We start from the raw sequence: 56,359 nt of genomic DNA, 5'->3' as shown, positions 1-56,359 counted from the left end.
AGACCGTCCGAGAGCACGATGACGACGGCGCCGCGGGCATAGGACGCGAAACGGGGCACGGCGAGGAAGGCCTGCAGCGCGTCGCCGATGCGGGTGCCACCATCCCAGTCGGCGACGAGTCCGGAAGCCTCGGCGAGCGCCTGCTCGCGGCGCTTGCGCCGGAGCGCCCGCGTCACGCGGGTGAGGCGCGTGCCGAAGGTGAAGACCTCGACCTGCCGGGTCGCGTGGACGATGGTATGCGCCAGAGCGAGATTGGCGTCGCTGCGCTGCTTCATCGAGCCGGAGACGTCGATCAGCAGCAGGATCGGCCGGGGCCGCGTCACGCGCCGGAGCCGCTTCAGGCTCATCACCTCGCCGTCGTGGCGGATCGCATCCTTGAGGCTGCGGGCGAGATCGACAGTCGGTCCGCGGCGCGCGGAGTGATGGCGATAGCCGCGGCGGCGTGGCAGCGCGGCCGGCAATGCCCGGCCGAAGCGGCGCAAGGTCTCGCTGTCGTCGAGGGTTTTGAGCTGGCGGATCGAGAGGGCTTCCGCGCCGGTCGCAGCCTGGCCGGTCTCGTTGGCCTCCTCGCCGATCAGCACTTCGCGCGAGCCGGTGTCCTCCTGGACCGAAATGTCCTCGTCCGGCGCGAAATCGTCGTCGCCGGGCTCGGCAAGGGCACCACCGAGGAAATGCATGTCGAACAACGCGTCGAAGCGCTCGCGCTGTTCGGGATGGGGCGCAAGCGTCGCGATGGCGGCCTTGCGGATGTGCTCGACGCTCCGCGGGCCGAGCAATTCGACCGCCATCAAAAAGCTGGTCGTCTGCTCGGGCACCGCCGCGATGCCATGCTCGCGCAGCAGCGCCGGGAAGGCGACGAAGAGCCTGATGGCAGGGGGCAGGGGCGCGATCATGCCGCCAGCCCCGGAATGAACAGCGGCAGGCGCGGGCGTAAGTGAGCGAGGTCTTCCTCGTCCTTGATCGCGGCGCCGAGCGAGCGACGGAAGGCCTCCGGCCAGGAGGCACCGCTCTGCGCCAGCGCGGTCGCGGCCTCGGCCCAGTCGACCGCCTCGGCGACGCCCGGCGGCTTGGCGAGCGGCTCCTGCCGCAGCAGCCCGACGGCATGGACGACGGCGCGCGCCGTGCTCTCGGCGACGGCCGAGGAGCGCAGCATGATGATCTGGGCTTCGCGCTCGGGCTCGGGATAGGCGATGTAGTGGTAGACGCAGCGGCGTCTGAGCGCCTCGTGCAATTCGCGGGTGCGGTTCGAAGTCAGGATCACCACTGGCCGCTCGGGCGCGCGCAGTGTGCCGCGCTCGGGGATCGAGATCGAGAAATCCGAGAGGAATTCGAGCAGGAAGGCTTCAAATTCATGGTCCGAGCGGTCGATCTCGTCGATCAGCAGCACGACCTGGTCCGGGCGCCGCAGCGCCGTCAGCATCGGCCGCTCGATCAGGAAGTCGTCCCGGTAGATGTCGAGCTGCTCGCCCTCCTTCGCCTGGCGGATGGCGAGCATCTGGCGCGGATAGTTCCATTCGTAGAGCGCTGCCGCCGCGTCGATGCCCTCGAAGCATTGCAGGCGGATGAGCTGGCGCCCGAGAATGCCGGCGAGCGCCTTGGCGGCCTCGGTCTTGCCGACGCCGGGAGCGCCTTCCAGCAGCAGCGGCTTGCCGAGCGCGAGCGAGAGGTAGCCGGCCGTCGCGATGCCGTCATCCGCGAGATACATCGCCGCCTGCAGGGCCTCGGCGAGGTCCTCGGGGCTGGAGATTCCGGCGACGGTTGTCCTCAACGCCATCGGGTCACCGCCAGTTCACCGGGCCGCCGCGCCGGGGGCCGGGCTTGACGCCGCCATTGGCCTTGAGCCCGCGCAGGATCTTCTCCGGCGTGATCGGCAGTTCGTCGACCCTGACGCCGACGGCGTTGTAGACGGCGTTGGCGATCGCCGGCAGCACCGGATTGGCGCACATTTCGCCCGGGCCCTTGCCGCCGAACGGCCCGTCCGGCGCCGGCCGCTCCAAGACGGTGACGTGATAAGGCGCGATGTCGCCCGGCCCGGGCATCAGGTATTCGTTGAAGTCGCGCGGGCCGTGCTCGGGGTTGGGATAATAGGGCTCCGGCGTCTCATAGAGCGCGTGGCTGATGCCCATCCAGGCGCCGCCGACCAGTTGCTGCTCGACCATGCGCGGGTTGATGACGCGGCCGAGCTCATAGGCGCTGGTCATCCGGAGCACCTCGACCTCGCCGGTCTCGTCGTCGACGGCGACATCGGCGACGAGGCAGGCATGGGCGAAGGCGGTGTTCGGGTTCATCTCGCCAGTCTCGGCATCGACGGCCGAGAGCGGGATCAGGAAGATGCCGCGCCCGGCGATGGTCTTGCCCTGCTTGAACTGCGCCGCCTGCGCCGTCGCCTTGACCGTGATGCTGCGCGAGGGCGCGCCACGGACATGGATGTTGCCGCGCCCGTCGGTGACGAGATCGGCGGTGTTGACCTCGAGCTCCTCGGCTGCCGCTTCGAGCAGCACGCCGCGCGCCTCGCGGGCCGCGACGATGATGGCGTTGCCCATGCGGTGCGTGCCGCGCGAGGCGAAGGAGCCCATGTCGTGCGGGCCGGTGTCGCTGTCGGCGGTGTCGACATAGACGTCCTCGATGGGAACGCCGAGCGTCTCGGCCGCGATCTGGCGCGAGACCTGCTTCATGCCTTGACCGAGATCGATCGCCGAGAGCGCGACGGTGAACTTGCCGTCCGGGTTGGAATGGATCAGCGCCTGGCTCGGGTCGCCACCCAGGTTCATGCCGATCGGGTAGTTGACCGAGGCCATGCCGCGGCCTTCGTGACGAGCCATCTCAGCGCCTCCTCGTGCCGAAGACCGACGAGAACCGCACCGCTCCATGCTGCGGCTGCGCCGGTGCGGCGGGCGGAGGCGGGGCAGGGGGTGGGCTGGCTGGTTGATAAGCGGGCGGCGGCGGGTAGGACCCTGCAGGCTGATAAGGTGGCGGTGCGGGCTGGTAGGCCGGAGGCGGTGCCGCCGGCCGCTGCGGCTCGTAGCGCGGAACCTGGGTCGGCGCGGCGCGCCCGTCGCGGGTGCCTTCCATCACCGGCTGCTTGCTCGGTGCGATCCGGCTAGTGCCGGCCGGCAACACCTGTGTCACCGGCCCGCCACGTGTATCGGGTCGGCCGATCTGGCCGCGGGCGTCAAGCTGGGTCGCCGGGATCTGCGCGCGCTCGCCGGCGCCGCCGCCGATCAGCGAAGACGCCCGCTTCGCCTGCTCGGAGAGCGGCCAGTTCGCCTTCTCGGCCGCGACCTGCACGCATTCGACCAGCGCGGTGTTCTTGGCGGCGCGCCGATGCGGCTTCATGTCCCCATCGCGATAGGCGTTGAGGATGCGCAGCTCCATCGGGTCCATGTTCGCCGCTTCCGCAAGGCGATCCATCTGGACCTCGAGCGCGAAATCGACGGCGGTGACGCCGAAGCCGCGCATCGCGGTCGACGGGCAGCGATTGGTGTAGGAGACGTAGATGTCGGAGGCGACGTTGGGGATCCAGTACGGCCCCGGCACATGCGCCGTGCACTTGATCGCGGCATAGCTCGACAGGCGCGTATAGGCGCCGGCGTCGAAATAGCTGCGGATATGGCGGGCGACGATCCGCCCGTCGCGCATCAGCCCGTCCTTGATGTAGATGCGCTCGGCCCCGCGCGGCGAGCCGTAGAGCATCTCCTCCTCGCGATCGAGCACGAAGCGCACCGGCCGGCCGGTCAGCATGGCGCCGAGCACGGCGAGCGGCTCGGTCAGCGAGTCGACCTTGCCGCCGAAGCCGCCGCCGACCGTGCCGCCGATGAAATGCAGCTGGTTCGACTCGACGTCGACGATCTTGGCGGTCGTGCCGAGCGCGAAGAACAGGCCCTGGGCGCAGGAATGCACGAGATAGCGGCCGTTCTGCTCGGGCGCCGCGATCGAGCCGTTGGTCTCGGTCGGCGCATGCTCGATCGGCGACATCTGGTAGCGATGTTCCATCACGATGTCGGCGCCGGCGAAGCCGCGCTCGACATCGCCGAAGCGCAGCTTCTGATGGTCGAAGCGCTCGTGATACTCGAAGTAGTTGCCGGGATACGTCTCGTTGACCACCGGCGCGCCGGGCTTCAGCGTCTCCTCGACATCGAACACCGCCGGCAGCGGATCATAGTCGATCCGCACCAGCTTGCAGGCCGCCTGCGCCTGCGCCTCGCTGTCGGCGAGGATGGCGACGACCGGCTCGCCCTTGTAAGCGACCTTGTTCACCGCCAGCGACGGCTCGTCGTCCTTGCCGAAATTGATCAGGCTGAGCAGCGTGTTCTTGTTCACGGGCACATCGGCGCCGCGCAGCACGCGCTTGACGCCGGGCGCGCGCTCGGCCGCGGAGGTATCGATCGCGCGGATGCGGGCATGGTGATGTGGGCTGCGCACCACCTTGAGATGCAGCATGCCATCGAAGGCATGGTCGTCGAAGAAGCGGGTGCGCGCCGTGACATGGCCGGGCATGTCCTGGCGCTGCACGCCCTTGCCGACAACGTTGAGATTGTCGTCGCGCTCGTCGGCGAAGAGGTCTTTGCGCATCTCCATCGTTGCCATGGCGACCTCCCTCAGGCTCGGCGCGCGCCGGGCGCGTTCGCCGCGGCGAGGATGGCGGCGATGATCGGCTCGTAGCCGGTGCAGCGGCAGATATTGCCGCTGATCGCCTCGACGACCTCGTCGCGGCTCGGCTGCGGGTTCTTCGCCAGCAGCGCCCGCGCCGCAGTCAGCATGCCCGGCGTGCAGAAGCCGCATTGGGCGGCGAAATGGTCCATGAACGCGTCCTGCAGCGGATGCAGGTTCGGGCCATCGGCCATGCCGGATGTCGTCTCGATCTGGCGCCCCTCGCAGGACACCGCGAGCGTCAGGCAGGCGAGCTGCGGCTCGCCGTCGACCAGCACGGTGCAGACGCCGCAGGTACCCTGGCCGCAGCCATACTTGGGACCGAAATCGCCGAGCCCGCGCCGCAGCGTGTCGAGCAGGTTGCTCGCCGGGTCGACGAAGGTGGCGCGATCGCTGCCATTGAGCCGGAACTGGACCGGGAGCTTGGCCATCGGCGCCTCCTCAGCGCGGCTCGCCGGCGAGCAGCCGGCCGAGATGGACGGGGAGGATCTCGCGCCGGTACCACTCGCTGGCGATCGCGTCGGTCGCCGGGCGGCAGCCTTCGAGCGCTGCCTGCTTCGCCAGCTGGATCGCCGCCTGGTCGAGCGGCTTGCCGTCGAGGGCACGCTCGACGCCGCGGGCGCGGATCGGCGTCGGGGCCATCGCGCCATAGGCGACGCGGGCCTGCGCGACGCGGCCGCCCGAGAGCGGCAGATGCGCCGCGATCGAGAGCACCGAGATGCCCTTCGGTTTGACCCTGCTGATCTTGCGGAACTGGAACTCGGCCGCGTTCTGCGGCCGCGCGAACTGCACCGCCGTCACCAGCCCCTGGCCGCCACGCTCGCGGGCGCTGAGAAAATCCTCCAGCGGCACCGCCCGGCCCGAACCATAGCCGGATTGCATGATGACCTGCGCATCGAGCGCGAGCAGCGCGACGGTGAAGTCGCCATAGGGTGCTGCCGCGAAGAGATTGCCGCCGATCGTCGCCATCGTCCGGACTGCCGGCCCGCCAATGGCGCGCGCTGCAGCATGCAGGCAGGCGAGATCGCGATTGGCCAGCACCATCGCCATGGTGACGCCGGCACCGAGCTCGATACGGGCACCGCTGGTGGTCATCTGGCGGAAGGCCGGATCGGTGACACGCACCAGCGTGCCATCGGTCAAACGGCCCTCGTTGACGTCGCGCATCACCAGCGTGCCGCCGCCGATCAGCAGCGCCTGGCGGTCGCCGGAGAGGATGCCGGCGGCTTCCGACAGGCTGGCGCAGGTTCGCAGGTCGAGCATGTCAGGCCTCCTCGCCGACGATCGCGGGCAGGCGGCGCACCGCCTCGATGCCGTTGGTGTAGACCTCGTCGCCGACGAGCTGCGCGAGCTCGGCTTCCCGCCCGGGCGGCGTGGTGAAGCGGCTTTCCCAGTGCCAGAAGCTGCGGTTGCCGTCGGTCACCGGCAGCAAACGGACATGGGCGACGTAGTTGAACAGCGGGATCGGCGTATCGAGCAGGCAGTAGCTGAAGGTCATTTCGAGGTCGGAGAGGGTCAGCAATTGCTCGCGCAGTTCACTGCCGTCGCGCAGCTGAAAACGCCGGATGCAGCCGACCCGGTCCGGCGGATAGGCGCGCTCGATCTCGCTGCGCGCCACGATCGGGTGCCAGCGGTCATGCCCATTGAAGTCGCGCAGGACCGACCAGAGCCGGTCCACCGGCGCATCGATGATCGTGCTGCGGACCACATGGGGCATGGCTATCCCCCGAAGGCGCGCTTGAGGGCGTCGAAGCCGCCCTGGAAGACATTGGTACCGATGCCGGCGACGAGCTCGGCCTCCTTCTCCGGCGCGCAGTCGAAATCGGCCGACCATTCGATGAAGGTGCGCTCCTGATCGGTGATCGGCGTCAGCCTGAGCGTCGCGACGTAATTGGTCAGCGGCATCGGCGAATCCAGGATCGAATAGGTGCAGAACATGTCGTAGTCGGAGAGGCCGAGCAGCTGCTCACGCAAACGGTCGCCGCTGCGCAGCGAGAAGGCGCGGATGCAGCCGACCTTGTCGGCGGGCTCGCCGTTCTCGATCCGGCTCTCGGCGATGCGAGGATGCCAGTTCGGCAGGCCGTTGAAGTCGCGCACCCGGGCCCAGACCTTGGCGGCCGGGGCGGCGATGACGCTGGAAACGTAGACGCGGGCCATGCTTTCGTCCTCACGCCTTCTCGGCCGGGCCGGATTCGCCGCCGGTGCCGCCGGTCCCGCCCTTCGGCTTGGCCGGCTGGGCTTCCTTGGCGACGCGCTGCATGTCGGAGGCCTCGCGCATCAGCCCGCCCATCTTGGCGAGGTTGCCGCCCTCGATGCCGATCTCTTTCAGCACCTGGTCGATCATCGGCGCCTGGACCCGGTAGCGCAGCGCTGATTCGATCACCTCGTCGGTGGGCGAGCGCGCCGCGCCGCCAGCTCCGCTCGCCCCCGCTCCGCCGGCGAGCCCGTCGACATGGAGGATGCGGATGCCCTCGATCTTCTCCATCGGCTTGACGCTCTCGCGCACGATGCCCTCGATCTTGTCGAGCAGGCGGCGGCGGAACAGCCCGTAGCGGGCGCCATCGCTGAGCACGTTCTCGGCCTCATAGAGCAGCTTCTGCGCCTCGGCCTCGACGGCGCGGCGCACCTTCTCGGCCTCGGCCGCGATGCGCGCCTCCTCGGCGGCCTTCTCGGCCAGCAGGATCTCGACGGTCTTGCGCCGCTGCGCGCTCTCGCTCTCGCGGACGGTCTTGACCTTCTCCTCGGCCTCGACCGCCTTGGCACGGGCGATCTCGGCATTGGCCTGCGCCGCCGATTCCTCCAGCGACTTGGCGTAGAGCGCGATCGCCTTGTCCATCGTCGCGCTTTCGACCTCGCGCTCGCGCTCGATCTCGAGCTTGCGCAATTCGCGCTGGCGCCCGACGCGGGCCTCGTCGAGGCCGCGATCGGAGGAGATGCGGGCCCGCTCGATCTCCTCGTTCGAGACGATCTGCGCCTCCTGCAGCGCCTGATTGCGGGCGATCTCCAATTGCTCCAGCGCCCGGCGGCGCTCGATCCGGACCGCCTCCAGCGCCTGCTCGCGGGCGATGTCGACGGTTTCGACCTGCTGGCGCGCGGTGATCTCGGCCTGGCGCAGTGTCTTGTCGGCGTCGGCGCGCTCGACCTTCTTCGCGGCGAGCACGATGGCGCGCTCCTCCTCGGCGACCTCGACCGCCTTCTTCTGGGCGATCTGCAGCATCTCGCGGGTCTTGCTGGAGTCGATGCGTTCCTTCTCCAGACCGAGCTCGGTGGCGATGCGCTGGCGCTCGACCGCGTCGCGGCGCTTCAGCTCGGCGGCGTCGAGATCGGCATTGCGCTTGATCTCCAGTTCCTTGGTTGAAAGCTCGGCGGCGATGCGTTCGGCCGCGACGACCTTCTCCTGCGCGATCCGGGCGGCCTCGGTCGCTTCGCGCGCCGAGATCTCGGCGGTGTCGATCGCCTGGTTGCGGGCGATTTCGAGATTGCGGACCTCCTCATCGCGGCGGATGCGCTCGGCCGAAACGATCCGCTCCTGGCTGATCCGCGCCTTCTCCACGGTTTCGCGGGCGGCGATCTCGGCGGCGTCGACCGTCTCGGTGCGCCCGATCTCCAGCAGCCGCTTGCGCTGCTCCAGCGCGATCCGGTCGGCGGTGATCACGTCCTCCTGGGCGATGCGGGCCTTCTCCACCGCCTCGCGTGCCGCGATCTCGGCCTCGTCGAGCGCCCTGTTGCGGGCGATCTGGAGGGCGCGCACACGCTCCTCCTGGACGATGCGGGCCGACTCGACGGCCTCGCGCGCCGCGATGTCCTCCTGGTCGAGCGTGCGGGTGCGCTCGATCTCGCGGTTGCGGACCTCCTGCTCGCGAGCGATGCGCTCGGCATTGACCGCGCTCTCCTGCAGGATGCGGGCCTTCTCGGTGGATTCGCGCGCCTCGATCTCGGCCGCTTCCAGCACCCGGGTGCGCTCGATCTCCTTCTGCCGGATCTCGCGTTCGGAAGCGATGCGGGCGGCGTTGATAGCCTGCTCATTGGCGATGCGCGCTTTCTCGACCTGCTCGCGCGCAGCGATCTCGGCTTCCTCGACAGCCTGCGTCCGGGCGATCTCCTGCTGCCGGATGTCCCTTTCGGAGGCGATGCGGGCCTCGCTGATCGCGCGCTCATTGGCGATGCGCGACTTCTCGATCTCCTCGCGCGAGGTGATCTGCGCCTGCTCGGCCTCGGTGTCGCGGACGGCGCGCTCGCGGGCGACCTCCGCGCGCTGCATGGCGCGCTTGATCTCGATCTCGCGCTGCTGCTCCAGCCGCGCCGCTTCGCTCTCGCGCTCGATGTCGAGCGCCTGGCGCTCGGCTTCGAGATTGCGGGTGCGGATGCGGATCATCGAGTCCTGCTCGATGTCGTTGCGCAGCTTCCGCTTGTCCTCGATCTCCTCGATGATCCGGGTGAGACCGGCGGCGTCGAAGCGGTTGGACGGGTTGAAATATTGCAGGTCGGTCTGGTCGAGATCGGTGAGCGCGACCGATTCCAGCACCAGGCCGTTCTGGTCGAGCGCCTCGGCGGCAGCGTCCTTGACGCGCTGGACATAGGAGCCGCGCTGCTCGTGCATCTCCTCCATCGTCATCTCGGAGGCGACGGTGCGCAGCGCTGAGATGAACTTGCCGGAGAGCAGCGCGTTGAGCTGGTCCGGCTGCAGGGTGCGCCGGCCGAGCGTGGCGGCAGCGACCGAGACCGACTGCCGCTCCGGCTTCACCCGGACATAGAACTCGGCGTCGATGTCGACGCGCATCCGGTCGCGGGTGATCAGCGCGTCATTGTTCGCCCGCGTCACCGCGAGCTGCAGCACGTTCATGTTGACCGGCGTGACGTCGTGGATGATCGGCAGCACGAAGGCGCCGCCATTGATCACCACCTTTTCGCCGAATAGGCCGGTGCGGACGAAGGAGACCTCCTTCGACGAGCGGCGATAGAGCCAGTTCACCAGATAGACGACGATGGCGATGACGATCACCGCCACGATCAGCCAGAGGATCAGCGATCCGATCAGTTGCCCGGTCATGTCAGCATCCTCCCGCCCGTGCCCGGGTCATTTCGTCTTGCCGGCCTTGCGCGCCGGCTTTCCCGTCGCCGCCGAGCGGCTGATCTGCTTGAAGGCGCGGGTCTGGTCGCGGATCGCGATCTCGACCGGCAGGCGCTCCATCGACGACGCGCCATAGAAGCCGTGGCAGTTGACCGTGTTCTTCATGATGAAGTCGGCATCGGCAGGCTCGGCGACCGGCCCGCCATGGACGAGGATGATCGCGTCCTTCTTCACCGCGAGCGCGGCTTTGGCCCAGCTCTCGACCAGAGCCGGGCAGTCCTTGAGCTTCAGTGCCGTCTCGGCGCCGATCGAGCCGCCGGTGGTGAGGCCGAGATGGCAGACGATGATGTCGGCGCCGGCCCTCGCCATGGCGCGAGCATCGTCCTCGCAGAAGACGTAAGGGGTGGTCAGCAGGCCCTTGGCATTGGCCAGCGCGATCATCTCGACCTCGAGGCCGTAGCCCATGCCGGTCTCTTCGAGATTGGCGCGGAAGGTGCCGTCGATCAGCCCGACGGTCGGGAAGTTCTGCACCCCGGAGAAGCCGAGGCGCTGGACCTCGTCGAGGAAGACGTCCATGCGCCGGAACGGGTCGGTGCCGCAGACACCGGCGATCACCGGCGTGTTCCTGACCACCGGCAGCACCTCGGCCGCCATCTCCATGACGATGGCATTGGCGTCGCCATAGGGCATCAGCCCGGAGAGCGAGCCGCGGCCGGCCATGCGATAGCGGCCGGAATTGTAGATCACGATCAGGTCGATGCCGCCGGCTTCTTCGCATTTGGCCGAGAGGCCTGTACCGGCGCCGCCGCCGACGATCGGCTCGCCTTTGGCGATCATCCCCCGGAAGCGCTTCAGCAGGGCCTTCTTGTCAAAACGCGTCATGGCCTGCCTCCGCCCGCCCGTTCGCGACGCCGGCCGACATGCAGCGTGCGGAACTGCTGCACCAGAGCGGCGGCGAAGGAGGGGTCGTTGATGTGGAGCGGCAGGCGGATCAGCTGCCGGTTCGGGCCGCTGCGCACAGTCTGCTCCAGCGCCTGGAACAGTGCGGCATCGGCGGCCCGGTCGTGGAAGGCCTGGCCGGGTGCATCCAGAGCTGAGACGCCGAGCTCGGGGATCAGGAAGCGGACCGGCCCTTCCATCTGGTTCAGCCGCTCGCCGATCCAGCGGCCCATGCGGGCATTCTCCTCCGCCGTCGTCCGCATCAGCGTGATCTGCGGGTTGTGCGGGTAGAGCTGGCGGCTGCGATAACGCTCCGGCACTGTCTCGGGCGCGAAGAAGTTGACCATATCGAGCGCGCCGACCGAGCCGACATAGGGGATGCGGGTGCGGATGATCGCACCGAGGCGGTCTTCGGTCGCCGGCAGGAGGCCGCCCATCAGCAGGTCGCAGATCTCGGTGGTCGTGACGTCGATCACCGCGCCGACGAGGCCGGACTCGACCAGCTTTTCCATGGCGCGCCCGCCGGTGCCGGTGGCGTGGAAGACGAGCGGCTCCCATTCATCGGCGAGGAGCCTGGAGACCTGCTGCACGCAGGGCGTGGTCACGCCGAACATGGTGAGCCCGACCAGCGGCTTCTCAGGTTCGCGGCGGCGGGAGGGTTCGGGCTTCAGCTCGGCGAGGCGGGCCTTGGCCATCGCGGCGATGGCGTGCGCGCCATTGCCGAGCACCAGGCGCGAGACGCGGTTGACGCCCTGCACATCGGTGACGGCGTGCAGCATCGCGATGTCGGTGGCGCCGACATAGGCGCGGACATCGCCCGACGCCATGGTCGAGATCATCAGCTTGGGCAGGCCGACCGGCAGCGCCTGCATCGCCGGCGTCACCATCGCGGTCGCGCCAGAGCCGCCAGCCGAGATGATGCCGAGCAGGCCCTGCTGGCGTGGCAGCCAGGCCTTGAAGGCCTCGGTCATCGCCGCCACCGCCGTGCCGCGATCGCCCGAGGAGATGCCGGCCGAGCCCTTCGGCGAGGCGAGCGCGATCTCCTGCGGGGTGACGTCGCCGCCGGCACTCCTGCCCGAGGTCGAGAGATCGACGAGGCGGGTGCGCAGGCCCTCGGCCCGGATCAGGTCGCGGATGAAGCGCAGCTCCTCGCCCTTGGTGTCGAGCGTGCCGGCGACGACGACATAGGGTTCGCTGCTCGCCGCTGCCGCGAGCGGCCGGATCGCGCCGACCGGCTGGCCGTCGCGCGTCGCCAATGTCGGGCGCGAGATGGTGCGGGCCTGCGCCTCGATCCGCGCCGCCGGCACGGCTTGAGACCAGCGGTTCGGAATGATGGGATTGGAGATGTAGACGCGGGTCGGCCCAACCGGCGCCGGAGTGGCAGGCCGGGAGGTTCCGGCTGCCGGGGCCGCTTCCGATGCCGCATCGGTCTCGTCATGGCCGTGGCGGCCGACGCCGAGCAGGCGCTGCTGCAGGTCGCGGTCGCCGGCCAGCGTGGCCGAGGCGATGACGCGGTTGATCCGGCCGTTGACCATGATCGCCACCGGATCGGACATTTGCGTGGCGACGCCGATGTTCTGCTCGATCACCAGGATCGCGACGTCGCCCTGCTCGGCGAGGCGGACCAGCATCTCCTCGACATGCGCGACGATGACCGGCGCCAGCCCCTCGGTCGGCTCGTCCATGATGAGGAGGCGCGGATTGAGCAGCAGCGCCCGGCTGATCGCCAGCATCTGCTGCTCGCCGCCGGAAAGCTGGCCGCCGCCATTGTTGCGACGCTCGGCGAGGCGCGGGAAGACCTCGTAGATGCGCTCCGGCGTCCAGGCGCCGCGCTTGCCGCGCTGCATCAGCCGCAAATGCTCGTCGACGGTCAGCGAGCGCCAGAGCCGGCGGCCTTGCGGGACATAACCGACGCCAAGCCGCGCCACTTCCGCCGGCGAGCGACCGGCGATCTCCTCGCCGAAGAAGCGGATCGAGCCGGAGGCGATCGGCACGAGACCCATGATCGCCTTGCACATGGTCGTTTTGCCCATGCCGTTGCGACCGACGACGGAAAGGACGCCGTGCTGCAGCGTGAGGTCGACGCCCTGGACGGCGTGCGAGCGGCCATAAAAGACATTGAGGCCCGCGATCTGCAGGATCGGGACACCGGCGGCGGGCGGGGCTTTCAGGCGCTCAGCCATGGCCGCCCCCGAGATAGAGCTCCTGCACCTCCGGATCGGATTCGATCTCGTCCGGCCGCCCCTCTTTGAAGATGCGGCCGTTGTGCATCATCGTCACACTCTCGACGACGCGGAGCGCCACGTCCATGTCGTGCTCGATGATGATGTAGCCGATATGGGCCGGCAGCGAGGTCAGGATCCGGACGAGGTCCTGCCGTTCGGTCGGCGACAGTCCCGCCGCCGGCTCGTCGAACAGGATGAAGCGCGGTGCGCCAGAGAGCGCGAGCGCGATCTCGAGCTGGCGCTGCTGGCCATAGGCGAGTTCGCCGACCAGACGATCCTTGACCGCCGTGAGATGGACGGCATCGACCAGGCTCTCGGCCGCGTGCTGAAGCGTGTCGTCGCGACGCGGCCGGCGCAGCGAAAAGCGGTTCCGCGAGACGCCGCGGCAAGCGAGATAGACATTGTCGATCACCGTCAGCCCGGCGAAGAGCGAGGAGATCTGATAGGTGCGCCTGAGGCCGCGCCGGATGCGCTCATGCGGCGGGAAGGCCGTCACATCCTCGCCGAAGAAGCGGATGACGCCGGAGCTCGTCGAGAAATCGCCGGTGACGCAGTTGAACAGCGTGGTCTTGCCGGCCCCGTTCGAGCCGAGCACGGCCCGTCGCTCGCCGGGGCGGACCGAGAGCGTGACGTCGGACAGGGCCGCCAGCGCTCCGAACAGGCGCGAAACGCCGCGCAGTTCGAGCGCGTTGCCCGAGCTGGCGCTGCTCAGACGCTCCAGGCTCGGCACGGCGCTCATGGCGCGCCTCCGCCGGTCCGCATCTGCGCGTCCTGCGCCTCGCGGCTCTTGCGATAACGCTCGCGCAGGCGTTGCCAGATGCCGATCAGCCCGTCCGGCGAGAACAGCACGATGACGAGGAAGCCGAAGCCGATCAGCAACTGATAGCGCTTGCCTTCGAGCCCGACCCAGTCCAGCAGATCGAGCGCGAAGGTGCGCAGCAGCACATAGACCAGCGCCCCGATGAACGGGCCGATCGGGCGGCTGAGGCCTCCGACCACGGCGATGATCAGCATGTCGACCACCGGGCCGACGCCGCCCGTCCCCGGCGAGACCTGGCGCTGGTACCAGACCAGCAGCACACCGGCGAAGGCGGCGATCACCGCGGCGAAGGCGTAAGCCGCGATGCGGTGGGCGACGACGTCGAAGCCGAGCGCGGCCATGCGCCTTGGATTGTCGCGCGTGCCCTGCAAGGCGAGGCCGAAGGGCGCGCGCGAGACATAGACGACGACCGCATAGGCCACAGCGGCAAAGCCGAGCGTCAGATAGTAGAACGGCACGGTGCTTCCCCAGTCGATGCCGAGGAAGACCGGCGGCATGACGCCGTTGAAGCCGCTGAAACCGTTGAAGATCGTGTAGTTCTGCAGTGTCAGGTAATAGAAGGCCGAGCCGATCGCGAGCGTGATCATGATCGTGTAGATGCCTTCGGTCCTGACCGAGAGCGCGCCGCCCAGCGTGCCGAACAGGGTGGCGAGCAGGATCGCGACCGGCACCGCCGTCCACCACGGCCATTTCAGGCTGATCTGCGTGATGGCGCTGTCGCCGAAGATCGCGACGAGATAGGCGGCGAAGGCCGCGACGGTCATCTGAATCAGGCTGACGATGCCGCCATAGCCGGCGAGGAACATCAGGCTGAGCGCGATCATGCCGAGGATCATCGCATAGGCGAGGATCTGGACGAGCCAGAACGGGTTCGCGAGCAGCGGCATCACCAGCAGCAGCGCCGCGACGATCCAGAAGGCCGTGCCCTGCCGCGCGATCACTTCGCTGAGCCCCTCGCGGGGACGCGGCGTCGCGATCGCGAGGCGGGGTTCGGCGAGCGCCATCGTCAGCGCCTCACCGCGGCCAGGCCCTGCGGCCGGATCGCCAGCACCACGACCATGATGACGAAGGTCAGCATCACCGCATAGGTCGGCATGTAGACCGAGCCGAACTGCTCGGCGAGGCCGACGATCAGCGCGCCCATCGCGGCGCCGGGGATCGAGCCCATGCCGCCGACGATGACGACGACGAGCGAGGACAGGAGGATCTTGGTGTCCTCGCCGGGCTGCAGCGACTGGAAGGTGCCGCCGACGACGCCGGCCAAGCCGGCGAGCCCGGCGCCGAAGGCGAAGACCATGACGAAGACGAGCTGCACGCGCACGCCGGTGGCCGAGAGCATGTCGCGGTCGTCGACACCGGCGCGCACCAGCATGCCGATGCGCGTGCGGTTGAGCACCAGCCACATCGCGACGCCGAGGATGATTGCGCCGATCAGGATGGCGATGCGGACCAGCGGATAGGTCATCATCACCGCCTCGCCATTGCTGCGCAGCGCGACGATGAAGGGCAGCTGGATTGGCCCGGAGAGCCAGTCCGGCGTCGTCACCTGGAAAGTGTCGCCGCCATAGCTCCAGAGCAGCAGGTCGGCGACGATGATCGAGAGGCCGATCGTGACCAGCGTCTGGCGCAGGTCCTGACCTTCCATCCAGCGGAAAAGCAGCACCTGCATCAGCATGCCGGCGAGCGCGACGATCACGAAGGCGCCGATCAGCGCGGCGAACCAGGATCCCGTCAGGTTGCCGATGCTGTAGCCGACATAGCCGCCGAACAGATAGAGCGAGCCATGCGCCAGGTTGACGTTGCGCATCAGGCCGAAGATCAGCGTGAAGCCGCTCGCGACGAGGAAATAGAGCCCGCCGAGCGTGATGCCGTTGAAGAGCGCGCTCAGGAAGACGCGCTTTCTGCCGAAGGTCAGCTCCATCCACGGTGTCCAGACCGCGAAGATCAGGAAGGCGAGGAGGGCGATCGCGATCAGGATCACCAGCGACCAGATCGGGCGGCGGCCGATGAAATCAGACATGGCTCGCCTGCGTTTGCGGGAGGCCGACGGTGCGCAGAACCCGGCGATAGTCGCGGGGCGCCATGCCCATATGGGCGGTGAAGAAACGCGTGAACACGCTCTGGCCGGAGAAGCCGAGGCGGTGGCTGATGCTGGTCACCGGATCGCTCGACAGCACGATCCGTTCGAGCGCCGCGTCGAGCCGGACCGTGTTGGAGAAGACGGTCGGGGTGACGCCGACCTGTTCCCGGAAAAGCTTGAAGAAATGGGCGCGTGACAGCCCGGCCTCGCGGGCGACCCGGGCGAGGGCGCCTTCGCAGGAGGGACGCTGCTCCAGCAGCCGGCAGGCGCGCAGCACGCGCCGGTCGAGCGCGCCCTCTGACGAGTCGTGCAGCAGCGACGAAGCGAGCTCGGGCCCGATCGGCTCGCTGGAAGCCTGCGCCAGCGCCATCAGCACCGGGGCGAGATTGAGCTCGCGATGCTGCGACAGCAGCATCTCGACCGCCTGGTCGCGCCAGGCGGCGAGCTCGCGGGTCACGACCAGCTCGCAGGAGGGGAAAACCAGCGATCCTGCCAGCGACATGGTCTGCGCCGCCAGCCATTCCGGCTTGAGATAGATGACGAGGAAGAGCCCGAAGGAGCCCGGCTGCTCCGGCTGGAAATTGTGGGGCTCCCAGGGATTGATCGCGACACCCATGAACGGATCGACCCGGACCGTGCGGTCATTGACGGTGACGAGGCCGCGCGACCCGTCGAGGAAGAAGATCAGGTGAGCTTCGCGGTGGGCATGCACCACCAGCGGGCGGTCGAGGTCGTAGATCGACACCCGTCCGAACGGACCGTGACAGACCGCGACTGCGCGACTCATGGCTCCTCGCGTAGCAAGGCTCGGGTGGGCCTAAGGCTGCCTCATCAGGTGAGCCTTCGCCCAACGCCGCACTCAAGAAGCGCGCGACGTCGTTGACCGGAGCGGGACGGCAGGCCGGAAAGGGAGCGATACCTGTCGCGCCCTTTCCGGTGAGTCAGTCGGTTGGGGCGACTAGGGCTTGCATTCCGGGTTGGTCCGGGACGGCAGCCCCACCGCCTTGAAGGCTTCCGCAGACAGACCCATCGTCTTCGAGACATTCGGGACGGTGCGGACGAACTTGTTGGTCAGTTCGCCGTTCGGCGCCTCGACGACCTCGGTGATGAAGGTCGTCGCGATCGCCTGCCGGTCGTCATCGAGCTTGATCGGTCCGTTCGGGGCATCGAGCTCGACCTTGGCGAGTTCGGCCCGGAACTTGGCGCCGCCGTCAGAGAGGTCGGCGTTGACCTTTTCCAGCCCCGCCGCCATCCCGCTGAAGGCATTGTAGTAATTGGTCGCGAACAGCGACGGGCTGGCGAAGCGCTTGTCCGCCGGGAAGGCGTCCTGGTAGGTCTTGACCCAGGCCTGCCATTTCGGATTGTCCCAGGCATCGGCGACGCCGCCCGAAGAGGGCGTGCCGACGAGCAGGCGCTTGGCGTTGCCGCGCGACGACAGCACGGTCTGGTCCACCATGATCGAGCCGCCGACGAACTTCGCCTTGCCGCCGGTCTGGCCGTACTGGTTGAGGAAGTTGACGGAGTCGCCGCCGCCGAGGCCGAGGAAGACGGCGTCGACGTCATCGGGGATATTGGCGATGACCGAGCCGAAATCCTTGGTTCCGAGCGGCACCCATTGGCGCTGCACGATCTGGCCGCCGGCCTTGCAGTAACCGAGCGCGAAGCCGAAGACCTGAGTATAGGGGAACGAATAATCCTCGCCGATCACAGCGAGCTTCTTGTAGCCCTTGTCCTTGAAGACGTACTCGCCGAGGCCGGCCATCCACATCGCGCCGTTGCTGTTGAAGCGGAAATAGTTCGGCGACGGATTGACATAGGTGGTCTCGAGCGCGCCTGAGGACGCATCGACGACGGTGACGTTGGGCACTGTCTTCGAGTAGTCGCGCATCGCGATGCCCTCGGAGCCCGAGAGCGGGCCGAGGATGAGCTGAACCTTGTCCTGCTCGACCAGCTTGCGCGCTGCCCGCAGCGCCGAGTCCGGGCTGGCGTCGGTCGCGGCGATGATGAACTCGACCTCGCGGCCGGCGATCTTGCCGCCGCGCTGCTTCAAGGCGATCTGGGCGCCGCGGACACCGTCCTCGCCGCCCGAGGTCAGCGCGCCCGAAAGCGTCGCCAGCACGCCGATCTTGAGTTTTTCCTGAGCCTGGCCGGTTCCGCCGGCCGCAATCAAAGCGCACGCCGCAACGGCGGCCATTAATGCCTTCCGCATCGCATTCACCTCCCTGCGTGGACGGCCGCGCCGAAGGTTTCAACGGCGAAGCCGATGGCGGATTTTTCACTCCGCTCTAAATCTAGGCTAGCACAGGCCGGTCTACTGCCAAGGTCGTAGATATTGCCGAGGGTCTGCTTTTCGCCATCCAGAGGGTTCGGCCCCTATCAAGGGCGATGCGCTTCCTGGCAATTGGCGCCGTCGGCGGGCCGGTCGATCTGATCATCTGCCAGATTGTGCCCTACCTGGCCGATGATCGGCTCGATCGCATCCGCTAGCGCCTTGGCCGACAGTGGACCTTGGAGAGTCGCAGCAGACATCGCAAAGTTCGAAATGAAGGCCAGAACGGGCGCTGGTAAACGCCACTCCTCGGTTTCACCAGTCTTCAAGCTTGATTTTGCATAGCTTTTGGACGCCTTGCGAGCAGCAGCGACATGCCGGGCGCGTCAGTCATCTCACTGTGAGAAATCGGCAGGCTTTAGCACTCAGCCTTGGAGCCCGGCTGGCTCCCGGTGGATGCTTGTCCGCATTTTCGTCCCGCCCGGCTCATAGCCTCATCGATCTCTGATTGAGCGATCTTGTCGATCTCCGCGATGAAGACGATGCGCGTGCCGCCCTGCGCCGGATCGTCCCGACCGAGGGGCGCCAGCGTGGCCTTTCCGCCCGCGAGCTGGAAGAGGTAGCGGGAATCCGGGTTCTCAACCGTTTCGAGAATGCCTTTCGCGCGGACGAGCCGCAGCGCAAGCCGGCCGATCGCCTGCTGGAAGCCTGCCAGCGAAATCGGCTCCACGGACGTCCAGTTGAAGCTCTCGAAACGGTCGATGCTCGGCCTTTTCGGGCGTGTCGTCCGCTCGCGGGCCGTCCCGACCTCGGGAAAGACGAGGTCGAGCGGGATGTCCCCTCCGGTCGCCTCGACGAGGGTGGCCCTGCGATTGATCTGCGACAGGGCGCGACGGCGCGCATCGAGGGCTGGCTCGTCGACAAGATCTCCCTTGCTGATGGCGACGAGATCGGCGGCTCGCAGCTGGCTCAGGAGCAAGGAGTCGCCGAGATCCGCCTCCGCCGATGCGGCGTCGACGACGCACAGCACCGTTTCCAGGGGGGCTTCGCGCCAGATCACCGGATCCATCAGGTTGCGGATGATGTCCTCGGGATCGGCGACGCCGCTGGTCTCGATCACGATGGCTTCGGGCCGCGGGGTTCGCCGCAGCAGATTGGCGAGCGTCCGCAGCAGATCGCCTTCCAGCGAGCAGCAGATGCAGCCATTGGCGAGGCTGACGACCCCGTCCTCGGCGCCGGCAATCAGCTCCGCGTCGATGTTGATGGCGCCGAAATCATTGACGACGGCCGCGATGCGGCGGCCATCTGCCTGCTGCAGGATACGATTGACCAGCGTCGTCTTGCCGGCGCCGAGAAAGCCCGTGACCAGCAGGATCGGAACCGGCATGGCCCTAAGCTGCCGTGCCGAACGGGCGGCGCACCGGCCGGCCCGGCCTGGCTGCGACATTCATGAGCCCCTCGGCAATGACCGGCTCGCCGCTGACGATGAGGTGCCGGACGCCTTCGGCCGGGCGGTTCATCGCCGAAAACTCCGCCCGATCCGTGAGCTGATCCAGATCGAAGACCACGACATCGGCGTCAGCTCCGGCCTTCAGCCGGCCCTTGTCCCGCATTGCGGGCGTGCTCGCGGCCAAGATCTCGGCAGGGATCAATGTGCACTTTGCGATCCCCTCCTGCAGACTGACCGCCTGCCGCTCGCGCACCCAATGGCGCAGGAAGCGCGTGAAGGTGCCCGATGACCGCGGATGCGAGGTCGCTTCCTCAGGCAAGGGCCAGGCATCGCCGGTATAGGTCGCCCCGTCCGGCATCGACCAGGGCATGGCATCCGAGGCGATCGCGCCGCCGGGATACAGGACCGAGAGATCGAGCATATCGCGGTGACGGGCATTGTTCTCGGTATCGAGCACATGCCAGAGGACGAGTTGCGACGGATCCTCCGATTGCGCCGACAGCAGATCCTCGCGGTCCTGAATACGGCGACCGCTCGTGACGAGCTGGATCTGCTGGTAGCGCGTGTCATTGCGGCTTTCGAATTCCGGGTCGCTGAAGAACGCGGCAGCGATCACGGTCGAGCCGGTGCCATAGGGATAGGCTTCGACCGTGATCGGCAGGCCCTGCTCCTGCGCCTTCTTGATCAGCCGCGCGCAACGCTCGACATCGGTCTTGCTGGAGCTGTTGAAGTGGCAGATATGCATGTGCGCGCCGGTCGCGCCGGCATAGCCGATGAGGCGGATATAAGCCTCCGCAGCGCTCTTCGGATCGGTATTCGCCATATAGGCGATATGGGTGAAGGTCGGCACGCCGCGCTCGGCGGCGAGCTGGCACAGCGCCGTCAGTTCCTGCACACCGGCGCCGGGGGCATAGGCGTTCAGGATGCCGATGCCGATGCCGCCCTCGTCGAGCCCGGCCGCGATGCGATCGAGGATGTTCTGCTGCTCGGCGGGCGAGGAAATGTTGTCCATCCAGCGCGGATCGCGCATGGCGCGCCCGAACGCTTCCAGAGACGATTCCTCGTTGATCCCGATCATCGCGCCAATCCGGGCGAAAGCCCAGTTCGTCGCGGCGCCGTAGTTCAGGATGCGGCCCTGTTCCGCCTGCCGGCGATACCAGGACGCCACCGGCAGCACCCCGGCTTCGAGGTCCAGCGTCGTGGTGACGCCGTCGAAAGCCTGCATCCGGTCGGCCGGGATCGATTGGCCATGGGCGTGAAGGTCGATGAAGCCGGGCGCGACGATCAGTCCCCGCGCGTCGATCACGCGCTCGGCCTTGCCGAGGTCGGAGCCGATCGCGACGATCTTTCCGTCGGCGATGGCGACATCGGCGATGCCGTCATGGCCGCTTTCCGGATCGACGACGCGGCCGCCCGTGATCAAGAGTCCGCTCATCTGCCCTCGCTTCTCGTTCTCTGGATGGCTTGCTCTGCCGCAGCCATCGTCGGCCCGATGTTGGCCGATCCGGAATTGCCGAGGCAAGGGCGCCGCCCGGCGAACCACTTTGGTCGATCATGCAGGCCAAGCATGCACCACGCCTGTACAACGCCGTCGGTCGCGCTGAGCGCGTTCGAACTGACTATAGGCCGGAGGAAGCTCGAGATGTTGCTTCCTCCGGCCCGCATCGACCTGTCAGAAAATCGAACCCGTCGGCAGGCCGAGCGCCATTGCACCGGCATAGCGGGCCTGGGGGCTGGCCTGGAGCGGATGGAAACGCGCACCCTGGATGTCGCGGAAGCGCCGCTCCAATCCCGTCGCCCGGTAGAACGACGCGCCGCCTGCCAGCTCCATCGCCAGATCGACGGCCGCAATCGCGTGGCGGGCAACCAGAGTGCGCCCGATCATGACCTCGTTGACCGTCTCGGCGCACGGCGCGTTGCGCGCCACGATATCCAGCATCCAGCGATGTGCGAGCTGCGCGGCCCGCAATTCTGTGTCCATGCGACCGGCCAGCGACGGGTCGGATGCCGGCTTCTTCTTCGCGATCTCGATGGCGATGTCGCGGGCGCTTTCGGCAACCCCGAGGTAAACCGCATAGATCAGCGGGAAAGCGATGGTCGCAATCGTCTCGAAAACGGGGTGCCACTCGCCGGCCTTGCGCGAAAACGCGACATTCGCGGCGGGGATGAAGAGATCCTCGATCACGACATCGTTCGACGCCGTGCCTCGCATGCCGAGCGTGCGCCAGGTGTCCTCGATACGCACCGCCGAGGATTTCATCGGCGCGCCGAAATGAATGACAGACCGGTTCCCGTCTTCCCCTTCATGGATCGCCCCGGTCATCAGGATATCGCCGGCTTCGGCGCCGGAGGTGAACACCTTCCGTGCGGTGATGCGGTAGCCGTCGCCGTCCCTCTCGGCCTTTCCGGATCCGCCGATCCAGTCCGAGCCGCCGGACGACAACAAGATGATCCTCTCCGCGGCGATCCGTTTCAGCAGGGGTTCGACAGCGGCGACCTTCTGGTGTCGCCAGCGCCAGGCTGGGATGGCGACCTGATGGATGTGCATGGAAAAAGCCAGTGCGGTGGAACCGCATGCCCTGGCGAGCACCCGCAGCATCTCGGCGAGTTCGGAGATCTCGGCGCCGCCGCCGCCCAGCTCCCGCGGGACGCCTGCCTCGACGAGGCCCGCCTCCTTCAGCAAGGCATAGTTCTCGCTGACGAAGCGGTCATTCTGGTCGATCTCGGCGGCACGCGAAGCCAGTCTCGGTGCGAGCGCGCGCGCCGTTTCCACGACGCTGGCCGCAGAAGCGGTGCCCGCACTGAATGACGGAGCCGAGGCTTTCGAAGCAGTGACAGTCGACATGGTGTCCTCCATTCCTGCGAGACGGAAGGATCACCGCTGAGGCTTTGAGCTTCCAGTTCAGCAACTGAACTGCCGGCGTTTTCCGCGTGACCCCGGTCTGGTACCATTCGCCAAAAGAAAAACGGGGTTCGCCATGAACGATCGCGGCGGCTATGGCCAGTTCTGCCCGGTGTCGATGGCCTCGGAGATATTGTGCAGTCGATGGACGACGCTGGTCGTGCGAGAACTGCTCTGCGGCAGCACCCGATTCAATGACCTGCGGCGCGGCCTACCGAAGATGTCGCCCGCATTGCTCTCGAAACGGCTCAAGGAGTTGCAGCAGGCCGGGGTCATCACCGTGTCGCGCAAGACGAAGGGCTCGGTTGAATATCATCTTTCCGAGGCGGGCGAGGAACTGAGATCGCTGATCATGGGCCTCGGCAACTGGGCGCAGCGCTGGATGGAATCGCGGCTTTCGCTCAGGAATCTCGACCCTTCGCTGCTGATGTGGGACATGCGCCGGAGCCTCAACGTCAAGCTGCTGCCGGCGCATCGCTGCACGATACAGTTTCTGTACCCCGAACTTCCAGGGTCGCAAAAGCGGTGGTGGCTCGTGGTGGCCGACGGCACCGTCGACCTCTGCAATTTCGACCCCGGCCATCAGCTCGACCTGCTGGTCAAGAGTTCGCTGCGCACGATGACGGCGATCTGGATGGGACTGACGACGATCAAGAAGGAGTCGGACACCGGCCAGTTGGAGATCGACGGCAATCAGGCCCTGGCGTGCTCCATGCAACAATGGCTCGGACTCAGCGCCTTCGCCTTCGAACCGCGCCGGGTGCAGTGACGGACGCGACGATCATGTGCGAGGTTTGGCAAGAGGAAGGCTTGGTCCGCGCCAGAAGCAGACCCTGGTCTCTCGCCTGAAAACGGACGTGACGCTCAAGGCGCATTCGAGGTTTTGACGCGTTCTGCTCGGCAGTGCCACTCAACCCCTGTCGGTGTAAAAGCGCGCAACCTTGCCGGCACTGTCCAGCTCTACGACATAGTGCTCATAATCGACGCCGAAGCCCGGCATGCCAAGATTATAGACCAGCCGCTCGCCGCGGCGGCTGTCAGGCGGCCCCATCAGCTCGGTTATCTCCGCCTCCGTCATGCCCGGGCGCAGGCGCTTTGCCAGATCGTCCGTCATCAGCGAGCGCTTGTTCTCGCTCGGTTTGGCCTTGGCCTCGGCGATCCAGCGCTCCTTGCTGAACAGTGTGGGGTCTGGCGCCAGCAGCTTGCGGGCACCAAGCGCCACGCCGGCGAGCACGATGACGCCCAGCAGCACGAGCACGATCGTCTTCATTCCAACCTCTGCCGGCGCGCAGCCCCGAAGCGCGCCCTGTCTTTCATCTCATTTCCAGCCGCGGCCAGCCAAGCCCGCTGCTGCTACAGGACTATGACGTGCTGACTTCCGGCGTCGGCCGCACGCCCGGCACGGCGCCGTCATCGGCCTGGCCGTGCTGGCCATAGGCGACGTCGTTGCTCCAGGCGAGCTCGCCGTCGCGGTCGATCACGACCATCTCGCCGTTCTCGATGGCGCGCTGCACCAGATCGGCGAGCTCTTCGTCGGAAGCGTCGGGATTCTGCTCGGCGATGCGACGGCCGACCTCGTTGTTGTAGAGATCCATCGCCTCGCGGTCAGCCGGGTTCTCGACGCCCTCATGGGCCGAGGTGAAGCGTTCGGTGAAGTCCTTGCCGAACTGCTTGGTCATCAGCGCATTCCAGTAGGCGTGCCGGAAGGCGTCTGAATGGCCGTCATTCTGCGCCCAGGTGTCGAAATCTCCGGTGACCTGGGGATTCTGCGGGAAGCCGCCGCGCTGGTTCTCCGGCTTGGGATAGCGCTCGAGCGCGACCGTCTCGGCCTTGCCCTTGATGTCACGCATGTCCTTCAGCCCGAAGACGCTCAGGCTGTCCATCAAGTCGGCTTCGGTCGCGGTCAATTTGCGCTTCTCGTCGGTGAACAGCCCCGCAAGGCCGCCCGGGCCCCACATCACCGTGCCGCGCGGATCCTCCTCGATCTGATAGTCGCGCAGGATGCGGTCGAGCTTCGGATCGCGCGCTGTCGGATCGTCTGGCCGAGGTTGCGGGTCCTCCGGTGCCGGCTGATCGGTCGTGTCCGGGGCAGGAGCAGGATCGTCCCCTGAGGTCGAGCCGCTTTCCGATGGCTGATCGCCAGAAGTCGTTTTCGGCTGGCTGGGCTGATCGCCGCTCGGCTGGCTCGGGGTGTCATCTCCGGACTGCGAGCTGCCGTCGTCGACGCTGGGTGACGGCTGCGTCGGCGCCGGGTCGGTGCCGCTTGTCCCTGGCTGCTCGCCGTCACCGGAGGTCGACGGCGTGCTTGGGGAATCGGTCTCCCCGCTCGGCGCCTCGGACTCGGCCGGAGGGGCCTCGGGTTCCGGTTGCGGTTCCTCCGGCACTGGCTCGACCGGCCCGGGCTGCGGCGTTGCCGTGCCCGGCAGATAGACCTTGTCGCCGGCGAAGACCAGGTTCGGATCGACCAGATGGCCGCTGTTCAGTTGCACCGCCGCGCGTGGATCGGCGCCGGCGCGCTCGGCTGCCTGCCAGACCGATTCACCCTCGGCGATGGTCACCGAGCGATAGCCTTGCTCCTCGAGCTCGGGGTTGATGCGCCCCGTCGGCCCCATCTCGCCGGTCTCGTTGCGCTGCAGATAGCGCCCGTTGACCCAGCCGGTGGCGTCACGGCCATCGACGCCGCGGCCCTGCACCTCGACCCATTCGTCGCCATTGGCGTCGATGCGGCGCTGGCCGGTCGCGTCGACGAAGGTGCCGTTGCGCAGCACGGTGAGCTTGCCGGCCTCGGTCGATGGCTCGGCCCGCAGGTTGAGCCCGTCATGCGGCACGACCACGAACTGCTCGGGCTGTGGGGTAGCAGGTTGTTCCGGCTGCTCCTGCGGCTGGTCGACCTGCTGCGGCCGCTGGGCGAGGTCGGCGCCGGTGAAGGTCCGCGTCTGCCGGTCGGTGATGTCGTCGCGGCCGATATTGGCGATCAGCGAGACGCCAAACTTGCCGACATCGGCGACGGTGAGGCCGAGCTCGTGCTGCTGGTTGACGCCGCTGCGGGCAATGCGCTCGTCCTGCGTGGTGACGCTGAAGTCGTCGCCCATGCTGGCGGCGGCCTGGCGGAAATCGCCCTGCAGCAGCGAGGAGATCACCGGGCCGGCATGCTGCGCGGGGTTGCGCGTCGTCGCTTCGATCGAGACGCGGCGCTGGTCGGTTCGGCTGAGATCGGTGAGCGGCTGGTCCTGATAGGTCAGTTCGACCCGCGCCGAGACCTCGTCCGGCGCACCGAGGCCGTCGATCTCCGGCATGGGCCGGCCCGCGACCTCGCTGAGCGATTGGTCGGCCGGGATGTCCCAGGACATGCTTACTTCGCCGCGCAGCGTGCCATGGTCGACGATGTTCTGCGGGATGTAGCCGAGCTCGAACTGGTCGAACTGCTGTTGCCCGATCGTTAGCTTCTCCTTGGTGCTCGAATCGAGATCGCCGGCGAGCGTATAGGTCAGCCGTCCCGGCTCGCCATTGCGCGGTACTTCGACGGTACGGATGACGCGCTGGTTCTGGTCGAGGCGCGTCTCGATGCCGAGATTGGCCGCCTTGGCGCCGAGCTTCAGGCGTTCCTGCGCGTTGAGCTCCTGCGAATAGCTGGTGATGTTGTCGCGCAGGAAGGCCATGTCCTCGGCCGAGGGCCGCAGCGGCTCCGCAGCGAGGTTGCCAGGCGTCGGCCAGGAATGCGTGTCGCTCAGGCTGCCGTCATCTTCCGGCACCGGGTTGGAGGCGGCCCCGATCGTGCCGACGCCGGGGATCGGCGCGTTGACGATGTCACGCACCGCTTCGGAGGTGCCGAGGCGCTGCAGGACCTCGACCGCGCGTGTCGCCTCCTCCTGGGTGGCGAAGCTCATCGTCACGGAATCGGAGCTGCCGAGGTTGAATTCGGCGGCCGGATCGATGCCAGGTGTCGCGAGCTCGCCGGTCAGGCCGCCCTGCAGGCGCTTGTCGAAGGTGACGTCATAGGTCGGCGCCGGCTGGCCCTCGCCGCCATCGCCGCGCTGGGCGACGGTGATGTCATAGCCATACTGGCCTTTGACCCCGACGCCGACCGGGATACGGCCGAGCGGGACCTGCAGCTTGCCCTCGGCGGTCATGCTCATGACCACTTGGTCGCCGTCGCTGTTCAGCTTGCCGATCTCGTCGCCTGGATTGACCAGCGTATTGGCGGCATCGCCGATGCCGGTCTCGACGCCCGAGGTGCTCGAGCCGCCTTCGACCGGCGTCGTCGAGCCGCTTCCCGAGGTTGAGTCAGCGGCCGGAGCAGCCTGATTGTCGTTCTGCGCTCCGCTGCTGGTCGAGGTCGACGCCGGCTGGGTAGCGCGGCGTTCCTCTTCGCTAGCGCGCGCCCGCGCCATCTCGGCGTTGAAATCCTGCGTGGATGAAGAATCGACTCCACTGGAGCCTGGATTCGTGCCCGATGCGCTTTGAGCGCTGTCGACCTCGGACCGCTTCTTCGTCGCCTCGCTCGCGCCGGAAATGCTCGCTGCAGCCTGGGCCATCGCGGATATCCTCATATCGCCTGGCGCCGCGGAGAGACCGGGCGCGGATCATGCTGGCGAGAGGATGGCGCCAGAAGCTGATAGCAACCTGACGGAGGCGCGAGAATGTCGAGGGCAGGGGAGGTATAATATACCGATAATCAAAGTGTAATTGGAAATGCAGGCGCACGAGCGCCTGCATTCGTCAAGCAAGTCGGCGACCTTTGTTGGAGCCGTCAGCTGTAGCGTTGCTCGGCGGCGTCGATCGCAGCCTGATTGATGCTCTGACCGTTGGCGCCGACCCAGTCCTTGCCGCGCTCGTAGATGATCTGCGCGCCATCGGCCGTGAGCTGGTCCAGCGTCGTGCCGGCATTCGACTGGATGACCTCGAGATTGTTCTTGCCGTCCTTGTCGCCGGCGAGACCGGTCACCTGGATGGCGTTGTTGCCATTGGTGATGGTCAGGCCCGAGGAGAAGGAGGTGCCATTGCCGGCATCGACGGTGTTGACGGTGATCTTGGTGCCGTCGTCGAGCTGGAACGTCATGTTCTCCTTGAAGTCGAAATCGTTCTTGCCATCGCCGTCCTTGTCGACATGGGGATCACCCCAGACGCGGGTGACGGCGCCGGTCTCGTTGTTGCGCACGGTGAAGGACTGATCGCCCTCCTTGAGGTCGATCGTGTACTTGTCGCCGAGGCGGATCTGGGCGGAGCCATCATCCTTCTTCTCGTGCGTCCAGACATCCGAGGCGCCGCTATTCGAGCCCCCGCCGTTCGAACCACCATTGCCCGGCGTCGGCAGGTTCGGCCGCGGCAGTTGCGGCAGCTGTCCACCATTGCCAGCGCCGATATTGGCGAGGCCGGCGAATTGCGACATCAGGCCGGCGAGGCCATCGAGCATCTGGTTCTTGGCCTGCTCGGGAATGTTTGATTCCTCGATCAGCCCGGCGAAGTGCTGGAAGCCCTCCATCACGCCGGCGAAGGCCTCGCGGCGGGCCTGCTCGACGCCGGCCATGGTCGGGACGCCCGAAACCGGGCTGGTCTGGCTGGTCGGGAGCGCGGGCAGGCCGGGGGTCGGCGTGCTCGGCATATAGGTGGGCGCGTTGGACGCACCGTTGCCCGGCGCGCCATTGCTGCCATTGCCGCGGGTGGCGGCGATGAAGCCGGCGGCATAGGCGTCGATCAGATCGCGCTTGTCGGCCGAAGTGGTGGCCGAGCGCACGCTGCTAAGGAAATCATTGCCTCCCGCCTGCTGCGGCGCAGCGAAGGGGTCGCTTGCGGGCTGCCCGCCCGAAGCGCCGCCGACGAGGCCCGGGAAGGGAAGAGCTACCGGGATGTAACCCCAGCTGGGAATGCCGTTCATGGTCGCGCTCCTTTTGCTTCGTAACCTTGCGAGCAGCGCATGCTTGGGTCACGCCGAGAGCATCGCACCGCCAACCACGCTGCGACCTTAGGGAGCTGAGCTTTCGTGAAGCTGACGGGTTCGGGGAGCTTTTTTAAAAGAATCCCGACTGCCGGGCTCGGCGATCGTCGGCGGAGCCATCGGCGTTTCAGCCCGCAGCGCCACGCACAGAGACACGCAACCTTTAAAACTCAGAAAGGTTCCGTCATGGGATAGAGTTTCTTTTTTGTTTTGAATTTCTAAATAATCGCTTAGTCAGCCAAGTTATTGGCCGTCAGCAAACTGTCATAATGACCATGCGATACATAATCTACTTAAAAATATTTAAATAAGAGGCGAGGATGCGTACTTTGGTGATAGAAGATCATGCCGATTTAGCCTCCACTGTGAAAGGTGCGCTTTCGGACAACGGTTTTGCCGTAGACGTGACCTATACGCTGGACGAGGCGTCCGCCGCGTTCGGATGCGCCAGCTATGACATCCTGCTGCTCGACCTCGGCCTGCCGGACGGCGACGGGCTCGGCTGGCTGAAGCAGCTGCGCCGCAATGGCCACTCCACGCCCGCCATGGTGATGAGCGGCCACAACGACATCCAGAGGCGGATCGATATCTTCAACGGCGGCGCCGACGATTTCCTGCCCAAGCCGCTCTCCACAGACGAACTCATCGCCCGCATGCGGGCTGTCCTGCGGCGGTCGAACCAGATGACAGACCCGATCATTTCCGTTGGCAATCTGAGCTTCGATCCCGTCGGCCGTCAGGCCTCGATCGCGGGCACGCCGATGAAGATCGCGCGGCGCGAGACCTGCATTCTCGAATTCCTGCTGAACCGCGTCGGCCGTGTCGTCCCGCGTGGCGCGCTGGAGGACAGCCTCTATAGTTTCGGCGACGAGGTCTCCACCAACGCGCTCGAGGTCGGCATCTACCGGCTGCGCTCCCATCTCAGCCAGTCGGGCGCCACTCTGCGCATCCGGACCGCCCGCGGCATTGGCTATGTGCTCGAGCTCAGCGAGAGCTCGCTCTGAATCGCTCCCGCAACCAACCTTGCCGACGTCACGCGGATGACATCGGCCTCTGCCTGACATGATGGCCGGACCTTGCCGAGCAAAGCGCACGCGGATTGCCCGATCGATGCTGGAAGACCTGTCGTGAGATCGATCCTGTCGACTCCGATCGCCGCCGCTCTCTGCGCGGCGGTGTTGCTGCTGCCCCATGCCGCAATGTCGCAATCCGCCAGGCGCGAGCCGACCTCGGCGCGGCCGGCGAACCCCGATGCCCGGCAGCAGGCCCCGCAAACGGCGCCGGAAAGCCAGCGCGGCACGCTCAGTCTCACCTCGTCGCGCGGTGAGACGATCCAGCTTTCGCAGACAGCTTCGAGCATTTTCGTCGCCGACCCGACCATCGCCGATTTCCAGGCGCCGTCGAGCAAGACGATCTTCGTCTTCGGCAAGAAGTCGGGCCGGACCAGCCTGTTCGCGCTGAACGAGGCCGGGCAGGCGCTGGCCGAGTACCAGGTCATCGTCACCCAGCCGATCGAGGATCTGCGCGAGCTGCTGCGCTCGCAGGTCGGTGACCATCCGATTCGCGTCAGCTATACGCCGCGCGGCGCCATCCTCAGCGGCACGGCCCCGAGCGCCGATGTCGTCGACACCGCGAAATCCGTGACCGAGCAATTCCTCGGCGCCGGTGCGATCATCGTCAACAAGATCAAGGTCGCAGGCTCGCTGCAGGTCAACCTGCATGTGCGGGTCGCCGAGGTCTCGCGCAGCGCGATGAAGGCGCTCGGCGTCAACCTGAATGCATCGATCCAGAGCGGGAATTTCAGCTTCGGCGTGCTGCGGGGGACCGGCACCGGCAGCGGCGCCTCGCAGGGCGGCGGCACGATCGGCCTCGGCTTCAACGCCGGCAATACCAGCATCAGCGCCGTTATCGACGCGCTCGCCAATGAGCGGCTGGTCTCGATCCTCGCCGAACCCAGCCTGACGGCGATCTCGGGCGAATCGGCCAGCTTCCTGGCTGGCGGCGAATTCCCGATCCCGGTCTCGCAAGGCAATCAGCAGGTCACTGTCGAGTTCCGGCGCTTCGGCGTCAGCCTGGAATTCGTGCCGACCGTTCTCAACAACAACCTGATCAATGTCCGGGTGAAGCCGGAAGTCAGCGAGCTCTCGGCGCAGGGGGCGGTCACCATCAACGGCATCTCCGTGCCGGCATTGTCGACAAGGCGGGCCGACACCGTGGTCGAGCTCGGCAGCGGCCAGAGCTTTGCCATCGGCGGGCTGATCCGCCGCAACTTCAGCACGAATGTCAGCGCCTTCCCCTGGCTTGGCGACCTGCCGGTGCTCGGCGTGCTTTTCCGCTCCTCCGCCTTCCAGAAGGAGGAGACCGAGCTGATCATCATCGTCACCCCCTTCATCGTGCGGCCGGCGGCGGGCCCGAACGCGATCGGCGCCCCCACAGACCGGATCGCGCCGCCCACCGATTCGCAGCGCACCCTCACCAACACCCTGGCGAAGCCGCCGCGCGGCCGGCGCGCCCCGGCGACCACCGTCCCGGGCGCCACCGGCGAAGCCGGCTTCATCATCGAATGAGGACAGCGATGGCCCTGCGACACCTCCTCGGCGTGCTGCTTTGCGGCGCGGCGCTCGGCGGCTGCAACAGCAGCCTTCCGACCTATTACGAGCCGACCGCACAGGCGATCCTGGTCGAGCCCGAGAATAACGTCCTGCTGCTCAACTCGCTCGGAGGGGCCGAAGGCCGGCGGCTCGCCGACCTGATCGCGACGACGCGGCGCGATGCACGCGACGGGGTCCATGTCGAGATCACCAGCGACAGTCCGTCCTTGCGCACAGGCGTTGCCCGCCTGGCCCGCCGCTTCGGCGTCGATCCCGACAATATCCGCCAGTTCGCCGGCCAGGCCGACCGGCTCGGCCGCTTCCGGGCCCGAGTCGTGGTCGTCGCCTACAGGGCGCTTCCGCCGGTCTGTCCCTCGCTCCACATCGTCGGCCCCTCGGTCGAGGACAATGCCTTCGACCAGACGCTCGGCTGCTCCGTACGGGCGAGTCTGGCACTGACGGTGGCGAACCCTCGCCATCTGCTCGGCAATGACGCGGTGGTCGCGGGCCAGGGCGACAGGGCCGCGATCCCGGTCGCAACCTACCGCAGCTTTTCTGCCGGAGCCGGCGGCAACCGCTCGCAAACGGGCGGTGGCACGGCCTCGCCGACAGGCAGCCCTGCTGCGGCTGGCGGCACGGCGACGACACGCTAGTCGTTCAAACCTGCCCGGCCGCGTAGAGCGCCTTCGCCACGACCTGGAAATACTGCGACGGAATCGCCTGGCCGAGCTTGGCCTTGCGTAGCAGCAGGCGCGCCAGGCCATCGTCGTCGACGACGCTGACACGCAGCTCGCGCGCTTCTGACAGCAGCCGCTCGGCGCCGTCGCCCTTGCCACGGCAGACGACGATGGGCACGCCGGTCTCGCCCCGCACATAGCGCAGGCCGACTAGGGCAGCCCGCCCGCGCAGCACCAACGTGGCGCGCCGCATGCCCAGCGGTGGCAGGTTCGCTGCCTCCTGGCGCAGGCGGCGATGCTCGCCCTTAAGCTGGGGATTGCCCTCCTGCTCCTTGAACTCGCGCTTGGCTTCGGTCTCGGTCATGCGCATCTCGCGCATGAACAGCCAGCGCTGGGTCAAGAGGTCGAGCATGCCCGCAGCGAGGAAAGCGGCCGCCGCGATGCCCATCAGCAGCTTGGCCTCGGTCCCGACCACGAAGCCGACACAGCCCATGCCGCAGACCGGCAGATAGACCAGCGTCTTCCACATCCCGATGATCACGAAGAGGAAGGTGAGTCCGAGGACGACCGCCTTGAACAGCGTCTTCGCCAGCTCGATCAGCGAGCGCAGGCTGAAGATCCGCTTCATGCCTTCGACCGGATTGATATTCTCGAATTTCGGCTTGACCAACTCGAAGGAGAACACCAGCCCGCGATTGGCGATGAAGCTCGCCACGATGCCGGCGCCGACCATGACGCCGAGAAGCGGCAAGACGGTCCCCATGGCGAGCTCCACCAGGATGCCGAGCGCCTGCCGGATGCCGGTCTCGAACGGCAGCGGCTGCAGCTTGTCGGCGAGCAGCAGCGCCTCCTTCCATTTGCCTTCGATCTCGCCGGCTTCAGACCAGAGCCAGGCGACCCCGGCGCAGGTGCCGGCGGCGGTCGCGAAGTCGAGGCTGCGCGGGACCTGGCCTTTCTTGCGCGCGTCGCGGAGCTTCTTGGCCGACGGCGGAAGCTTCTTCTCCTCGCCGGACTCGCTCATTTCAGCAGCTTCTGGAACTGGTCGATCACGCCCTGGCTCAGCCCGATCTCGGAGCGCATGTATTCGACGAGATAGACGGCGTAGACGACCATGAAGATGGCGAAGCCGACATTCTTCAGCGTCGGCGCCAGATCGTTCGGCTTGAACTGCGGCGCGAAGCGGCCGAGCAGCATGACCGAGAGGTCGATCAGCAGCAGGAAGATCAGGACCGGCCCTGCCACCAGCAGCATGGTGCGCATGATGTGGTCGAGCAGGCTGACCAGTTCCATAGCGCCCTGCGTCGACAGGGTCGGCGCGAAATTCGTCACGGGCCAGATCAGATAGCTCTTGTAGAGGCCGTCGACCGTCGTCTGCAGGCCGCCGCTGACCACGAAGATCGTGATCGCAGTGATGCCGAGCAGGAGGCCGGTGGCGGATGCCTGGCTGCGTGTCGCCGGATCGACCGGCGCAACCTCGCTTGTGATGCCGCGCTGCGTGTCGATGATCTCACCCACCGCCTGGATGCTCCAGAGCGGAATGCTGAGCAGCGTGCCGAGCAGCAGGCCGACGAACACCTCCTTCAGGCCCAGCAGCGCGATCCTGACCATGCGGGTGCCGCCGTCCAGCGCCGCGATCGCATCGCTCGTGTGCTGGAGGATCGGCAGCGCGATCGCGACCGCGATGCCGCCGCGGATCAGCCCGCCGATCTGCGGCCGGGTGAAGACCGGCAGGATCAGCATGATGCCGATGGCGCGCGCCGAGCCGAGGCTCGCGGCGACGACGAGCTCGAGCGCCGCTGCGATCAGCCTCTGGATCTCCTCCGGCGACAGGCTCGGCATGGCAGGCGCCGATCAGCGCCGCGCCGTGAGCGCCGGAAATTCGGTGAAGACCTGCTTGCTGTATTCCAGCAGCGGCGCCGTCAGCAGCGGCGAGAACAGGCCGAGCACCGCGACGATCACCAGCAGTTTCACTGTCAGCGGCAATGTCTGGTCCTGGATCTGGGTCGCCGCCTGGATGATGCCGATGACGAGGCCGGCGACGAGTGCCGCCACCAGCGGCGGCAGCACCCAGATCATGAAGATCACCAGGGCGCGGCTCATATGGGTGAGGATACTGGCTTCGTCCACGCTGGAGCCTCCCTCATCCGCCGCCAGGCACGGTGTAGCTCAGCACCAGCCCGTGCATCAGGCGCGACCAACCGTCGATCGCCACGAACAGGAAGAGCTTGAACGGGATCGAGATCACGGTCGGCGAGACCATCGACATGCCCATCGCCATCAGAATCGTCGTCACCACGAGATCGATGATGATGAAGGGCAGATAGAGCAGGAAGCCGATCTCGAAGGCGCGCTTCAGCTCGGAGATGAGAAAGGCCGGCACCAGGATGACAAGATCGTCGGCACTGGCCCGGCCGCGCATCTCCGGTGGCCAGACCTGTTCGGTCGAGGACAGGAAGAAACGTCGCTGCTCCTCGCTGGTGAAGCGCTTGAGATGGTCGCGCAGCGGTTCCTGGCCCTGTCTGGCAGCAAGTTGCCAGTCTTCGAACGTCTGATAGCGCAGCTGGCTGTCGATCAGGCGCGTATAGGTCTGCTCGGCGACCGGCGCGCTGATGAAGACGGTGAGGATGAGCGCGGCGCCATAGAGAACGATGTTCGGCGGCACCTGCTGCGCACCGAGCGCATTGCGCACCAGGAACAGTACGACCGAGACCTTGACGAAGGCCGTCATGGTCACGACGGCGAAGGCGAGCAGGCCTAGGCCGACTGTGACGGCAAGAAGCGCGAGGATTCCCGGCTGAACCTCAGGCATGACCGGCCAGCTTGCCGTGCAGCCTGATGCCGAGCGTATCGCCGACCCGGACAATGTCGCCGCGGCCGATGAGACGGCCGTTCGCCAGGATGTCGACCGGGCCGTCGAGCGGGCGCCCGAGTTCGAAGACATGCCCTTCGCCGGCGGAGCGCAGCGCACCGAGCGTCATCGGCCAGCGCCCGCATTCGAAGACCAGCGTGACCTCGATCGTGTCGAGATCCATCTCTGCAGGCGATTGCGCCGGCTCGGTCGGTGCCGTCATCGGGGAGGACTCCACGGGATTGGGGCGCGGGCGGAAACGGCCACGCAGACGAAGGCGCTCACCGGCCACCTCGGCCGGGACCCACAGCTTGCCGACGACGAGGGCGATCTCTCCGCGCGCCAGTGGGCATTCGCGCGGCAGCAGCACATCGCCCGGCCGCGCCCGGCGCAGGATGCCCGCCGCAACCCGCAGCGTGCCGATCTCACCGGCGGCGATCACAGGAAAATCCTCCGGCAGCGGGCGCGCCTGCTGCGGGAGCAGGCTGAGCAGCGAGCCAAGTGCCAAAAAGGGGGGCGGCACGACGCCATCGAGTGGCGAGAACAGATGGAGGTGCCCCTTGCCCCGAAGCGGGCCGAAGCCGATGTCGAACTCAAGCAAAGGGCCAGCCGCCTGTGCCTCGCGAACCTCAAGGAGGCGCAGCGTCTGCCCGGTCCGCGCCTCGAGCCTGGCAAGCAAGGGTTCGAGCGCAAGCTCCAGGACGAGAGAGCGAGCAGGCTCCGTCGGCAGCGCGAGCCCGGGCTGCACTGTCGCCAGCAGCGCAGCGACGATCCCGGCCGGCAGCGACAGAACGAGGTCCTGCCCGCCCATCTCCCAATGAAGATCCAGCATCTCCACGCTCGCCGGGAGCGCCTGCCAGCATAGCCTTCCCACTTGCAGCGAGATGGCGCGGTCACCGAGACGGGCAGACCACGCGGCCCGCCCGGACACGGCCTCGTTGATCCAGCCGGCCACGGCACTTGAGAGTGCGAGCGGCGGAACGAAGTCGGCATAGTCTGCCGTTTCGCCGGACGCAGGTCCGGCGAGAGGGTCCGCTCGCGCCAGTGCAGGTGCCAGCACGATCAAGCGCGGCTGTCCCTCAGCTGCGCTGCATGGGCGCGGCGGTGACGGAGCGAAATCTCGTCATCGCTCTCGATCTCGCCGAGATGCTCGCTGCGCAGATGCCTCGCTCGCTGCACGTCGCCTTCGATCAGTTCCCATTTGCGCACCACCGCAGAGCTCCTGGCCCACTGTGTCCGGCGCTCCGCCGCAACTGCCTCCGCTGCGCGATACGCGGCGCATGCCTCGTCGAGAGCCTTGCGGCGCCGCTCGACCACGGCGGCAAGTCGCTCGAGCGTGAGCTGGCGACGCTCGAGCTCGCCGATCTGCAAGGGATCGGACATGATCAGCCCGGCATAGAGCTCGCTCTCGAAGGCGGAGCGCTGCGCCTGCGCGGCCAGCAACTCGTTGCGTGCTCTCGCCTCGGCAAGCGCTGCTGCCCGGCGCTTGCCCTCCATGACCTGCCACTCGCTCAGGGCGCGGCGCTCGCGCATATCCTTCACATGCCGCAATGCCGAGACATGGGTGGAGCTTACGCGGTTAGACGCGACAGCCATGCGACCGTTTCCTCGAAAGTTGAGTGCTCGTCCTCGGCCTGACGCAGGAAGGCGCGCAAGTCTTCGATCGAGGCGATGGCACGGTCGGTCAGCGGGTCGCTGCCCTGCGTGTATTCGCCGACACGCACCAGGAACTCCGCATCGGCGTGGCGGGCCAGCAGATCGCGCATGAAGGTCGCGGATTTGCGCTGGGCCGCGGATACCACCGCGTCCATCACGCGGCTGCGGCTCATGAGCACGTCGATCGCGGGGAAATGTCCCTGCGCTGCGAGCTGGCGCGAAAGGATGACATGGCCGTCGAGAATGCCGCGAGTTTCCTCGGCGATCGGGTCGCCGGTGCCGTCGCCCTCGACCAGCACGGTATAGAAGGCCGTGATCGAACCGCTCGCGCCCATGCCCGCCCGTTCGAGCAGCCCGGGCAGCATGGCGAAGACCGAAGGTGGGAAGCCGCGCCGCGTCGGCGGCTCGCCGGCAGCGAGCCCGATCTCGCGCATGGCGCGGGCGAAACGGGTCAGCGAATCCATCAGGAGCACGACGCGCAGGCCCTGCTCGCGGAAATGCTCGGCCACCGTCGTCGCCATGTGAGCGCATTGCGCCCGTTCCATCGCCGAGCGATCCGAGGTCGCGACCACGACGACCGTGCGCCGCAGCCCCTGTTCGCCAAGATGTCGTTCGATGAACTCGCGGACCTCGCGGCCGCGCTCGCCGATCAGCGCGACGACGGCGACATCGGCATCGGCTCCCTTGACGATCTGCGCCAGCAAGGTCGATTTGCCACCGCCCGGCTCGCCATAGATGCCGATGCGCTGGCCCTCGCCGCAGGTCAGCAGTCCGTCCATGGCGCGGAGCCCGAGCGAAAGCGGCCGCTCGATCAGCCGCCGCGCCATCGGATTGGGCGCGCCACGTCGCAGCGGCCGGGTTTCCGTTGGGGCGAGCGCGTCCTTGCCGTCGAGAGGCCGGCCGAAAGCGTCCACCACCCGGCCAAGCAGGACCGGCCCGACCGGCACTTCCAGCATGCGTCCGGTCGAGACCACCTCAGTGCGGCTGGACAGGCCCTGCAGCTCGCCGATCGGCGTCAGCATCACGCCGTCCTGCGACAGCCCGACCACCTCCGCCTCGAGCGACCAGCCGGTGCGCGGATCCTGCAGCAGGCAGAGTTCGCCGATGCGGACGTCAGGCACCACGGCATGGATCAGCGTGCCGACGGCACGCGTGATCCGCCCCCTGACCGCGCGGGTGTCGATCCGCTGAGCCGTTGTGCGCAAGCGAGAGAGCGCCGTCTCCAGGCCCGAATCGGAGCTTGCTTCTCCGCCGGCAGGAAACGGAATCGTCACGCGCCCTCGTCCTCGGATGGCAGGCCGAAACCGAGGCGCAGCGCCCTGAGCTGCGCCTCCAGGCCGAGATCGATATTGCCGAATTCGCTCCACAAGACGCATTGCTGCGCCGACAAGGCCGGATCCGCCTCGATGCGCACCAGGGGGCGACCCTCCTGACCGTCACAGCCGGCGAATTCCCGCGCGAGCGCGTCGGCATGCGTCGGCGCGACATGCAGCCGGACTTCGCCGCCACCGTATTTCTGCTCGATCGCGTGCCGCACCGTGCGCATCAGCATCTCGCCGGGATCGAAAACGCCGAGCAGATCGCGCACGATATCCATGACGAGATGCGGCAGCTCGCGTTCGAGCACCGCCTTTTGCCTGGCCGCCTCGGCTGCGGCGCGGGCGACCAGTCGCGTCGCCTCTTCGGCGCCGGCAGCCCGCCCTTCGGCATGCCCGCGGGCGCGCTCGCGCTGATAGGCGGTGCGGGCCCAGGCACGGACCCTCCGAAGATGCCGCTGCGCCGCTGCGCGCGCCTCGGCCGCCTCGTTCCAGAGTCCGATATCCTCTGCCTGCACCAGTGGGCCGAGCGGGCGGAAGGTCGGCCGGTCGGGCAGCGACTCGGCGTCGAACATCATGTCTTGCCCGCCTCGGCAGCCAGATGCGGCAAGACCACGGCGAAGACCTCGCTGGCGACGGCTGCTTCCGTCGTTGCCTGTTCCGCAGGGGTTCCCGGTGGCAAGCGCATGAGGATGTTCCGGCGATCAGCCTCCGGAAGGGTCGAGAGCCAGGCGCCGAGACAAGCATAGCCATCCTGCTCGACTGCTTCAGCGAGCCGCCCCGAACCGGAGATCACGCTGGGGGACACTGCGCGCTCGACATGCCGAATGCCAAAGGCCTGGACGTCGTCGCCGATCCTCTCGACGAAGACGGCAATGTCCTTTCCTGCGATCAGTTTCAGGAGCGAACGGGCATGCCAGACGGAGCCGGCCAGCAGAGCCGCGCGCCGCGGCATCGCGCCGAACAGCGGGTCCGTCCTCGGGCCGTCGCCCTGGCCCTCGACGACGTCGCCGAAGACGAGGCGAGCGAGGCGGCCATGCAATCGGCTGCTAGCCCGGAGCCGCTCGAGCGTCGCCTGGGAGAGCGACGCATCGAGGCAGGCGGCGATGCGAGCAGGATCGATGCTCGAGATCAGCTCGGACAGGCCAGGCGAAGCGGTGGCTGACATCGCAAGCACTCCAGCCTCTAGGCCGCCTCGCGGATCATCGGCTTCCGTTCGGTCTCGGAGCCGGCGATGCCGAGCCGGCTGTCGATGGTGGTGAGCTCGCGTGATGGCGGCCGCGGCTGGGATGCCGGCCTCCTTCCGCGCAGGAGCCCGTAAAGCAACGCCCCGAGCGCGACGACTGCCGCGAGGAGGCCGGTACCGGCAGCGGCCCAGCTCATCGGGATCGGGCCGAGCATGCGCGCTGTCGCTGGGGCAGATGCACCCAATCCGGAGCGTGCGGCCGGTGCATCACCGGCCGCGGACGTGCGTTCGACCGGGACAAAGACGACGGCCACCTTGTCGTAGGACAGGCCCTCGATGCTGTTGGCGACAAGCATCTTGATCTGCGGCAGCAACGCGTTCAGCTGTGCCCGCGAGTCATGGCGGATGAAGACGGAGGCCGATGACGGCGTCGTGTCCTGCCGGAGCAGGTCGTTCTTCGGCAGCACGACATGAATGCGGGCCGAGAGCACGCCGTCGATATCGCTGATCGTGCGAGAGAGCTCTTCGCTCAATGCGTAGACATAGCGGGCGCGCTCCTCGGTTGGCGAGGCGATCAGGCCAGAGCCTTTGAAGACCTCGCCGAGATTCTTGAAGGTCTGTCGTGGGAAGCCCTCGGCCTTCAGCAGATCGATCGCAACGGCGAGCTGCTTCTGCTCGACCTGGATCGTGCTGGTGCCGTCCTTGGCGGCGACACGGCCGGCGTCGATGCCATGGTTGAGCAGCAGGGCCAGCATCTCGTTGGCCTCGCGCTCCTGCAGCTTGGTGTAGAGGTCGGCCTTGCACCCCGCGAGCACGAGAGCCGTTGTCATCGCAATGAACAGCGTGACCCGCCGTCGAGGCCGGATTGATCTCCGCCCTTCGCCTTCCATCCACCCGTGCGGCATTCGGCCTAGCATCGCGGATCACCCCGCCGACATCAGCTTGTTGACGGATGAACTGAAGCTGCCGGTGCTCTTGGAGACCAGCGAGACCTGGATGACATTGTTGTAGACGCCCTGCAGCGAGGCGATCATCGCCTCGAAATTGTCGGCGCTCGCCGGCTTGATCGGCAGTTTCGCCGCGTTCGGCTGGGCCAGAGACTGTTCGGCCGGTCCCGGCTGTGGTGCTTTGAAAGCCAGCTCAGTACCGCTGCTGGCAGGGGCGCCACGGCCGCGATGCACAGCCGAAAGATTCTCCAGGATGCGCTCGCCGAGCGATGCGGTTTCGGTCCGCGAGCGGGCGATTTCGGCTGAGGGCTGAACCGGCACCGATGCGCCGACTTGCGGCCGTACTGCGGCATCCCCCGACGCGGCCGGCTGAACCAGATTCTGTTCGAACTGCAGCTGCTGCCCGATGGCAGGCGCGGGAGCGACCTGCGGCAGGTGATCGATCAGGCCAGCCAGCCCCGATGCGCCAATGAGCATATGGAAAGCCTTTTTGCTCTTTTGGGTTAGGGCGAGAGACCGCGAGCGGGCCCCTCGTTAACGCTTTGGACACTAGGTCGCGCAGCTGACGGGAAGCTGACGGACATGCGCATGACGGCTCGTCATCCAAAGACCATAATCACGCCACAAACTGCGAATTGCAGACATGCTCGATCTGATTATCGGTGGAATCCCGAAATGCCTTTGAATTTAATTTCGATGAAGGCGGCAATAACTTGTGTCACGATCGGAATATCTTCCATTACGATGGCTGTTTCATCGATTTCAGCGCCGCTCAATCTACCGGATACGCCATATAGCTACACCGTTCTTGATCAGGAACTGTCCAATGCCCTCCAGGAATTCGGCAGCAACCTCAACCTTAAGGTGAATGTCAGCAGCGAAGTGAAAGGTCGCATCCGCGGCCGCATGCCGGAGTTGCGGCCACGAGAGTTTCTCGATCACCTGGCGAAACTCTATAATCTGCAATGGTATTTCGATGGCCTTGTCCTTTACGTCACCGCCGCAAAGGAGGCCCAGAGTCGGCTCCTCGTCCTAGCTCCTATCGATTTCGATACATTCAGGACCACGCTGGAGGCCTTGAGCATCTCCGATGACCGTTTCGTCGTTCGCCCGGCCCCGGGTAACGGCCTCGTCCTGGCATCCGGCCCGCCACGCTTTGTCGCCCTGGCGGAACAGGTGCTCAACGGCATGGTCGCGGAAGCTCAGGCCCGTCCGCGCAGCATCGAAGTCCAGCGTCCTCCGCAGGACAGTGTGCTCATGCTGTTCCGTGGTGGGTCGGCCACGATGGTTCGCAACGGCCGAGTCGAGACGCAGTATTCCACCGAGGCTCCGCGACCTGACGGCATCGTGCGCGCACCAGTGCTCGAGCAACGGCAGGGCTCTCAATAGAGAGACCAGCGCTGTCGGTGTCGGCATGCGCGGTTGCTGGCAATTAGATTAGCCGGCATATTATTTTCCTGAACCTCGTCAGCTTCTCGAAAGCTGACCCACCTACCGTCCCCCACGTGAGCATGGTCAATGCGGGCCGCATCCGCGATCCGCACAAGCGAACGAAGGAGCGCCCGATGCTGGGAGCAATCGGAAGCGTGGTCGGCGGCATCTTCGGTGGCCCGATCGGATCCGCCATCGGCGGCGCGGTTGGCGGAGCGATCGACGGCGGCGGCAACTCTCAAGGCTCCGGCCAGGCCGAAGCCTTCGAAGAAGCCCTCAGCTCTTTCGCGATGCAGATCGCGAACGATGCCATGGCCGACTTCGACGAGGTGATGGCCGAGACGGAAGAGGACGCCTGAACCGGGCGTTCCGGCCGGTGGCCATTGCAGTCGCTTCAAGCGGCGAGTTCGAACTCAAACCCAGGAGAAATGACATGTCCTTCAATATTGGCGGCCTCGTCGGCGGGGCTCTGAACGGTCTGGTCGGTGGCAATGGCGGTGGCGGTCAGACCGGTGGTACCGGCGGAGCCGGCGGCGCCAGCAATTTCGACTCCCAGATCGCCGAGCTGAAGCGCGTCAGCGAAGAGGCGCAGGCCAAGAGCATCCATATGCGCATGATCTCGACGCAGCTCTCTTCGGACAAGAAGGTCGCCGACGAGCGCGTCCAGTAAGTTGCAAGCGAAAGGGGCGGCCATAGGCCGCCCCTTTCGCAGACAGCCCGACCATGTCGCGCCGCTGGCGTGTGTGCCCCGACCATGAAGACCCTGCGAATGCGAAGCGGGCCGTACAGTTGCTGTACGTGCTCCCGTCGGCATTGAGGAGACTGTCGTGAACGAGACCGCGCCCTTCCAGTTCGAGGTGCAATCGGGCCACTATGTCGGCCTCAGCGAAACGACGGGCGCCGGGACGCTCGTGATCGGTAGCGGCGTCGGTGCTGATCTCGTTTTCGTCGAACAAGGCCTAGAGCCAAACCACCTGCGTGTCACGCTCGAACCGGGACGTATCCTGATCGAAGCGTTGGCGCCAGGCGTCCTGCTCGAAGGTGTCGGCGAGATCGCCCCAGGGGAAGCCGCGGAAGCTGCGCTGCCGGCGCTGGTTCAGCTGGGCGCGATGTCGATCCGCTGGTTTGACGAGTCTCGAAACCAGCCAGCAAATTCAGGTGCTGCGCGTCTGGCGTCTGCGACGACGCTCGCTGCGGCTTTGCTGGCGTTCCTCGCCATCGCGGGCACCTTGACATTCATCTATGGCGCCAATGCCGATGCCCGTTCGCCGGCTGCCTCCTCCGCTGGCGCGAGCGACATGTCGGCAGCACGCAAATTCGCCTCTGCACGTCCCGACGAAGCCGGTTCGAGCGCCGCGGCGCAGGCGCTGCAGGTCGAGGTCGAGAAGGCCGGGCTGCTCAATATCAGAATTGGCTCCGGACCGGGCGTCGTCGCCGCCGAAGGCACGATCGAGCCGTCGCTGGTGCCGGAGTGGCAAAAGCTCCAGCAATGGTTCGACCGGCGCTATACCGGCGGCCTGACGCTGGTGAACGGTGTCGCGGTGAAGGAGGAGAAACTGCCGTCCTCGATCGCGGTCGAAGCGGTCTGGCAGGGCGCGCAACCTCACCTCCTGGTGCGGGGCCAGAAGTATTTCGTCGGCGCCATGCTCGACGATGGCTGGACGATCCACCGGATCGAGGGCGACCGGGTGCTGCTGAGCCGCGACGGCCGGCTCGCCGCCGTTCGCTATTGAGCGTCACCGGATACGCCAGCCATGAAGCTGCCGCGCCGACCGATCCGGACAGACAGCCCGTCCCGCCAGGGGCTCGACGATCATACGCCGCGCTCCGACACCCTTCCGACGTCCGCAGAGGGCGCGCGGGTCAACGGCGTGCGTGCGGGCGGCGGCGACAGGGGGCGTTCGCAGATCCGCGAGGCGGATGCCCAGGAGATGCCGCTCGACCTCGCCATCGAGGCCGCGCTGTCGGCGCAGGATGTCGATGCCGTCACCCGCATCCATCTCGACGAGATGCGCGCCTCGCTCGCCCAGCTCGATCCGCGCGCAGCTTTGGCCTCGCTCTACGGCCGCAATCTCGCAGCCGGCCTCCTGTCCTTCGTGATGCCGCGCCTGCGACACCCCGAAGTGCTGCTGGCCGAGAACCACAACGCCTTGCTTGAGCATCTCGCCGGGACCTTCTCGTCTTCTGACGACACGGTCGTGCGCGAGGGCGTGTTCGTGATCCAGCAGGAGCTGAAGCGGCTCGCCTTGCTGCGTCAGCACCGCAACAGCCTGATCGAGGGCTGAGCATGACCGTCCGGAGCCTGTCGCCGCTGCGCGAAGCCGAGCTTCAGGAGCATCCCGCGCTCACTGGCGACGTCGTGCCTGTTTCCGGGCAGGAGCGTGACCTCATCTGCGCCCTTTCCTATGTCCACCTCGCCTGCGGGCAGAATGCGCCTGGCCTCGCCCTGCTGCGCCTGCTCGATCATGAGGAAACGCGCGATGTCGGACTGCTGCGCATCCTCGCCTACGGCCTCGTCTCCGATGGCGCCGGGGAAGAGGCGCTCGGGGTGCTCGACCGGCTCGAGGCGCTCGACGACCAGCCGGAATCGCGTCAGCCGCTGATCCTGCTGCGCAGCCATGCGCTGCGCCGCGCCGGACGGATGGACGAGGCGAGATCGGCGTTCCGCGACTATGTCGCGCTGCGCGCCACTGCCCAGCTGCGAGAAACCGGGAGCCGCCGATGATCGCGACCTTGCGCAGCTTCGTCGGCCGGGCCCCGGCGAATCCCGACCTGATGGTCGCGTTGATGCTGCTGCTCGCCATCGCGATGATGATCATGCCGATCCCGGTCATGCTCATTGACGCGCTGATCGGCTTCAATCTCGGCTTCGCCATCCTGCTGCTGATGGTCGCGCTCTACATTGCGAGCCCGATGGATTTCTCCTCGCTGCCGGGCGTCATCCTGATCTCGACGGTATTCCGGCTGTCGCTGACCATCGCGACCACCCGCCTGATCCTGTCGGAAGGCGACGCTGGCAGCATCATTCACACCTTTGGCGACTTCGTTATCGCCGGCAATATCGTCGTCGGCATCGTCATCTTCCTGATCGTGACGCTGGTGCAGTTCATCGTGATCGCGAAGGGCTCGGAGCGCGTCGCCGAGGTCGCGGCCCGCTTCACCCTCGATGCCTTGCCCGGCAAGCAGATGGCGATCGACGCCGAGCTCAGAAACGGTGACATCGAGCAGGGCGAAGCGCGCGCCAAGCGCTCGAACCTCGAAAGCGAGAGCCAGCTCTACGGCGCGATGGATGGCGCGATGAAGTTCGTGAAAGGCGACGCCATCGCCAGCCTCGTCGTCATCTTCATCAACATGCTCGGCGGCATCACCATCGGCATGCTGTCGAAGGGCATGTCCTTCGACGCGGCGCTGCATCACTACACGCTGCTCACCATCGGCGATGCGCTCATCGCCCAGATCCCGGCGCTGCTGCTCTCTATTACCGCGGCGACGATCGTCACCCGCGTCAGCGGTTCGGCCAAGGTCAATCTCGGCACCGATATCGCGCTGCAGCTCACGGCCTCGCCGCGCGCGCTGCGCGTCGCCGCCTGCGTGTTGGTCGCGATGGGTTTCATTCCCGGTTTCCCGACGCCGGTCTTCCTGATCCTTGCCGCGATCTTCGCTGCGGCGAGCTTCATCAACCGGCCGCCGAAGGAAGCTCCGGCGGGCGCCACGGCTGCGGCGACAGCATCCGCGGCCCAGCGCGGCAAGCCGTCGCCGCTGCCGCCGGAAGCCCTGCCGATCGTGCTCTTCCTGGCGCCGGACCTCGTCAGCACCATCGATACGGATGGGTTGCAGCGGCACATCGCCCGCGTATCCAGCCTGGTCTCCGCCGATCTCGGCATCATGATCCCGCGCATCCCGGTTCAGCTTGATCAGAGGCTGCCGGCGGGTGAGTTCCGCATCGATGTCGAGGGCGTGCCGGTCGAGCAGGATACGATCGAGCCGGAGCAGCTGCTGCTGACCGACGACATCGCCAATATGGAGCTGAGCGGCATTCCGTTCCGCCATGATCCAGAGACCGGCAAGGTCTGGATCGAGAGCCGGCACGGGCCGGCGCTCGCCATCGCCGGCATCGGCTATCACGATGCCGGAGAGGTCTTGGCCATGCGCATCCATGCGGCGCTGACTCGCTATGCCCAGCGCTTCGTAGGCATTCAGGAGACGCGTCTGCTGCTCGCCCGGATGGAGCAGGAATATGCCGATCTGGTGAAGGAGGTGCTGCGGATCATGCCGATCCCGCGCGTCGCGGATGTGCTGCGCCGCCTGCTCGACGAAGGTATCCCAATCCGCAACACCCGTCTGGTGCTCGAGGCGCTGGCGGAGTGGGGCGAGCGCGAGCAGAACGTCGTGCTGCTGACCGAATATGTCCGCGCCGGGCTGAAGCGGCAGATCTGCCATCGCTATGCCAACGTCCACCGGGTGGTGCCGGCTTACATCATCGAGCGCGAGACCGAGGATGTCGTGCGCGGCGCGGTGCGCGACACGGCGGTCGGGCCCTATCTGGTGCTCGACGATCGCCAGAGCGAGAAGCTCCTGTCACATATGCGTCAAATCCATGCGACCATAAAACCGGGTCAGATTCCTCCGGTCATCCTGGCTTCGATGGACATAAGGCGGTTCGTGCGCGGCTTCCTGACCCGCAACGGGATCGATCTCGCGGTCCTGTCCTATCAGGATCTCGCCTCCGATTTCACGATCCAGCCGGTCGGCTCCGTCAAGCTCACGGCGGGCCGGGACCATACGCCGGTGCTACCCGCCAAGGAGGCCCGCAACGCGCTCGCCGCAGCCGGCTGAGGAAGAGCACGGCAGGATTGCCGCCGTGTCGGCGGCAATGGATTGGAAGGAAAGAGCCTGTTGGTTGCAGAACCCGGTACCGCGGCGCCCGCCCCATCGCCACGCAAGAGATTACCCATCCGGCCTCTGGCTTGCCTGATGCTCACGCTCGCGCTCGGCGGTTGCCTCGACACCGACAGCAAGCCAAAGCTCTCGGTCGTCGAGACGCCGCCGCCGGACCTGCTCGGAGCGAAGGACATCGACGACGCCATGCTGGTGCGCATCGCCCGCGCCGTCGAGCAACCCGAGACGGGCGGCGCCTCCGAGAGCCGCTATCGTCAGCTCGCGCAGGAGCAGCCCGAGGCCGCCTCGCCACGTCTAGAGCTCGCGCAGATTCTCAAGCGAAAGCGCGACTTCGACGGCGCCCGGACTGCTCTGCGTGAGGCGCTTGCCCTCGAGCCACGCAATGTCGATGCCTGGGTCGAACTCGCCCAGATCGACCTGGCGCAGGAGAAGCCGGCCGAGGCCGTGGCGACGCTCGACAACGGGCTCGCCGCGGCGCCCGGCGAACTGCGCCTGCTGAACGCCAAGGGCGTCGTTCTCGACCGCGGCGGGCAGCACAAGGAGGCCCAAGCGCTCTACCGCCAGGCACTGCGCGGCCAGTCGAAGAACCAGATGGTCAGGCACAATCTCGGCCGCTCGCTGGCTCTCGACGGTCACGCACAGGAGGCGATCGCGATCCTGCGTCCGCTTGTGCGCGAACCGGATGCACCACCAAGCGCGAGGCAGAGCCTGGCGCTCGCCATGGCAAGGCAGCGCGCGCCAGGCACCTGAGCCGGGTCAGCTTGCGATCAGCTTGGCCGCCTAGGCTCGGGCGGTCCCGCCGTCGAGATCGCAAGGATACCGGCCATGACCGCTTCCGCCGTTGCCGCTGCCGACACCGAACGCACACGGCCCGCAGGCAATGGCGACACATCGGCGTCCGGCGAGAAGGTGGCAGCCAACGAGACCGCCGCCTTCGACCGTGCGGTGAACCAGGCGGCGCTGGTTCCCGGTGCGGCGCCTGCCCGGCAGGACGATCCGGCGTCCGAAGAGCAGAAGTCGGCAGCGCCCGAGGTCGATCCCAGCGAGGTGCGCCGGCGCGAAATCGACAGCTGGGTCGACAATGAGTCTGACCATAGCGGCGGCTTCCTCGGCATTGGTGGCACCGACAGCAACGACAAGGTCGTCGAAGCGCTGCGTGGCGGCAGCCGGCTCGGCGGCCTCGACCGTCCCGAGCAGGCCTATCTCGTCGACCGCATGCTCGATCGTTGGGCGGCCGGGCGCGGCGATGGTCCGGGCGGGGCGCACAGGCTCGCCACCAATCTCGGCGACGCGCCGGAACTACGCGGCGTCGTGGCTGAGCGCTTCGCCCTGCGCGCCGGCGAGATGAACCGCACCCTCGCCAATCGGCCGGCCGACGAAACCTGGCGCGAACGGGCACAGGCGGGCGCCGTCGCCGACAGCGCCGTCACCGCTCTTTCGGGGCTGGCCTATGACGAGCCGCAGGATCTGCGGCCCTTGCGCGAGATGGTGAGCGCGCTGCCGCCACAGGCCGCCGGCGATTTCGCCCGCGCGCTCGCGACCGCTCCGAACGCCCCGGCCATGGGCGGCTCGCTGATGCTATCGCGGACCTTGCAGGCGCTGAACGAAGGCCCGCCGAGCGAAGCGACCAGCGCTTTCGTCCAGAACGCCTTCGCCGCTGCGACCCTCACCGATTACGGTCAGATGTCCGGCGACCTGCCGCAGCAACTTGGTCGAGCCCTGGCGCGCGAATGGCATCCGGACGATCCCACGCGTCAGAATGCTGACGCCGAACGTTTGACCGGCATTCTCAACACCAGCCAGGGCCGTCAACTCTTTGCCGCCAGCGAGGCCGTTCCGCTCGAGGCGCGCGTCAACGCGCTCGCCCGCGTCCGCATGGACCCCGCCATCAATGCGCAGACGCTGGAGGCGACCGACGATCCCTGGACCAATCCGGCGATCGTCCGGCCTGAAGCCCAGGACGTCGCGCGACAATATCTGACCAGTCGGGGCGACGCGCCGCAGCGATACGCCGGCAGCGATCTCGACAATACCGTCGGCTTCGCCATGGGCCTGCCGCCGACCGTGCCGGAGGGCAAGAGCCCGGAGGCGGCCGAAGCGGGCGCAGCGCGCGGCGAATTCTCCTATTACGGCAGCGGCGATCATGCCGCGGCGGTGCGGGCTGTCAGCGACCAGATCCGCGCCGTCGGCGGTGATGCGCCGAACGTCACCGTGCTGCCCGTGACCTATTCGAGCGGCGAGACCGGGCCGGTGCAATTGCCGCTGTTCCGTGTCACCGATGCCTCCGGCGCCGAGCGTTTCGTCGACAATACCGGCCGGCGTTACGAGAATTTCGACGACTGGCGGCAGAACAACAAGCTGCCACCCGGTCACATGACCTATCCCGAGGGCGGCCATCTGACCGCTGACGAGAATGGCGCGGTCAGGCTCGGCGAGGGCAACACGCCGGAGACCGTCGACAGCTTCGGCGAGCACCTTGAGGGCGCGCTCGACACCGCTGCGCTGGTCGGTGGCGTCATCGCCGGCGGCATCCTGATCGTCGGCTCGGGCGGCCTGGCGACGCCGGTCGTCGTCGGCGCCGGAGCGGTTGCGGTCGGGGCCGGCGCCTGGGGCGCCTATCGCAGCGGCAGCGAACTGCTCGACCGCTCGCAGCACGGGCAGTCGATCAACCCGCTGGAGGACAGCGAAGCGCGCAATCTCTGGCTCAATCTCGGCGCCAGCGCGCTCTCGGTCGGCGCCTTCGGCAGCGCGGCGCGGCTTGCTCAGCTCGGCCGTGCGGGGCGGGCGATCGCGCCGCTCGAAGCCTCCGCTCATGGTTATCTCCAGGCGAGCGCCGCCATTGTCGACACTGCGGCGATCGCCAATCAGGGCATCGACCTCGCCCGCAACTGGAACGAGATGTCGGGCGGCGAGCGCGCGACCGCCTTGCTCTCGATGGGCTTCTGGGGCGCTGCGACCGTCGCCGGCGCACGCGCCAGCGGCTCGCGGCCGGGCGACATGTTCAACCCCGTCGCTATCCGCGACAATGTGCTGCGCTCGCTGCCGCCCGGCGTCAGGCCCGACCCGGCTCTGCCCGGCAACGAGGTCCGGATCGACTATGACCCTAACACCGGCGTCGTGCAGGGCATCCGCCACGGGCCGCAGGCGAGCCAGGCCGATATCGACCTGCATGTCGCGACCGCCCAGAACATCCAGCGCAGCCTGACACTGGAGGGCCAGCTCGGCGCGATCTTCGCCGGCCATGGCGAGCCGCCGCCGGGCACGCTCGGCTGGGCTGCGCAGATCGACATCGGCAAGGTGCGCCAGCGCATGAGCGAGCGCGCCGCCGAGCTCGACGATCCCAACCTGTCTGCGACACGCCGAGCCGAACTCGGCCAGGCCAATGACGTCGACCGCCAGCACCTCGACGAACTCGCGGCCGATGTCGAATCGATGGTGCGCGATCCGGCCCACGCCAACATCGCCGCGCGCAATACGAACTTCGCCGAGCGCGACACGGCGGCCGAGCGCCAGCAACTGCCGGTCGGGGCGACCACACGCACGGTCGGCGATGATCCGGCGACGCGGAACGAGGTCACCTGGACGGTCAACGACAATCACGAGACCGTCCGCGCCGAGGCGACCATCCGGCATATCCCGCCGAAGAAGGAGCGCCCGAACGAGGAGAACGAGCTCACCGCAAATGTCGGCCATGAGGGCGGGCGCACTGGCGAGTTCCCCGCCAACGACAATGGCGGCCACATCATCGGCTACCAGTTCCTGCACGATCAGGGGCTGGTCAACATGTTCCCGCAGAACTCGCAGTTCAACCAGCAAATCTACACCCAGTTCGAAACCGAGATGCGGCAATGGGTCGAGGCCGGCGGCGAGGTGCGCGTCAAGGTCGAGGTCGGCACGCGCGGCACGGACAACCAATTGCAATGGGGCGCTGCCAGGCCGGACAATGTCGAGGTCACCTATGAGGTGATCAATCCTGAGACCGGCGAGATGGTGTATCGTAACTTCGCCCGGTTCAAGAACGAGCAGGACCAGAGCTTCAGCGGCTTCGAGGAGGCCGTGAGCACCAATCCGAACGTCGCCCGCACCCGCCGTGGCAGGGTCGATGTCACGGCCGAGATGCGGCGGCTTCTGGTGGAGCAGTGAGCATGACGATCGAGACTGATTACGACCGCGCCACGGCGCTCGTCCACGAGATCGGCGCGCGGATCGTCGCGGAACAGACCGGCCAGGACGATCGCTGGGACAGCCTTGCGGTCACGGCCATCGTCGCCGGGGGCTCCGTGCAGATCAGCGGCTACGCCTATGAGGATGGCGGCAAGCCTCGTCCCGCCGGGATTGGCTCCGGCCCGCTCGCCGACAAGTTCGAGGCGCTCTGCAGGGCGATGCAGAAGCCCGATGGCGAGAGCTGGAAGACCGCACTGGTGCAGATCAGCCGCGCGAGCGGCAAGATCACGATCGATTACGACTATGCCGACCCGCTACGCTGGAAGGTGACCCCTGCCAATCTCGCCACGCTGGCCGAAGAGATGCGGCCGACATAGGGACTGGATTGCTGGCTGATCAGGAGGTCAGTGCAGGACGCAGTTCTATTCGATCGACAGGCGTCAGCGATCTACGGCTCATGAATCTGATCCTCGGGTCTCGACTTCCGTTCCCTCGCTTCGCTGGGAATTGGGCTGCGATCGAAGACCACGATTGCGCTGTAGTTCGAAGCGGCCCTTTCACGGTCTGATACGGCTTCCAGGTCGAGAAGCGCCGTCGATGTCGTACGCGGAATGGGGCTGTCTCGGCAAAAAACGCAGGAAGCCGACGGCACTCCAAGGGGAGGTGGGAACCATCGAGGATACAGGCATTGATCGGAGCTAAACCTCAACCGATCGCGCACATCGAACAAGTTGCCCAGTAACGCGCGCCCCGGAATTCTCCTCAGCAGCGAAAGCGCGCGCATCCTGCAGGCCTTGACAGGGGGACGAGTTGACATTTAACCTCAATCTAAATCGTGTTAGCTAATGTTTTAGGGAGAGTTTGGTGAAGCGCGGGCTTCCGCAGGAGCGAACCAGCCGCCGCGCCACCAGTGCGGAAGTCGCCAAGCTAGCCGGCGTCTCGCGGACCACCGTCTCCCTCGTTCTCAATGATCGCGGCGGGGAACTCGGCATCTCAGCCGAGACGCGGGCTCGCGTGGCCGACGCCGCCGCCCGGTTGAGCTATCAGCCGAGCCATGCGGCGCGCTCGCTGCGGCGCTGGCGCACAAACGTCATCGCGTTGCTGCTCTATACGCTCGACAGCTTCTACAATGCCGAGATCATCGGCGCCGCCCATGCCGCCGCCCTCGAGCGCGGCTACTCGCTGAACATCATGTCGGCGAAGTTCGACGAGGTGCACCGACGGGCCTACTCGCTGCTCTCGGGCGGCGTCGCCGATGGCGTCATCGTCGCGGCTCCCCCCGCCGATCTCGCCGCCGACCTGAAGAAGCTCGCCGACAACGGCATGCCGATCGTGGTCATGCAGCACCACAGTCCCGATCCGGCGATCCAGGCGGTACGCGTCGATCTGGAGCGGGGCGGCTATATCGCGACCCGGCACCTGATCGATCTCGGCCATCGCCGCATCGCCCATATCGGCAGCGCCTCGCAGCGCCTGCTGAAGCGGCGTGAGCGTTCGGACGGCTATGCACAGGCGCTGCGGGACGCTGGCATCACCGCCGATCCGCAGCTCGTCGCGATGGCGGAGCCGAGTCTCGCCGGCGGCTTCTCGGCGATGGAGGACCTGCTGGCGCAGGACGAGCGCCCGAGTGCCGTCTTCGTCTACAGCGACCAGATGGCAGTCGGCGCGCTGCATGCGCTGCGCAAGCATGGCGTGCGCGTGCCGGAGGAGATGGCGGTCGTCGGTTTCGACGGCATCGCGCTCGGCGGCTTCGTCACGCCGGAGCTGACCACGGTCGACTATTCCCGCGCCGATATCGGCCGGCTCGCCGTCGAGGCGGTGATCGGCCGGCTGGAAGGCGAGGCCGAACCGCCACGCGAGCAGGTTCTGCCGGTGCGCCTGCTGGTACGCGAATCCTGCGGCGGCGTCCGCACCGTCACAGACGGGGAGGGAGCCTGACGACGCCCCACTACGTTCAAACGATAAAAAAACCCAGGGAGATCGAAACGATGGCGACCATCACTAAGCGCAGTTTCCTGAAGACGAGCCTGTGCGCCGGCATCGGCGCCGGGACCGGCATGTACTTTGGTGCAGCGAGCGCCCAGAAGGCCGCTTCGCTGACCATGACCTCCTGGGGTTCGCCCGCCGAGGTCGCCGCCTTCAACGCCCAGATCGAGCGGTACAAGGCCCGCAATCCCAACGTCGCCATCAAGCTCGAGGTCGTCCCGAGCGGCCAGTATTATCAGCAGCTCGACACCCGCTTCGCCGGCAAACAGGCGCCGGACATCTTCCGCGCCCAGTATCAGCGCATCGGGCGCTACGGGCAGAGCGGCGCGGCGATCGACCTGTCGCAATATCTCGATGCCGGCTTCGGCCAGGACTTTCTGCCCTCGGTCTGGCGCGCCTCGACCATCAAGGGCAAGCCGCATGCCCTGCCGCATCACACCGACACCTTCGCTTTGTTCTACAACGCCGAGATCTTCGAGAAGTGCGGCATCGAGGCGCCCAAAAGCCTCGACAAGAGCTGGAGCTGGCAGGAGTTCATCGGCGCCGCCAAGCTGGCCAAGGAGAAGGCCGGGCTGAACTACGCCTTCGCGATGAACTGGCAGAATTCCAACGCCTATCGCTGGCTGATGTATCTCTACCAGCATGGCGGGCAACTGCTCGACAACGAGCTCAAGGGCCCGCAGATCAATACGAAGGAGGCGGCCGAGACCGTCGCATGGACCCAGAGCTGGTTCAAGGACGCGCTCGTCCCGCCCAACACCTCGCTGAAAAGCTCCGAACCGGTGCAGAACCTGTTCGCCACCGGCAAGATCGCCATGCTGCTGCACGGCGACTGGCAGATTCCCTTCATCCAGGACCAGGCCAAGTTCAAATGGGGCGTCACCTATCTGCCGCGCGACGTGGCGATGGCGGCCGATCTCGGTGGCAATGCCCTCGCGGTCTCGCGCGACAGCAAGAGCCCGGACGTCGCGGCCGACTTCGTCAAGTTCATGGTCGCTGAAGAGGCGATGCGCGAGTTCGTCACCAAGGCGCAGTTCCTGCCGGTACGGAAATCGCTGAAGGACAAGGGCCTCGTCTACGACATCCGCAACGAGGAAATGAAGGTCTTCCTCGAGCAGTCGGCAACCGTGCCGGAGCATCTGGTCAGCACCATCGTCCTGCCGACCTGGGACCGCTTCAACGCCAAGCTGGCCGATGAGCTCGAACTCGCCTTCACCTCCGGCCAGTCGCCGACGGCGACCGTCGCCAACATCGAGAAGCACGTGCGCTCCACGCTGCTGGTCTGATGGCGGCGGTGATGGCGTTCGCGGAAAACCTGAGAGGGCCGGCGGTTAGCCGGCCTTCGGCGGCCGATGCACGGCGCTACTGGCTGCAAGCCAAGCGCAACCAGCTGACGCCCTATCTGTTCATCGCCCCGAACATGGCGCTGTTCTCGGTCTTCGTCTTCTTCCCGCTGCTCTATGCGTTCTACATCAGCCTGCGGGAATGGAGCCTGATCGACACGCCGCGCTATATCGGGCTGGAGAACTATGCCCGGCTCGCCAATGACGCGCTGTTCTGGCAGTCGCTGAGCAATACGGCGATATACTCCATCGCCACCGTACCGATGAGCCTCGCCATCGGCCTGGTGCTGGCGCTCGCCCTCAACCGCGATCTCCTTGGCCGCACCCTCCTGCGCAGCGTCTTCTTCCTGCCGGTCGTGATCTCCAATGTGGCGACAGCCGTGATCGCGGCCTGGCTCTTCAACGACAATTACGGCGTCATCAACAGCCTGCTGCAGCAGGTCGGGATCGGACCCGTCGCCTGGCTGTCCTCGCCGCGCTGGGCGCTGTTCTCGCTGATCGTCACCTCGCTCTGGGTTAGGGTCGGCTTCTGCATGGTGGTCTACCTCGCCGCGCTGCAGTCGATCTCGCCGACCTATTACGATGCCGCCCAGATGGACGGCGCCAGCCGCTGGCAGCAATTCCGCTTCGTCACCTGGCCGCTGCTGCGGCCGGCCACCTTCCTCCTGCTGATCCTGGGCGTGATCCACTCCTTCCAGGTCTTCGACCTGATCTATGTGATGACCGGCGGTGGCCCCGGCTTCTCGACGACGATGATCGTCCAGTACATTTACCAGGCCGCCTTCGTCGGTTCGGAGATGGGCTATGCCAGCGCCATGGGCATGGTCCTGTTCGTGATGATCCTGATCTTCACCCTGCTGCAATGGCGGGTGAACCGTCGGGTCGAGGACGTGGCATGAGGGCTCCTTCATGATCGCGGGAACCACCCGCGCCCTGACAGGGCGCCTCGAGACCACGGGCATCTGGCTGCTCCTCGTCGCGGGGGCCGGGATCATGGTCTTCCCGGTCTACTGGATGTTCGCCACCGCCGTGCGACCGAAGGACGAGGTCTTCAGCGGCACTGCCGGCCTCGTCCCGTCGAGCTTCGTCTGGCAGAACTTCACTGACGCGATCGGGCGCGTGCCGTTCCTGCACTGGGCGATGAACTCGCTGGTCATCACCGTGATCGCGGTGGTGATCACGGTGACGATCAACCTGCTCTGCGGCTACGCCTTCGCCAAGTTCCGCTTCGCCGGTCGCGACATCCTCTTCCTGGCGGTCTTGTCGGCACTGATGATCCCGTTCCAGGTCATCATCGTGCCGCTCTTCCTGGTGGTCTCCGAGCTCGGCCTGCTCAGCGACTACTGGGGCGTCATCCTGCCGCGCGCGGCCGAGGCGTTCGGCATCTTCATGGTGCGCCAGTTCATGGTTTCGATCCCCGACGAATTGCTCGAGGCCGCCCGCATCGATGGCGCCAGCGAGCTGAAGATCTTCTTCAAGATCGTCGTGCCGCTCTCGAAGCCGATCATCGCCGTCTTGGTGATCTTCACCTTCATGTGGCGCTGGAACGATTTTGCCCTGCCGCTGATCGTGATGATGAAGCACGAGATGTACACTGTACAGCTCGGCCTCAATCTGCTCCGCGGCCAGTTCAACACCGAATGGTCGATGATCATGGCGATCGCGCTGCTCTCGCTGGTGCCGATGCTGATCATCTTCACCTTGTTCCAGCGCTATTTCGTCCAGGGCATCTCCGGCTCCGGCCTCAAGTGACCGGCCCGCGCAGAAGCGCGGACCATCCAGTATCGACGTTTCGAAAGGGAAAGACCGGTGGTCAAGATTGCCATGATGGGCGCGGGCAGCGCTGTCTTCGTCAAGAACCTGCTGACCGACATCCTGAACTTCACCGAGCTCGGCCGCGTCGTGATCTCGCTGCACGACATCGATCCCGAGCGGCTCGAGACCGGCGGCATGATGGCGCGCTGGACCGCTAAGCAGTTCGGCGCCGATGCGGTCGTCGAGGAGCATCTCGACCGGCGCCGCGCGCTCGAGGGCTGCGACTTCGTCATCAACATGGTCCAGATCGGCATGCACGAGGCGACGCTGCTCGACTTCGACATACCCCGGAAATACGGGCTGAAGCAGACGATCGCCGACACGGTCGGCATCGGCGGCATCTTCCGCGGCCTGCGTACCATCCCCTTCATGCTCGATCTCGTCGCCGACATGCGCGAGCTCTGCCCCGACGCCGTGCTGCTGAACTACACCAACCCGATGAGCATCCTGACCTGGGCGGTCTACAAGGCCTATCCCGAGCAGCGCGTCGTCGGCCTTTGCCACAACGTCCAGCACACGGCGCGCGATCTTGCGAGCTATCTTGGCGTCGAGCAGTCGCGGCTGAGCTATGACTGCGCCGGTATCAACCACATGACCTGGTTCCTTAAGCTCCAGATTGATGGCAAGGACGCCTATCCGGCGCTGCGCCAGGCGATGGCCGATCCGGAGATCTACGCCAGGGACAAGGTCCGCTTCGAGCTGATGCGCACGCTCGGCTGGTTTGTCAGCGAATCCAGCGAGCACAATGCCGAATACACCCCGTATTTTCTGCGCCGCGACGACCAGATTGCGCAATACGACGTGCCGGTCGACGAGTATGTCCGGCGCAGCGTCCGCAATCTCGGCCGCTACGCCGAGACGCGTCGCAAGCTCCTGGCCGGCGAGGCCTTCCCGCTGGAGCGCAGCGACGAATACGGCTCCCTGATCATCCGCGCCATGGTGACCGGCGAGCCGACCGTGATTTACGGCAATGTCGAGAACACCAGGCTGATCGACAATCTGCCCGAAGGCTGCTGCGTCGAGGTGCCGGTGATCGTCGATCGCAACGGCCTGCGCCCCTGCCATGCCGGCACGCTGCCGCCGGAGCTGGCGGCGCATTGCGTGCCCCATGTCTTCGTCCAGGACCTGACGGTGCGTGCGGCGCTCGACGGCGACCGCG

General features: G+C 66.8%; 52 protein-coding genes and 1 pseudogene (2 of these 53 only partly in view). 19 read left to right on the top strand and 34 right to left on the bottom strand.

What is annotated here, in order from left to right:
• From AC07O0_RS19515 to AC07O0_RS19420, 20 genes and pseudogenes are all read right to left on the bottom strand, one after another.
• A protein-coding gene (locus tag AC07O0_RS19515; RefSeq protein ID WP_494625338.1) for a vWA domain-containing protein crosses the window boundary here: on the bottom strand, positions 1-893 show its 5' portion. 223 nt of this gene lie to the left of the window's left edge; only the first 893 of its 1,116 coding nucleotides appear in the window; its start codon is at positions 891-893; its stop codon lies beyond the left edge, outside the window.
• The gene (locus tag AC07O0_RS19510) at positions 890-1,774 is read right to left on the bottom strand and encodes an AAA family ATPase (RefSeq protein WP_494625336.1); all 885 of its coding nucleotides are present in this window, start codon (positions 1,772-1,774) and stop codon (positions 890-892) included. The genes AC07O0_RS19515 and AC07O0_RS19510 overlap by 4 nt, the downstream gene beginning before the upstream one ends.
• Positions 1,775-1,778: 4 nt before the next feature.
• Positions 1,779-2,822 (bottom strand): xanthine dehydrogenase family protein molybdopterin-binding subunit, encoded by a 1,044-nt coding sequence (locus tag AC07O0_RS19505; RefSeq protein WP_494625335.1) that lies wholly within the window; start codon positions 2,820-2,822, stop codon positions 1,779-1,781.
• A 1-nt stretch (position 2,823) separates the two neighbouring features.
• Positions 2,824-4,587 carry a xanthine dehydrogenase family protein molybdopterin-binding subunit gene (locus AC07O0_RS19500; RefSeq protein ID WP_494625334.1) on the bottom strand — a complete coding sequence of 588 codons (1,764 nt, stop codon included), beginning with the start codon at positions 4,585-4,587 and terminating at the stop codon, positions 2,824-2,826.
• 11 nt (positions 4,588-4,598) lie between these two features.
• Positions 4,599-5,081 (bottom strand): (2Fe-2S)-binding protein, encoded by a 483-nt coding sequence (locus AC07O0_RS19495; protein WP_494625333.1) that lies wholly within the window; start codon positions 5,079-5,081, stop codon positions 4,599-4,601.
• A 10-nt stretch (positions 5,082-5,091) separates the two neighbouring features.
• Positions 5,092-5,913, bottom strand: coding sequence for an FAD binding domain-containing protein (locus AC07O0_RS19490; protein ID WP_494625332.1), 822 nt, complete (start codon positions 5,911-5,913; stop codon positions 5,092-5,094).
• 1 nt (position 5,914) lies between these two features.
• Positions 5,915-6,367 carry an SRPBCC family protein gene (locus AC07O0_RS19485; RefSeq protein ID WP_494625331.1) on the bottom strand — a complete coding sequence of 151 codons (453 nt, stop codon included), beginning with the start codon at positions 6,365-6,367 and terminating at the stop codon, positions 5,915-5,917.
• A 2-nt stretch (positions 6,368-6,369) separates the two neighbouring features.
• Complete coding sequence (locus tag AC07O0_RS19480) at positions 6,370-6,807, bottom strand: SRPBCC family protein (protein ID WP_494625330.1); 438 nt, start codon at positions 6,805-6,807, stop codon at positions 6,370-6,372.
• Between the two features lie 10 nt (positions 6,808-6,817).
• Positions 6,818-9,700, bottom strand: a complete 2,883-nt coding sequence (locus tag AC07O0_RS19475; protein ID WP_494625329.1) for a flotillin family protein — start codon at positions 9,698-9,700, stop codon at positions 6,818-6,820.
• A 27-nt stretch (positions 9,701-9,727) separates the two neighbouring features.
• Positions 9,728-10,603: a phosphoenolpyruvate hydrolase family protein gene (locus AC07O0_RS19470; RefSeq protein WP_494625328.1), complete on the bottom strand. Its 876-nt coding sequence runs from the start codon at positions 10,601-10,603 to the stop codon at positions 9,728-9,730.
• Positions 10,600-12,843, bottom strand: coding sequence for an ABC transporter permease (locus AC07O0_RS19465; protein WP_494625327.1), 2,244 nt, complete (start codon positions 12,841-12,843; stop codon positions 10,600-10,602). Before AC07O0_RS19465 ends, AC07O0_RS19470 begins: the two co-directional genes overlap by 4 nt.
• The gene (locus tag AC07O0_RS19460; RefSeq protein ID WP_494625326.1) at positions 12,836-13,624 is read right to left on the bottom strand and encodes an ABC transporter ATP-binding protein; all 789 of its coding nucleotides are present in this window, start codon (positions 13,622-13,624) and stop codon (positions 12,836-12,838) included. Before AC07O0_RS19460 ends, AC07O0_RS19465 begins: the two co-directional genes overlap by 8 nt.
• Positions 13,621-14,709, bottom strand: coding sequence for a branched-chain amino acid ABC transporter permease (locus AC07O0_RS19455; protein ID WP_494625325.1), 1,089 nt, complete (start codon positions 14,707-14,709; stop codon positions 13,621-13,623). The genes AC07O0_RS19460 and AC07O0_RS19455 overlap by 4 nt, the downstream gene beginning before the upstream one ends.
• Before the next feature lie 2 nt (positions 14,710-14,711).
• Positions 14,712-15,725, bottom strand: coding sequence for a branched-chain amino acid ABC transporter permease (locus AC07O0_RS19450; RefSeq protein ID WP_494625324.1), 1,014 nt, complete (start codon positions 15,723-15,725; stop codon positions 14,712-14,714).
• Positions 15,718-16,572, bottom strand: coding sequence for a helix-turn-helix transcriptional regulator (locus tag AC07O0_RS19445; RefSeq protein WP_494625323.1), 855 nt, complete (start codon positions 16,570-16,572; stop codon positions 15,718-15,720). Before AC07O0_RS19445 ends, AC07O0_RS19450 begins: the two co-directional genes overlap by 8 nt.
• Positions 16,573-16,743: 171 nt before the next feature.
• Positions 16,744-17,979 carry an ABC transporter substrate-binding protein gene (locus AC07O0_RS19440; RefSeq protein ID WP_494625322.1) on the bottom strand — a complete coding sequence of 412 codons (1,236 nt, stop codon included), beginning with the start codon at positions 17,977-17,979 and terminating at the stop codon, positions 16,744-16,746.
• Between the two features lie 182 nt (positions 17,980-18,161).
• Positions 18,162-18,383, bottom strand: coding sequence for a hypothetical protein (locus AC07O0_RS19435; protein WP_494625321.1), 222 nt, complete (start codon positions 18,381-18,383; stop codon positions 18,162-18,164).
• A gap of 89 nt (positions 18,384-18,472) precedes the next feature.
• Entirely contained in the window at positions 18,473-19,441 is a 969-nt protein-coding gene (locus AC07O0_RS19430) for a CobW family GTP-binding protein (RefSeq protein WP_494625320.1), read from the bottom strand.
• A gap of 4 nt (positions 19,442-19,445) precedes the next feature.
• A pseudogene (locus AC07O0_RS19425) lies at positions 19,446-20,942 on the bottom strand (amidohydrolase family protein); the annotation flags it as partial.
• A gap of 234 nt (positions 20,943-21,176) precedes the next feature.
• Positions 21,177-22,349: an acyl-CoA dehydrogenase family protein gene (locus AC07O0_RS19420; protein ID WP_494625319.1), complete on the bottom strand. Its 1,173-nt coding sequence runs from the start codon at positions 22,347-22,349 to the stop codon at positions 21,177-21,179.
• A 133-nt stretch (positions 22,350-22,482) separates the two neighbouring features.
• Between AC07O0_RS19420 and AC07O0_RS19415 the strand changes: the two genes are divergently transcribed.
• Positions 22,483-23,175 carry a winged helix-turn-helix transcriptional regulator gene (locus tag AC07O0_RS19415; protein ID WP_494625318.1) on the top strand — a complete coding sequence of 231 codons (693 nt, stop codon included), beginning with the start codon at positions 22,483-22,485 and terminating at the stop codon, positions 23,173-23,175.
• Between the two features lie 141 nt (positions 23,176-23,316).
• Here the strand turns inward: AC07O0_RS19415 and AC07O0_RS19410 are convergent, their stop codons facing one another.
• The 3 genes from AC07O0_RS19410 to AC07O0_RS19400 form a co-directional block, all read right to left on the bottom strand.
• Positions 23,317-23,676, bottom strand: coding sequence for a hypothetical protein (locus AC07O0_RS19410; RefSeq protein ID WP_494625317.1), 360 nt, complete (start codon positions 23,674-23,676; stop codon positions 23,317-23,319).
• A gap of 91 nt (positions 23,677-23,767) precedes the next feature.
• Positions 23,768-26,941 (bottom strand): SH3 domain-containing protein, encoded by a 3,174-nt coding sequence (locus tag AC07O0_RS19405; protein WP_494625316.1) that lies wholly within the window; start codon positions 26,939-26,941, stop codon positions 23,768-23,770.
• Between the two features lie 215 nt (positions 26,942-27,156).
• Positions 27,157-28,281, bottom strand: coding sequence for a DUF1521 domain-containing protein (locus tag AC07O0_RS19400; protein WP_494625315.1), 1,125 nt, complete (start codon positions 28,279-28,281; stop codon positions 27,157-27,159).
• Between the two features lie 380 nt (positions 28,282-28,661).
• Between AC07O0_RS19400 and AC07O0_RS19395 the strand changes: the two genes are divergently transcribed.
• The 3 genes from AC07O0_RS19395 to AC07O0_RS19385 all read left to right on the top strand — a co-directional run bounded on the left by AC07O0_RS19395 (position 28,662) and on the right by AC07O0_RS19385 (position 31,585).
• The gene (locus AC07O0_RS19395) at positions 28,662-29,345 is read left to right on the top strand and encodes a response regulator (protein WP_494625314.1); all 684 of its coding nucleotides are present in this window, start codon (positions 28,662-28,664) and stop codon (positions 29,343-29,345) included.
• A 195-nt stretch (positions 29,346-29,540) separates the two neighbouring features.
• Complete coding sequence (locus AC07O0_RS19390; protein WP_494625459.1) at positions 29,541-30,908, top strand: type II and III secretion system protein family protein; 1,368 nt, start codon at positions 29,541-29,543, stop codon at positions 30,906-30,908.
• Between the two features lie 8 nt (positions 30,909-30,916).
• Entirely contained in the window at positions 30,917-31,585 is a 669-nt protein-coding gene (locus AC07O0_RS19385; protein WP_494625313.1) for a CpaD family pilus assembly lipoprotein, read from the top strand.
• A gap of 4 nt (positions 31,586-31,589) precedes the next feature.
• Here the strand turns inward: AC07O0_RS19385 and AC07O0_RS19380 are convergent, their stop codons facing one another.
• From AC07O0_RS19380 to AC07O0_RS19330, 11 genes are all read right to left on the bottom strand, one after another.
• Entirely contained in the window at positions 31,590-32,630 is a 1,041-nt protein-coding gene (locus AC07O0_RS19380; protein ID WP_494625312.1) for an EscU/YscU/HrcU family type III secretion system export apparatus switch protein, read from the bottom strand.
• Positions 32,627-33,448 carry a type III secretion system export apparatus subunit SctT gene (sctT, locus tag AC07O0_RS19375; protein ID WP_494625311.1) on the bottom strand — a complete coding sequence of 274 codons (822 nt, stop codon included), beginning with the start codon at positions 33,446-33,448 and terminating at the stop codon, positions 32,627-32,629. The genes AC07O0_RS19380 and sctT overlap by 4 nt, the downstream gene beginning before the upstream one ends.
• Before the next feature lie 12 nt (positions 33,449-33,460).
• Positions 33,461-33,736, bottom strand: coding sequence for an EscS/YscS/HrcS family type III secretion system export apparatus protein (locus AC07O0_RS19370; protein ID WP_494625310.1), 276 nt, complete (start codon positions 33,734-33,736; stop codon positions 33,461-33,463).
• A gap of 13 nt (positions 33,737-33,749) precedes the next feature.
• The gene (gene sctR, locus AC07O0_RS19365; RefSeq protein WP_494625309.1) at positions 33,750-34,418 is read right to left on the bottom strand and encodes a type III secretion system export apparatus subunit SctR; all 669 of its coding nucleotides are present in this window, start codon (positions 34,416-34,418) and stop codon (positions 33,750-33,752) included.
• Positions 34,411-35,289, bottom strand: coding sequence for a type III secretion system cytoplasmic ring protein SctQ (gene sctQ, locus AC07O0_RS19360; protein ID WP_494625308.1), 879 nt, complete (start codon positions 35,287-35,289; stop codon positions 34,411-34,413). The genes sctR and sctQ overlap by 8 nt, the downstream gene beginning before the upstream one ends.
• A 230-nt stretch (positions 35,290-35,519) precedes the next feature.
• Positions 35,520-36,053 (bottom strand): hypothetical protein, encoded by a 534-nt coding sequence (locus AC07O0_RS19355; protein WP_494625307.1) that lies wholly within the window; start codon positions 36,051-36,053, stop codon positions 35,520-35,522.
• Complete coding sequence (gene sctN, locus AC07O0_RS19350) at positions 36,029-37,318, bottom strand: type III secretion system ATPase SctN (protein ID WP_494625306.1); 1,290 nt, start codon at positions 37,316-37,318, stop codon at positions 36,029-36,031. The genes AC07O0_RS19355 and sctN overlap by 25 nt, the downstream gene beginning before the upstream one ends.
• Positions 37,319-37,383: 65 nt before the next feature.
• On the bottom strand, positions 37,384-38,007 hold the full coding sequence (sctL, locus tag AC07O0_RS19345) for a type III secretion system stator protein SctL (protein WP_494625305.1): 624 nt from the start codon (positions 38,005-38,007) through the stop codon (positions 37,384-37,386).
• The gene (locus AC07O0_RS19340; RefSeq protein WP_494625304.1) at positions 38,004-38,597 is read right to left on the bottom strand and encodes a nodulation protein NolU; all 594 of its coding nucleotides are present in this window, start codon (positions 38,595-38,597) and stop codon (positions 38,004-38,006) included. Before AC07O0_RS19340 ends, sctL begins: the two co-directional genes overlap by 4 nt.
• A gap of 17 nt (positions 38,598-38,614) precedes the next feature.
• On the bottom strand, positions 38,615-39,445 hold the full coding sequence (sctJ, locus tag AC07O0_RS19335; protein ID WP_494625303.1) for a type III secretion system inner membrane ring lipoprotein SctJ: 831 nt from the start codon (positions 39,443-39,445) through the stop codon (positions 38,615-38,617).
• 93 nt (positions 39,446-39,538) lie between these two features.
• Positions 39,539-40,039 (bottom strand): nodulation protein NolB, encoded by a 501-nt coding sequence (locus tag AC07O0_RS19330; RefSeq protein WP_494625302.1) that lies wholly within the window; start codon positions 40,037-40,039, stop codon positions 39,539-39,541.
• Positions 40,040-40,306: 267 nt separating this feature from the next.
• On the opposite strand from AC07O0_RS19330, the gene AC07O0_RS19325 reads away from it, so the two are divergent.
• The 15 genes from AC07O0_RS19325 to AC07O0_RS19255 form a co-directional block, all read left to right on the top strand.
• Complete coding sequence (locus AC07O0_RS19325; protein WP_494625458.1) at positions 40,307-40,951, top strand: secretin N-terminal domain-containing protein; 645 nt, start codon at positions 40,307-40,309, stop codon at positions 40,949-40,951.
• A 197-nt stretch (positions 40,952-41,148) separates the two neighbouring features.
• Complete coding sequence (locus AC07O0_RS19320; RefSeq protein ID WP_494625301.1) at positions 41,149-41,352, top strand: hypothetical protein; 204 nt, start codon at positions 41,149-41,151, stop codon at positions 41,350-41,352.
• Positions 41,353-41,426: 74 nt separating this feature from the next.
• Positions 41,427-41,663 (top strand): hypothetical protein, encoded by a 237-nt coding sequence (locus AC07O0_RS19315; RefSeq protein ID WP_494625300.1) that lies wholly within the window; start codon positions 41,427-41,429, stop codon positions 41,661-41,663.
• Between the two features lie 157 nt (positions 41,664-41,820).
• Entirely contained in the window at positions 41,821-42,726 is a 906-nt protein-coding gene (locus tag AC07O0_RS19310) for a SctD/MshK family protein (RefSeq protein WP_494625299.1), read from the top strand.
• Positions 42,727-42,747: 21 nt separating this feature from the next.
• The gene (locus tag AC07O0_RS19305; RefSeq protein WP_494625298.1) at positions 42,748-43,278 is read left to right on the top strand and encodes a hypothetical protein; all 531 of its coding nucleotides are present in this window, start codon (positions 42,748-42,750) and stop codon (positions 43,276-43,278) included.
• Positions 43,279-43,280: 2 nt separating this feature from the next.
• The gene (locus tag AC07O0_RS19300; protein ID WP_494625297.1) at positions 43,281-43,718 is read left to right on the top strand and encodes a hypothetical protein; all 438 of its coding nucleotides are present in this window, start codon (positions 43,281-43,283) and stop codon (positions 43,716-43,718) included.
• Positions 43,715-45,829: a type III secretion system export apparatus subunit SctV gene (gene sctV, locus AC07O0_RS19295; RefSeq protein WP_494625296.1), complete on the top strand. Its 2,115-nt coding sequence runs from the start codon at positions 43,715-43,717 to the stop codon at positions 45,827-45,829. Before AC07O0_RS19300 ends, sctV begins: the two co-directional genes overlap by 4 nt.
• A 138-nt stretch (positions 45,830-45,967) precedes the next feature.
• Positions 45,968-46,642, top strand: a complete 675-nt coding sequence (locus AC07O0_RS19290) for a tetratricopeptide repeat protein (RefSeq protein WP_494625295.1) — start codon at positions 45,968-45,970, stop codon at positions 46,640-46,642.
• A gap of 75 nt (positions 46,643-46,717) precedes the next feature.
• Complete coding sequence (locus AC07O0_RS19285; RefSeq protein ID WP_494625294.1) at positions 46,718-50,035, top strand: DUF4781 domain-containing protein; 3,318 nt, start codon at positions 46,718-46,720, stop codon at positions 50,033-50,035.
• Between the two features lie 2 nt (positions 50,036-50,037).
• Complete coding sequence (locus AC07O0_RS19280) at positions 50,038-50,433, top strand: hypothetical protein (protein WP_494625293.1); 396 nt, start codon at positions 50,038-50,040, stop codon at positions 50,431-50,433.
• A 487-nt stretch (positions 50,434-50,920) separates the two neighbouring features.
• Positions 50,921-51,994 carry a LacI family DNA-binding transcriptional regulator gene (locus AC07O0_RS19275; RefSeq protein ID WP_494625292.1) on the top strand — a complete coding sequence of 358 codons (1,074 nt, stop codon included), beginning with the start codon at positions 50,921-50,923 and terminating at the stop codon, positions 51,992-51,994.
• 50 nt (positions 51,995-52,044) lie between these two features.
• Positions 52,045-53,328 carry an ABC transporter substrate-binding protein gene (locus AC07O0_RS19270; protein WP_494625291.1) on the top strand — a complete coding sequence of 428 codons (1,284 nt, stop codon included), beginning with the start codon at positions 52,045-52,047 and terminating at the stop codon, positions 53,326-53,328.
• 11 nt (positions 53,329-53,339) lie between these two features.
• Positions 53,340-54,284: a carbohydrate ABC transporter permease gene (locus AC07O0_RS19265; protein ID WP_494625290.1), complete on the top strand. Its 945-nt coding sequence runs from the start codon at positions 53,340-53,342 to the stop codon at positions 54,282-54,284.
• 10 nt (positions 54,285-54,294) lie between these two features.
• Positions 54,295-55,137: a carbohydrate ABC transporter permease gene (locus AC07O0_RS19260; protein ID WP_494625289.1), complete on the top strand. Its 843-nt coding sequence runs from the start codon at positions 54,295-54,297 to the stop codon at positions 55,135-55,137.
• Between the two features lie 57 nt (positions 55,138-55,194).
• Positions 55,195-56,359, top strand: partial view of an alpha-glucosidase/alpha-galactosidase gene (locus tag AC07O0_RS19255; protein WP_494625288.1) — the 5' portion only. 134 nt of this gene lie beyond the right edge of the window; 1,165 of the gene's 1,299 nt are visible here — the first part of the coding sequence; its start codon is at positions 55,195-55,197; the stop codon falls past the right edge of the window.

This window comes from Allobosea sp. GW821-FHT10B12, assembly GCF_059415545.1.
This window is presented reverse-complemented; position numbering and strand designations above follow the sequence as displayed.

What these genes read in the sequence shown, in the direction of transcription:
- AC07O0_RS19460 (WP_494625326.1), bottom strand. Translation starts at nt 13,624, where the DNA reads ATGAGCGCCGTGCCGAGCCTGGAGCGTCTGAGCAGCGCCAGCTCGGGC.
- AC07O0_RS19285 (WP_494625294.1), top strand. Translation starts at nt 46,718, where the DNA reads ATGACCGCTTCCGCCGTTGCCGCTGCCGACACCGAACGCACACGGCCC.
- AC07O0_RS19415 (WP_494625318.1), top strand. Translation starts at nt 22,483, where the DNA reads ATGAACGATCGCGGCGGCTATGGCCAGTTCTGCCCGGTGTCGATGGCC.
- AC07O0_RS19490 (WP_494625332.1), bottom strand. Translation starts at nt 5,913, where the DNA reads ATGCTCGACCTGCGAACCTGCGCCAGCCTGTCGGAAGCCGCCGGCATC.
- AC07O0_RS19340 (WP_494625304.1), bottom strand. Translation starts at nt 38,597, where the DNA reads ATGTCAGCCACCGCTTCGCCTGGCCTGTCCGAGCTGATCTCGAGCATC.
- AC07O0_RS19470 (WP_494625328.1), bottom strand. Translation starts at nt 10,603, where the DNA reads ATGACGCGTTTTGACAAGAAGGCCCTGCTGAAGCGCTTCCGGGGGATG.
- AC07O0_RS19290 (WP_494625295.1), top strand. Translation starts at nt 45,968, where the DNA reads ATGCTCACGCTCGCGCTCGGCGGTTGCCTCGACACCGACAGCAAGCCA.
- AC07O0_RS19280 (WP_494625293.1), top strand. Translation starts at nt 50,038, where the DNA reads ATGACGATCGAGACTGATTACGACCGCGCCACGGCGCTCGTCCACGAG.
- AC07O0_RS19485 (WP_494625331.1), bottom strand. Translation starts at nt 6,367, where the DNA reads ATGCCCCATGTGGTCCGCAGCACGATCATCGATGCGCCGGTGGACCGG.
- sctR (WP_494625309.1), bottom strand. Translation starts at nt 34,418, where the DNA reads ATGCCTGAGGTTCAGCCGGGAATCCTCGCGCTTCTTGCCGTCACAGTC.
- AC07O0_RS19410 (WP_494625317.1), bottom strand. Translation starts at nt 23,676, where the DNA reads ATGAAGACGATCGTGCTCGTGCTGCTGGGCGTCATCGTGCTCGCCGGC.
- AC07O0_RS19430 (WP_494625320.1), bottom strand. Translation starts at nt 19,441, where the DNA reads ATGCCGGTTCCGATCCTGCTGGTCACGGGCTTTCTCGGCGCCGGCAAG.
- AC07O0_RS19315 (WP_494625300.1), top strand. Translation starts at nt 41,427, where the DNA reads ATGTCCTTCAATATTGGCGGCCTCGTCGGCGGGGCTCTGAACGGTCTG.
- AC07O0_RS19265 (WP_494625290.1), top strand. Translation starts at nt 53,340, where the DNA reads ATGGCGTTCGCGGAAAACCTGAGAGGGCCGGCGGTTAGCCGGCCTTCG.
- AC07O0_RS19450 (WP_494625324.1), bottom strand. Translation starts at nt 15,725, where the DNA reads ATGTCTGATTTCATCGGCCGCCGCCCGATCTGGTCGCTGGTGATCCTG.
- sctJ (WP_494625303.1), bottom strand. Translation starts at nt 39,445, where the DNA reads ATGACAACGGCTCTCGTGCTCGCGGGGTGCAAGGCCGACCTCTACACC.
- AC07O0_RS19465 (WP_494625327.1), bottom strand. Translation starts at nt 12,843, where the DNA reads ATGGCTGAGCGCCTGAAAGCCCCGCCCGCCGCCGGTGTCCCGATCCTG.
- AC07O0_RS19355 (WP_494625307.1), bottom strand. Translation starts at nt 36,053, where the DNA reads ATGGCTGTCGCGTCTAACCGCGTAAGCTCCACCCATGTCTCGGCATTG.
- sctV (WP_494625296.1), top strand. Translation starts at nt 43,715, where the DNA reads ATGATCGCGACCTTGCGCAGCTTCGTCGGCCGGGCCCCGGCGAATCCC.
- AC07O0_RS19305 (WP_494625298.1), top strand. Translation starts at nt 42,748, where the DNA reads ATGAAGCTGCCGCGCCGACCGATCCGGACAGACAGCCCGTCCCGCCAG.
- sctL (WP_494625305.1), bottom strand. Translation starts at nt 38,007, where the DNA reads ATGATGTTCGACGCCGAGTCGCTGCCCGACCGGCCGACCTTCCGCCCG.
- AC07O0_RS19395 (WP_494625314.1), top strand. Translation starts at nt 28,662, where the DNA reads ATGCGTACTTTGGTGATAGAAGATCATGCCGATTTAGCCTCCACTGTG.
- AC07O0_RS19505 (WP_494625335.1), bottom strand. Translation starts at nt 2,822, where the DNA reads ATGGCTCGTCACGAAGGCCGCGGCATGGCCTCGGTCAACTACCCGATC.
- AC07O0_RS19500 (WP_494625334.1), bottom strand. Translation starts at nt 4,587, where the DNA reads ATGGCAACGATGGAGATGCGCAAAGACCTCTTCGCCGACGAGCGCGAC.
- AC07O0_RS19445 (WP_494625323.1), bottom strand. Translation starts at nt 16,572, where the DNA reads ATGAGTCGCGCAGTCGCGGTCTGTCACGGTCCGTTCGGACGGGTGTCG.
- sctT (WP_494625311.1), bottom strand. Translation starts at nt 33,448, where the DNA reads ATGCCGAGCCTGTCGCCGGAGGAGATCCAGAGGCTGATCGCAGCGGCG.
- AC07O0_RS19455 (WP_494625325.1), bottom strand. Translation starts at nt 14,709, where the DNA reads ATGGCGCTCGCCGAACCCCGCCTCGCGATCGCGACGCCGCGTCCCCGC.
- AC07O0_RS19270 (WP_494625291.1), top strand. Translation starts at nt 52,045, where the DNA reads ATGGCGACCATCACTAAGCGCAGTTTCCTGAAGACGAGCCTGTGCGCC.
- AC07O0_RS19390 (WP_494625459.1), top strand. Translation starts at nt 29,541, where the DNA reads ATGTCGCAATCCGCCAGGCGCGAGCCGACCTCGGCGCGGCCGGCGAAC.
- AC07O0_RS19405 (WP_494625316.1), bottom strand. Translation starts at nt 26,941, where the DNA reads ATGGCCCAGGCTGCAGCGAGCATTTCCGGCGCGAGCGAGGCGACGAAG.
- AC07O0_RS19440 (WP_494625322.1), bottom strand. Translation starts at nt 17,979, where the DNA reads ATGGCCGCCGTTGCGGCGTGCGCTTTGATTGCGGCCGGCGGAACCGGC.
- AC07O0_RS19325 (WP_494625458.1), top strand. Translation starts at nt 40,307, where the DNA reads ATGGCTGTTTCATCGATTTCAGCGCCGCTCAATCTACCGGATACGCCA.
- AC07O0_RS19260 (WP_494625289.1), top strand. Translation starts at nt 54,295, where the DNA reads ATGATCGCGGGAACCACCCGCGCCCTGACAGGGCGCCTCGAGACCACG.
- sctQ (WP_494625308.1), bottom strand. Translation starts at nt 35,289, where the DNA reads ATGCTGGATCTTCATTGGGAGATGGGCGGGCAGGACCTCGTTCTGTCG.
- AC07O0_RS19420 (WP_494625319.1), bottom strand. Translation starts at nt 22,349, where the DNA reads ATGTCGACTGTCACTGCTTCGAAAGCCTCGGCTCCGTCATTCAGTGCG.
- AC07O0_RS19300 (WP_494625297.1), top strand. Translation starts at nt 43,281, where the DNA reads ATGACCGTCCGGAGCCTGTCGCCGCTGCGCGAAGCCGAGCTTCAGGAG.
- AC07O0_RS19330 (WP_494625302.1), bottom strand. Translation starts at nt 40,039, where the DNA reads ATGCTCATTGGCGCATCGGGGCTGGCTGGCCTGATCGATCACCTGCCG.
- AC07O0_RS19385 (WP_494625313.1), top strand. Translation starts at nt 30,917, where the DNA reads ATGGCCCTGCGACACCTCCTCGGCGTGCTGCTTTGCGGCGCGGCGCTC.
- AC07O0_RS19475 (WP_494625329.1), bottom strand. Translation starts at nt 9,700, where the DNA reads ATGACCGGGCAACTGATCGGATCGCTGATCCTCTGGCTGATCGTGGCG.
- AC07O0_RS19510 (WP_494625336.1), bottom strand. Translation starts at nt 1,774, where the DNA reads ATGGCGTTGAGGACAACCGTCGCCGGAATCTCCAGCCCCGAGGACCTC.
- AC07O0_RS19380 (WP_494625312.1), bottom strand. Translation starts at nt 32,630, where the DNA reads ATGAGCGAGTCCGGCGAGGAGAAGAAGCTTCCGCCGTCGGCCAAGAAG.
- AC07O0_RS19400 (WP_494625315.1), bottom strand. Translation starts at nt 28,281, where the DNA reads ATGAACGGCATTCCCAGCTGGGGTTACATCCCGGTAGCTCTTCCCTTC.
- AC07O0_RS19495 (WP_494625333.1), bottom strand. Translation starts at nt 5,081, where the DNA reads ATGGCCAAGCTCCCGGTCCAGTTCCGGCTCAATGGCAGCGATCGCGCC.
- AC07O0_RS19480 (WP_494625330.1), bottom strand. Translation starts at nt 6,807, where the DNA reads ATGGCCCGCGTCTACGTTTCCAGCGTCATCGCCGCCCCGGCCGCCAAG.